This window comes from Streptomyces sp. NPDC044002, assembly GCF_056434525.1.
This window is the reverse complement of record NZ_JBWKEZ010000044.1, coordinates 1-54,908: the sequence shown is the minus strand read 5'-3', so window position 1 is coordinate 54,908 and position 54,908 is coordinate 1. Positions and strand designations below refer to the sequence as shown.

Sequence of the window (54,908 nt, the reverse complement as noted above, 5' to 3'; positions counted from 1 at the left end):
CCGCGTCGCGATCGCCCGCCTCCTCTCGTCCAACCCCGGCCGCGCGGTGACCCGGGCGGCGAACGAGGCGCTGGACGCCGCCACGCCGGCCGCCCTGTACGGGTTCTTCACGGACCGGTTCGAGGCGGCGCAGCGCGAGGACGACGCGGTGGCCACGGCCGCGCTGCTGAACACCGCGGGCCCGTACACCAAGGCCCATGCCCAGGCGGCCCTGGAGGGCCCGTCGTGGGCCCGCCGCAACTTCGTCGCCCGGGTCCAGTTCAAGACGGCCCAGCTCGACTTCGACTCGGCGTGCCACATCGCCGGCGTGCAGGGTGCGATCGCGGCGGCCTCGAAGATCGCGCACAAGGCGCAGGAGGACGCCGCCCGGGCCCAGGAGGCGGCCGCCCGGGCCCGCAACGCGGCCTCGGAGGCGCTGCAGTGGGCGGACCAGGCCAAGCAGTCGGCCGTGCGGGCCGCCACCGCCGCACAGCAGGCCGGTACGTACGCCGACTCCGCCGAGAAGGCCGCCGGTGACGCCCGGGCCTCCGCCGTCAGGGCGAACCAGGCGGCCGCCAAGGCCCGTACCGCCGCGCGCACCGCGAACTACGAGGCCAACCGCGCCCTGCAGTCCGCCCAGGAGACGTTCCAGTCCGTCGCCGTCGCCCAGGCGGCGGCCGCCTTCTCGCACCTCCAGGCGATGCAGACGGGGGGCGACGTCGCCGCCGCGGCGGAGGCCGCGCGCGTCGCCCACGACGTCGAGAAGGTCAAGCGGCTGCAGGAGATCGTGGCCGCGGCCGCCAGGGCGGCGGAGGAGGCGAAGGCCGCCGGGAAGAACCCGGCGGACACGGCCGACAACGACAACGTCTCCCTCCCCGCGTACAAGGAGGCGGCGCGGGAACTGGCCGAACTGACGGAGTGGGGCAGCGTGGCTGCCGGGCTGGCGGGTGCCGGCTGCGCCGTCTTCGGATTCGAACCGGGCGCCATCGTGCTCGACGGCGTCGCGGTGCAGCTCTCCGAGCTCACCGCGGTGCTCACCGGCATCGGCTACGGCTTCACGAGCCACGAGTTCCAGCACGCCCTCGGCATGGCCGGCCTGCACATCATCACCTTCGGGCAGGCCGCGCTGATCAAGAAGCTGGGCGGCGAGAAACTGCTCACCAACATCACGTCGGCCCTGCACTCGGCCGCCGCGCCGGTGATCAGCTTCCTTGACGAGTGGCTGTAGTACGCAACCGTGGACGCGGCGTCGTCCCGCACGTGCGGGACGAGGCCGGGCAGGCTGCCTCGTCCCCCGGCGGCCGCTACTTGTCGTTCTTCCAGGCGTACAGGGCCGTCCCGTCGAGGTAGGCCCAGTAGCCGCCCTCGCAGGTGGCGGCAGCCTTGGCGGGGGCGTCCGCCGGGAACCAGCCGGCCTTGACGACCGGGGCGGAGGGGGCCGGCCGGGGCTCGCCGGGCGTGCAGCCCCTCGGAAGGTCCGCCGAGGGGAGCTCCGCTTTCAGGACCCGCTCGGAGCCGGTGGTCTTCCAGTTCCACTTGATCTGCCGGGCGTCGTCGGGCAGCCAGCGGGGCATCGAGGCGCGGGCTTCCTTCGCCTCGCGCCCCGTGGCGTAGGCGTCGGACTTGTCGTGCCGGCCCGCGAGCCCGTTCTCCATCGCGTTGATGCCGATGGGGACCGCCACGGCGAGGGCGGCCACCACGCCCACGACGGCTATGACGATAGTGCGCGTGCGGTTCGACATGGGGGGCCTGCCTTCTGGGACGGGGATTCGGTGCGCACTCCGCGGTGCGCCCGTTCCATTCTTCGACCGGCCCACCTGGCGTTCCCTGCCCCGGAAGAACGGGTTCCGGGTCCGTCTTGCGGATGGCCGCGCCGCCGGCTCACCTGAACCCGAGCGACCGGGCGGCGTCGGCGGCGCACCGGCTCACCGCCGCGGCCCCGCCACACCGCGCCCCAACCGCACCGCACCTCCGGCAGCTCCACCTCGTGCTGCGGCCGGAAGGTTCAAAGGATCTGGATCTTCATCGGCACGTCACCTCCCTGCCCCCTGGGCGGCCGCCGCAGCGCTCCCGGCGTTCCTCCCTGCCCGTGCCCGCGGCTACCGGCCCGAGACCGGTCCTCGCCGGTCGCCGACAGCTGGGGCCGTGAGCGTGGCGGGCTCCTGACCGAGCCTCCGTGCGGACGTCCAGGCGGCGAGCCGCCGGCCGCATGGACCACCCGCGCCGAACCAGCCGACATCCTGACCGCACTCAAGGCACTCCAGTGAACTCTTTGCTCCACCCCGACCCCTGGCCCACGCAGGCAGGCCGATGCGGCACCCTTCAGGGCAAGCCGCACCGGCGTGCGGTGCGGTGGTTCGGCGCGCGGTCCGTGCCTGTCGACGGCCGGACCCGTCGCCTTGCTAGAGCCTGCGCAGCTTGGTCGTGTAGACCTGGTTGGCGATCTTGTCGCCGAGGGTCAGGCCGTCCTCCGCGTCCCAGGGGAAGTGCACGCCCAGCCAGATCCGGCTGTCGGCGTCCTCGCGCGCCGCCTGGCTGAAGCTGGTGAAAGAGCGAGACTTGACCGGGGACTGCGGGTCGTCGGTGGTCATGGTGAAGGCGATGTTGTCGCTGCCGAAGTAGCGCTTCATCACGCCCGCCCAGGCGGCGCCGAAGGTGGCGTGGCCGGAGGCCCAGGCCGGAAAGCAGGGGGTGACGTTGACTCCTGCCCGGGTCTTCAGCAGCGGCTTCCATTCCGGGTCGAGGCCGCCCTCGCGGATGGCGGAGACCGGCCGCCACAGGTCGATCGGGGTCAGGAACTTCACGTCCCGGACCGCGATGCCGGCGTCCGCCATGGCGGTGGAGACCAGGGCGAACAGTCGTGCGCTCTCGTACGTGTTGAGCTTGCGCTGGGTGGCGATCTCGCGTGTGGCCTGCAGGAGCTGGCCCGGCGGCTTGTAGGTGCCGTCCTCGTCGTTGGCCCAGAACCAGGCGGCCGCCTCCTGGTCCGCGGTCCGGTTGACCACCGGAGTGCGGGTGGTGGGCTTGTCGGCGCCGGCCGACCGCACCGCCTCGACCTGCCGCTTGTACTCGTCACTGGCCAGCAGCTTCTCGTACGTGCCGTACAGGCCCGGTGTGGGAGGCCGGAACTGCGAACCGGAGGTCAGCGCGAACGGCTTGACCTGGCCCCAGAACGGGGACACGGCCTGGCTGTCCCGGGAGCAGCCGGGGTCGGCCATGTCGGGGTAGCTGGTGGGCCGCCAGGCCCCCGGCTTGTTGTCCCCGACGTACACCTGGTCGTTGTCGGCGCCGTCCCCGTTCCGGGCATCGCGCATCTGGGTCACCATCTTGCTCACGACGGTGGCGTCCAGGATGTCGAAGCCGGTCGGCTCGCTGCCGAAGCGTTCGCGGAACCTCGCGTCGAGGTACTGGGTCTGGCCGGGGTAGAGGCCGAGCAGGACGTTGTACGCGGTGCGGCCGACCACCCGCTCCTCCTCGTCCGGCCCCTCCAGCCAGCCGGCGTACTTCTCGGCGTGGATGTAGGGCTCGGAGGTGATCTTGCCCTTCCACTTCAGCTGGTAGGAGGACTCCGCGTCATACATCGCCAGGTTCAGCATGGCCGCGGACCTGGACATCGGGCCGGGGCCGCCGCCCTCGCGGCGTATGACCTCCAGCAGGACGTCGTTCCAGTAGTGCACCGGATCGGCGATGGTCTGCGGGGGCAGCGCCGCCTGCGCCGGCTGCGGGGCAGCGGCCAGCACGGTGCCGGTCGCGGCCAGGACGGCCGCGACGGCCATGGCACGGCGCCAGTGCCGCACAGGACGGGGCATGTTTCGGGAACGCGTGGACATGTCCAACTCTCCGTGGTGGGCAGGTGATGGATCACCACCGACAGCCGGCGGCGGCGAGATCATGGCTGCCGGCACCGGGTTGGGGAACGCCAAATCGGCACCGGAGAGCCGGAATGGCCGACCCCGCGTACCCATCGACCGGAACTCGCCGACGCAGTTGAGACAGTCACGACTCAACATCCAGAGGGATCCGACAGCAGGACGCGGCAGCCAGCCGGCCGCCCCACCCGCCCCGTCCTGCCGCACATGCCCCCCGAACGCACGTACAGGCGCGGACATCGCGGGCCGGGGAACCCGCAAGGGGGGCAGGCCGTTTCCTTCAGATCATCCGATCGTTGGTTGATGTGTACCGTTGGCTGGCACCCCAGTAGGCCCGCATCGAGCCGCTGCTGACGGCCTCCTGAAGATGCACGCGCCCCTCCTTAGTCGCAGCGGCCGCCGGGCCCGAACCGACCGTGCGCGGACATCAGCAGCGCCCCGTCCACGATCTCCTGCAGTTCCCGGCCGGTCACGTCGAGCAGCTGCCCGTCCAGGGGGCCGCCGACCAGCTGCACGTAGGCGTGGCGGTCATCACCGGCCTGCGGACCCTGCGCGAGATCCGCAAGGTCACTCCCGTCCCGGCATCCACCCCGGCGTCCGCCCCGGTCCCCGTCGGGCGTTGAGCGTCAGTCCGCAGGCAGGGCTCGGACGGCGCCCGTGTCGGCTGACCGGGCCAGAGCCGCGTAGGCGCGCAGGGCCGTCGAAACGGGTCGCTCGGGGCGGCATGGCCGGTAGCCCGCGCCACCCGCGCCCTCGCGGTGGGCGCGACGGGCGGCGAGCTCCGACTCGGGCACCTGGAGGTGGAGCGTCCGGGCCGGGATGTCGACGGTGATCAGGTCGCCGTCGGCGACAAGGGCCAGCGGGCCTCCGGCGGCGGCTTCGGGCGAGATGTGGCCGACGGCCAGACCGGAACTGCCGCCGGAGTACCGGCCGTCGGTGATGACCGCCACGGACCGGTCGAGGCCCCGGCCCTTGAGGTAGGCCGTCGGATACAGCATTTCCTGCATCCCCGGACCGCCCCGCGGGCCCTCGTAGCGGATGACCAGCACGCTGCCCGGAGTCACCCGCCCGGAAAGGATCGCTTCCACCGCCTCGTCCTGGGAGTCGGTGACCAGGGCTTCGCCCGTGAACACGGTCATGCCGTCCGAGACGCCGGCGGACTTGACCACCGCCCCGTCCGGAGCGAGATTGCCCCGCAGCACGGCCAGTCCGCCGTCGGGCGAGTAGGCGTGTGCGGTGTCGCGGATGCAGCCCGCAGCCGCGTCCAGGTCCAGCGATTCCCAGCGGGCCGACTGGGAGAAGGCGGACGCGGAGCGGGCACCTCCCGGAGCTGCGTGGAAGAGGTCGGTCGCCTCCGGGGAGCAGGAGGGGGCGCGGACGTCCCAGTCGGACAGCCACTCCGTGAGCGAACCGGCGTGGACGGCGTGGACGTCCTCGCGCAGCAGCCCGCCGCGGTGCAGCTCGCCCAGGAGGGCGGGGATGCCGCCGGCCCGGTGGACGTCCTCCATCAGGTACGCGCTGCTGGGGGCCACCTTGCACAGGCACGGCACCTCGCGCGAGCGCGCCTCCATGGCGTCCAGGCCGTAGTCCAGCCGGGCCTCGTGCGCGGCGGCGAGGAGGTGCAGAACGGTGTTGGTGGAGCCGCCCATCGCCAGGTCGAGGGCCATCGCGTTGTCGAACGCCGCCCGGGAGGCGATCGCCCGGGGCAGCACGGTGGCGTCGTCCTTGCCGTAGTACCGCTCGGTCAGCTCCACGACCGTCCGCCCGGCCCGCTCGTACAGGGCCCTGCGGGCGGTGTGGGTTGCCAAGGTGGTTCCGTTGCCGGGCAGGGCCAGCCCGAGTGCCTCGACGAGGCAGTTCATGGAGTTGGCCGTGAACATCCCGGCGCACGAGCCGCAGGTCGGGCAGGCCGACTCCTCCACGGCCGCCAGGTCGGCATCGGACACGTCAGGGTCGACCGCCTCGGACATGGCGGTGACCAGGGTCAGGCCGGTGCGGACCGTGCCGCCCGACAGCACCGCCCGGCCGCCCTCCATCGGGCCGCCCGAGACGAACACCGTGGGGATGTTCAGCCGCAGTGCGGCCATCAGCATCCCCGGGGTGATCTTGTCGCAGTTGGAGATGCAGACCAGAGCGTCCGCACAGTGCGCCTGGACCATGTACTCAACGGAGTCGGCGATCAGTTCCCTGGAGGGCAGCGAGTACAGCATCCCCGCGTGGCCCATGGCGATGCCGTCGTCGATCGCGATGGTGTTGAACTCCCGTGCGATGCCGCCCGCTTCTCGGACGGCCTCGCTGACGATGCGGCCCACCGGCTGGAGGTGGGTGTGGCCGGGGACGAACTCGGCAAAGCTGTTGGCCACGGCGACCACCGGCTTGACGCCGATGTCCGCGCCGGGCACACCGGAGGCACGCATCAGGGCGCGGGCCCCCGCCATGTTCCGGCCATGGGTGACGGTACGGGATCTCAAGTGAGGCATGCGTCGATCCTGGCGGCGCACGGGCACGGCGCGAAGACGCCCTGACTGCTATCACTCCCACTACCAGTACATATCCTGAGCACATGGGAACAGCGGTGGAGCGACGAAATGAACTGGGCGACTTCCTGCGCGCCCGGCGCACCCGCCTCGACCCGACAGCGGTCGGCCTGCCTCCGGCCGGGCCCCGTCGCCGCGGCGGCCTGCGCCGCGAGGAGGTCGCCACGCTCTCCCAGGTCAGCGCCACGTGGTACGCGTGGCTGGAGCAGGGGCGTGACATCCAGCCGTCCCGGGCCGTCCTGGACGCCCTCGCCCGCACGCTGCTTCTGACCCCCACCGAGCACGACTACGTGCTGTCCCTGGCCGGGTACGCCCCCTCCGCCAAGTCCCCCGAACCGGCTTCCCACACCGCGCCCGGGCATGTGCAGCGGCTGCTCGACGCACTGGCCGGATTCCCTGCGTACGCCATCGCCCCCGACTGGACGATCACCGGCTGGAACTCGGCGTACCTCGACCTGTATCCGAACGTGTCCACCGTCCCCCCGCAGGAGCGGAACCTGCTGTGGCTGGTGTTCACCGATCCCTACGTCCGTGATCTGCTGCCGGACTGGGAGGTGACGAGCCGTCGCTTCCTCGCCGAGTTCCGGGCCGAGGCCGGGCCCCGGCTCGGCGATCTCGCTCACTCCCCCGCCATCCAGCGCCTGCTCGTGGCGAGCGAGGTCTTCAGAGAGGCCTGGCAGGACCACCACATCGAGGGCTTCGCCTCGCGGCTGCGCGTCTTCAACCATCCGATCGCGGGGGTACAGCACTTCGAGCACCACCGTCTGGCACCTGCCGACCACCCCGACCTGCACGTGGTTGTCTACACCCCGGCACGGACGAACGACGGCCGGACGTCTGACGCCATGGGCCGGACCTGACGTCGTTCACGCGGCACGGCGACCAGCCCGCGTGCGGGTCCTCGCAGCCGCTGTTCACGGCGGTGCCCGGCGGCGTGAGTGCGTCGTGGAGGGCCTGGCGGAAGGCTGGGGCGCGGACGATGGCCATCTCCCCGTGGGCGCGGACCACGGTGACGCTGCCGCGGACGTCGACCTCGACCTCGATGCGTTCGCCGCCGTCCTCGCCGTCCTCGCCGTCCTATGGCTCCTGCACGCGGGTCTCCCTCTCGCCGGTCCGCGCACCGTAGGGCCCTGGGGCGGATGCCCACCGGCGCGACGCCGCCCACACACCCGCCGGGCGTTGCCACCGGCCGGGTGAGCAGCCCGGGCAGCGCGCACTCGTTCCCATGCCTTGCCTTCGGCGACTACTGGTTCGACGACGAACACGCAGACCACCACGATGGCATCAACAGCCGGGCCGGCCGCCGTCAGGGCCTCCTCGGGCAGCCGGGGGAAGGCCGGTACGGGGAGGGGCTCAGCCGGCCTGGTCGTCCGTCCTCTTGGGCAGGCAGAACATCAGGGCCCACATCAGGGCGAGGAGGCCGGCGACCCACCACAGTACGGTGGTGAACGCGTCGCGGTTGAGTCCGGCGTCGGGGGAGCCGCCTGTGGTGGCGAAGAACACCAGCGCGGTCAGGGCGGTGCCCAGGGCGACGCCGAGGTGGAAAGCGGTGTTGAACAGCCCCGAGGCGGCCCCGGCGTTGTCGTGCGGGACCTTGGCGAGCGTCATGTCGGCGAGAGGGCCGCTGACCATGCCGAGGCCGAACCCGATCAGTACCACGGGGGCGCTCATCCCCAGCAGGGTCAGGCTCGCCTGGCCTGCGGCGATCTGGAGTCCGTAGCCGGCCGTCGCGGCGATCGTGATGAGGACACCGGTCTGTGGGAGGCGGCGGGCGAAGCGTCCGGCGCTCTTCGCCGCGATCGTCGCTCCGGCCAGCTCTCCGATGGAGAGCAGGACGAAGGCCAGGGCCGCGTCGAGGGGACTCATGCCCAGTCCGCGCTGGAGGTAGAGGGTCCAGGTCATGAAGAACAGCCCGCACAGCAGACCGTGCATCAACTGCGCGGCCGTGCCGCCGGAGAACTGCCTGCCCTGGAAGAGGGACAGCGGCAGGAGGGGAGCGTTGTCCTGCTTGCACCACTGGTGGCGCAGGAACGCAACCAGCGTGAGGAGACCGGCGGCGAGCAGGCCGGAGATCCACAGCGGCCAGTGGAGGAGGTGACCCTCACCGAGGGGGAAGACGATCAGCACGATGGCCAGTGCGGACAGCGCCATGCCGGCCAGGTCGGGCCGGTCGGCCTTCCTCTCGCTCGACTCGGGGACGAACCCGCGCCCCAGAAGGATCACGGCGAGGCCGATGGGCACGTTGATCAGGAAGATCGGCCGCCAGGACAGTCCGAGCAGGTCGGCCTCGGTGACCAGGCCGCCCAGCACCGGGCCCAGAACGCTGGCGATGGAGAGGACCGCCCCGTACAGGCCGAAGGCTTTGCTGCGGTTCCGGACCTCGAAGGTGACGTGGAGAGTGGCCAGGATCTGCGGGACCATCAGGGCCACTCCCGCGCCCTGGAGGGCGCGGGCACCGATCAGCACGCCGGGGCCGATGGCCAGGCCGCACAGCAGGGAGGCCGTGGTGAACACGACGGTCCCGGTGAGGAGGAGCCTGCGCCGGCCGTAGAGGTCGCCGAGACGCCCGCCGGTGATCAGCCCGATGGCGACCGGCAGCGAGTAGCCGGTGGTCAGCCACTGCAACGGGGCCGGTCCGGCGCCGGTCGACTCCTGGATCGCGGGCAGCGCGGTCAGCACGACCGACTGGTCCAGGATGTCCATGAGCTCGGCGGTCAGCAGCACCAGGAGAGCGATCCGGGCCGCCAGGGCCGTTCTCGGATGCCGGGATGCCGGGTCCTTCGAGGACTGGGTGATGTGCTCGGACTCGTTGCCGAGCGCGGAGGAAGACACGACGGGAAAGCTCCTGATCCACAGGGACCGGGGAGCTCTGCCGACAACCGCACCAGGGGTGGAGAACACCAGAACCCGGGGGCAGACGGCAGAGCTGCACCCGGGGAAGACGGAAGACCGCGAGGGGAGGGTGACGCAACTCAGACCAGCGCGACGCCCGCCCCCGCACACGTGCGACAACTCAGCACGTGGGGAACACGGACGGCTACATGGCCTGGGCTATAGGAAGTCACCTCAAGATCAACACGGACGGGAAGTTCGGTCGTCGCCGCCGGAAGCGCCGGCGCGGCAACGTTCCCACGGTACGACAGCCCCGGGTTCCCTCGCACGTCAGATACCGGGTTCTCGGAAACGGGATGGTGTCCAGCTCGATGACCGAACGGATGCGGGGCACAGCAGCCCGGCCTTCGATCAGCTCCACGGCTCCGTCAGCCCGTGCTCCGCGAACAGGTCCTCAAGGCGGGCACGGCGCTCGGCGTAGTCCGGCCACCGGTCCTGAGCGGGGGACCCACGCCGGGTCTGGAGCAGCACCCGCCCGCCCAGCCCGGCCGGGGTGAACAAGATCAACCGGTGGCTCCCGCTTGTGCTCATGCACCACCCCCGTCCGCAGCACGGCCGCGTCCGGAAGCGCCTCGGCGGCCGCAGCACCATCCCGATCACCCTCCGCAGATCCGCAGTGCTCCGCAGCCAGCCTGACCGGGCCGCCCGGCGGGGGCCCGGTGGCCGTCACGCCCTCGGCGTCCACCGCGACTCGGTCGCCCTCGCAGGCATTGAACTGCAGCCGCTTGACGCCCGCGAGGTCGCCGTCCGCCGGCAACAACGCTTCCCGGACGCCGGAGTACGGACCTTGATCCCTGTGGAAGACCCGTGGGGGCGGGTACCGCTGTCAGACCTTCAGGAACGGCTGCTGTGCGACGCCCTCGGCTGCGAGCCGCATGCCCGCCACCGGCGCCGCCGCCCATCCTGACCACCAGCCAGACGGCCCCGGTCGGCGCCCGGGGGCCGGACGGCAACCCGGGCTCCCTGACCGGCCCGGCAGGGGCTGTCCGGGAGGCGGTTGTGCGGCTGGGCGCGCGGGCGGCCGCCCCGGCCCCGGATCAGACGTCGATCTGGGCCAGCCCGGGGTAGATGTCCTGCCAGCGATAGCGACGGCAGTGGAAGTGCCAGTAGAGGAAGGCGGTCATGTAACGGTCGAGGTGGGGGCGTTGCTCGGCCGTGGCCAGGTCCAGGACTCGGCGGTAGGCGGCCAGGCCGCTGTCGAGGCTTTGGCGGTAGGCGTCGAGGTACGGGACGTCCTCGCTCACCGAGCGGCGGTAGATCCGGCTGACGAGGAAGTCCTCGCCGTGCACCGCCTCCTTGTAGAAGGACAGGACGTCGTTGATGTCGTTGAGGAACGCGACGCACGAGCTCAGCGCTGCCGACCAGAAGGCCCGCTCGCGGTGGGCACCCAGGCAGGGGTCGGTGAACTGAAGTGAGGTGAACCAGAACTGGGAGAAGCCGTTGAAGACGCGGACGAAGTCACTGTCGACCCCGTCGGACGCCTCCGGCGTGAACTCCGCCTCCATGAGGACGCCGGTGACCGCGTTGTAGAAGAAACACTTCCAGGCGGCCAGGAACGTCGCATCGCAGTACTGCGCGATCTCGTTGAACATGTGGCGGATGTAGCGGGCGTTCGGCGAGGACGTGCCCTGCCCGGGCAGCATGCCGGCCCGCAGAATCACTTCGGCTTCCGCCGGGTCGTGGCAGCACACGTCATCGGTGTGGGTACTGAAGACCCAGACACGATCGAGGGCGAGGGCGAGCGCGTCGTCGGCGACGGGCACCTGGAGGGCGCGCATCAGCGTGATGTGGCGGGTGGTGGCGGGGTCGACGGTGACGCCGAACGCCGCGAACTCGGCGGTGAGCACCTGGGCGTCGGCGCGGGCCTGAACCAGGTTGACGGGCGGATCGAAGGGCTCGGCGAAAGCGATCATCTCGTCGACGAGGCCGGAGTCCAGGACACGGGCGACCATGGCGCGGTGCCGGGGATCGGGGACGGCGTCGAGGCCGCTGCGCGCGGTGTAGTGGAGGGTGTCCAGGCCAGGCGGCCTGGGGTGCCTGATCCTGTGGCCGCCCGTCGAGTCCACGCCGCGTCCTTCCAGACGTCTTTCCCGGTCACGGACGCCTGCCTGCACGGCCGCGCCCCGTACTCACACAGCTAGTCGTGCCCGGCAAGATCGCCGACGTCCTCCTCACCACCGAGCTGGAGCCCGCCGAGCGCGCCACCGCCGTGAACCGCCGTGCACCACCCAGCGGTTCACCCGGTAGCGGCTCCTCGGCTGCTTTGCCTAACGACAGATCCCGGCGCAGGTAACCCGTTCCGCCTACACCCGGGAACTCATCGGCCGGGACCGGCTCGCCCCGGGCATGTTCAGCCGCTCCACCGCCGGAGTCGTGCTCGCGCCGGGCAACGGTCGCACCCAGTACAGGTCGGGTTCCCGGTCGGCGCCCGCGCGGACCAGCCCCATTCGTCAGGGTTCCGGGACTGGGCCCGCCCGGCGGTCGACCGTCAGCATGATGAGGAAGAACAGCCCGCCCGCCGGGAGGAGACCGGCCACGATCACGACGGATACCAGGGCCGCCCTCGGTGAGACCAGAACGAACAGCGCGATGAGCGTCCACACCAGGGCGCAGATCGCGACCGGCAGCTCGAAGCGTCCCAGGTCGAACGCGCCCTTCTTACGGCCCAGCCGGCCGCGCACCGCCAGGTAGAGGACGATCGTCGCGCCGTAGATGAGTGCCGGGAGGATCGTCGGCGCAGTGATCAGCTCCAGCAGCGCGGCGCCCGTCGCGCGCCATCGCGAAGACCAGGCGCACACGCTGCCCGAGTCACGACTCCGGCGCCGAAGAACGCGAACGTGATGGCGACCAGCGGTACGCGCTCCATGACCGGACCGAGCTGATCCCTCATGATGGCCGCGACCGGCGAGCCTCTGGCGGAGATCCGCGGAACGTCCTTGATCGCGACGGTGAGCGCGATCGACACCACCAGCCGACCTTCGGGTTCGCCAGCCGCGAGGCCCACTGGTACGAGGAGCCGCTGAGCGGGATCCGGGCTGCGGACTGCGCGACCACGAGCGCTACCAGGACCTGTCCGGCGCCTGCCGCCGGCCACAGCCAGATGCCGACCGGCCCGGCCGTCCTCAGCACGTCGTCGTACGTCCCGAAGATGCCGACCGCCACCGAGATGAAGGAGAACGAGATCGCGAACACCTGGCTTCAGCTCCTGGCGGTAGCCCGCCATTTCGACGGAATCGCCGCCGTCCACGCCGCCCTCACCGTTCCGGGGAGCCTTCGGCACCTCCGCCGCCTCATCCCTCCTCGGCCGCCCGGCTTCTCAGGACAGCGGCAGGCCCCGCTCAGTCTCCGCCTCCCGGCCACCGCATACCGGGTCTGCCGGCCGACGCACGCGACCAACCGTCCCAATGGACGCCTCGTCCCTTGACCGGGGGTCTCAGCTGCGTGCGGACCGGTTCTCTCCAGTGTCCAAAACCGCCGGGAGGCGTTCGTCAGGGAGACAACGTGTGGTCAAGGAACGGATGGTGGCGGAATGTCGGACACGGCGAAGCGGCGCATCTTCACGATGCTGGACACCGATGCCGACGGAGTGATCACTCACGACGAGTACCTCACGCGGGTCGACCGCGCGGCCGCCGCCTGCGGCCGCGCACCGCACCACCCGCTCGTCACCGTCGCCCGCGCGGCTCACGAAGAGGTGTTCCGGCAGATGGACGCCAACGGCGACGGGGCCGTCACCTTCGAGGAGTACAGCACCTGGGCCGGACACGACGCCTTCGAGGAGTCCTGCCGGCCCGCCCTCGGCTCCCTCTTCGACCTCGCCGACCTGGACGGCGACGGGCACCTCACCCTCGACCAGTTCACCCGGCTGCGCACGGCCACCGGCAACAGCCCCGAAGGCGCCCGCGCCGCGTTCACCGCCCTCGACACGAACCACACCGGCACGGTCGGCCGGACCACCTACCTGGCGGCGATCCACGACTACCTCACCACCGGCGCCTCCCCCATGGCCAGCGCCTACCCCACCGCCCACCCCGACCCGGCCGAACTTCCCGTCCCCTGAAGGGAGCACCTGCCCTGGACCGGGCTCGGGCCACGTGCACCCTGAAACCCGCCCTGCGCACCGGTCGTGGTCAGGCGAGTCGGCTGCGGAGCCGGGCGTGCAGCTCCGCGACGGCCGCGTCGGCTGCCGGGGAGACGGGGGCGAGGTTGAGGAAGCCGTGGACCAGTCCGTCGTAGGTGCGGGTGAAGACGTCCACGCCCGCCCGGGTGAGGGCGGCGGCGTAGGCGTCGCCCTCGTCGCGCAGGGGGTCGTACTGGGCGGTGGCGATGACCGCGGGGGCGAGTCCGGAGTGGTCGGCCGCGCGCAGCGGGGAGACCTGGGCGGAGGACCGTACGTGCAGGTCGTCACCGGCGTAGAGGTGCTGCAGGTCGAGGACGTCTTGGTGGCTCAGGCCGTATCCGGTGGCGTTCTGGGTGCGGGAGGGGTGGTCGCCGTCGAAGTCGGTGGCGGGGTAGGCGAGGAACTGGGCGGCCAGGGGCCGGTGTTCGTCGCGGAAGGCGAGGGCGACGGCGGCGGCCAGGTTGCCGCCGGCGCTGTCGCCGGCCAGGGCGAGGCGGTCGGGGCGGGCTCCGTAGTCCTCGATGTGGTCGGCGATGTGGCGGGCCGCGGCGAGGCAGTCGTCGTAGGCGGCGGGGAAGGGGTGCTCAGGGGCCAGGCGGTAGTCGACGGCGACGACGACGGCCTCGACGTCGCGGCACAGCCTGCGGGTGACGTCGTCGTGCGTGTCGAGATCGCCGGTGACCCAGCCGCCGCCGTGGAAGAACACCACGGTGGGGACCGGACCGGCCGCCGCCGGCCGGTAGACGCGTACGGGGATGTCTCCGGCGGGGCCGGGAACCGTGGCGTCCGCCACCGATCCGACCTTGATCGGTTCGGCTCCGGGGAGGCCGACGCTCAGTTCCCGGTTCCTGGCGCGCAGCACGGCGGGATCGGTGTCGAGGACGCGCGCGGCGGGGTGGGCGTTGAGCTGGTCGAGGAGGGGCGCGAGGGAGGGGTCCACGGGCATGGGGGTGCCTTTCGTGTCGTGCGGTCGGCTGTCGGTGGGGAGGGGTGGGTCAGGGGCGCAGTACGAGGCGGACGGGGGCGTCCTCTTTGGTGCGCAGGCGTTCGACGGCCTTGGCGGCGTCGGAGAGGAGGAGTACGTCGGTGATGGAGCGGGAGAGGTCCAGTCGGCCGCCCTGGGCCAGGCCTGTCAGCTGCGGCACGGCATCCTCCGCGGAGCCGTAGTGGCCGAGGATCTGGTGCTGGAGGTAGCTGAAGAGGGTGCCGTCGGTGACGGTGAGCGGCTGGTCGGTCATGCCGACGAGGACCAGACGCCCCTTGGGGGCGAGAACGGTCAGGGCCTGTTCGCGTACGGCCGGGACGCCGGCGAAGTCGAACGCGGCCGCCAGGCCGCGGCCGTCCGTGGCGGCCAGGGCCTTCTCGCGCAGGCTCGGGTCGGCCGGGTCCAGGGCCAGGTCCGCGCCGAAGCCGAGTGCGCGGTCGCGGGCGGCCGGGGCGGGGTCCACGGCGACGATCGGGTGGGCGCCGATGGCGCGCAGCAGCTGCACGGCGTGTGCGCCGAGGCCTCCGATGCCCCAGACGCCGGCCGCCTGGGCCGGGCGTACGTCCGCGGTCGCCGTGATGGCCCCCCAGGGGGTGGAAACGGCGTCGGGGATGATCGCGCCCTGCTCGAAGGGGATCGAGTCGGGCAGGGCGACCAGGGTTGCGGTGGAGGCGAGTGCGTATCCGGCCCAGCCTCCGTCGTAGTCGACGCCCCGGGTCAGGACCCGGCCGCCGCGCACCTCGCCGGCCTGGAGGACGACCCGGCGGCCCGGGGTCCAGCCGGTCACCTCCGGTCCGCACTCGGCGATGGTGCCGGCGACCTCGTGTCCGAGGGTGACGGTGTCGCCCTGCAGGTGGGCGGGGGTGAGGGTGCCGTCGATGAGGTGGACGTCGGACAGGCACACGCCCGCCGCCTCGACCTTGACGAGTACCTGGCCGGGGCCGGGGGTGGGGACGGGGACCTCTTCGACGGTCAGGGTTCGGGAGGGGATGTGGAGGCGTGCGGCACGCATGAGTTCCATTGCTGGTGATCCTTCTCCGGCTGTGGCACGGCGAGCCCGGGGCGCGCCGACGGGGCGGTGGCCGACAGGGCCGTGGCCGACAGGGGCAGGGGGCGCCCGACCGGGGGCGAGCGGGTGCCCCACGAGCTAACGCAAGTCGACTTGCTTTCCAACGTACGCCGAGCCGTCCTCTATCGCAAGAGACCTTGCGATAGGCTGGCCGGGTGACGAGCGAACAGGGCGAGGAGACGGGCGCACCCCAGGCGCCGCCGCTGAGACGGCGCGGGGAGCGGATGCGCCAGGCGGTCATGGGCGCCACCGTGGACCTGCTCGTCTCCCAGGGGCTGGCCGCCACCACCGTGGCCTCCGTGGCGCGCGCGGCCGGCGTCCACGAGACCTCGGTGTACCGGCGCTGGAAGACCCGCGAGAACCTGCTCTTCGACGCCCTCGCCACGCACACCGAGCAGGCTCTGCCCGACCCCGACACCGGCACCGTCCGCGAGGACCTCTACGAGCTGTTCACGGCCCTGACCCGGTTCTTCGCCACACCCGTCGGCACCGCGCTGCTCCTGCTGGGAACGGTCCGCGAGGAGGGGGCCCTGGAGGAGGGACGGCGCGCGTACTGGCGGGCCCGCCTCGAACGGGCCGAAACCCTCGTCCGGCGCGGCATCGAGCGCGGCGAGCTGGCCGCCGGCACCGATCCACACCTCCTCGTGGAAGCCGTCACGGGCCCGCTCCTCGCCCGGGTCCTCCTGACCGGCGAACCGCTCGACGCAGCCGTGGCCCGGCGCCTCGTCGACCTCGTCCTGGACGGCTCCCGGCCCTGAACAGCGCACGTGGCCGGTGGCGTGGTCGGGCGGGCCGACTCCGATCAGGCGGCTTCAGGGGCTGAGCGTAGAAGGCGCCGACGTCACCCGTCCCGTAGTACCGGCGCGGGCCGCCCGTCCGGAAGCGGCCTGGCGGATCATGGAGACTCATGTCGTTGCCGGGGGGCGCGGCGGCTGGTGGATGGAGGGTGGGAGGGGCATGTCGTACGGGGCCGAGTTGTCTGCGAACGCTGCGCGGGAGACGGGGGCCGCCCCCGTGTGGGTCCTCTTGGGGCCTGCGATCCGGGGCCGGATCGGCACGCTGTTGTCACGGTGTTTCACCGAGGTGTTCGGACTGGGCAGTACCGTCCTCACCGAGCAGCTCCTGTTCGGCGTGGAAGGTGGGCGGCTCGTCCTGCGCGACCTGGCGGGACGGGAGATACCCCCGCCCCGGGTCGCCTTCACCCGGCTGGCCACCGACCGCATCTCCTCCGACCGGGAGATCACCCTCCTGCGGCACCTGGCCGCCATGGGGGTTCGGGTCCTCAACGACGCCGGCTTCTACGCGGTCTGTACCAACAAGTACCAGCAGTTGCAGTCGCTGGCAGTGGCCGGGATACCGGTCCCCGACACGCACACCCACGCCGACGCACCGCTCCCCGAGGTCGTCCGGGGGCGGCCCGACCGGCCGACGGTGGTCAAGGCGGTGCGCGGGAACCGGGGCAGCCGGGTCTTCCTCGCCCCGGACATGGAGCTCATGGCGGACCTGTCGGGCAGCCTCCGGCAGGACGTCCCCTACCTGTTCCAGGAGTACCTGCCGTCCTCCAGGGGCCGCGACCTGCGGGTGGTGGTGGTCGACGGGGAGGTGGCGGGGGCCGAGGTCCGCACCAATCCGACGGGCGGGTTCAAGTCGAACCTGGCCCTGGGCGGATCCGCCGACCCGTGCCCGGGACGGTTCCCGGACGGGGAGGACCTGGCCGTCCGCACCGTGAAGGCGCTCGGTGGGCACGTGGCCGGGGTGGACCTGCTGTTCGGCCCGGACGGTTTCGTGGTGTGCGAGGTCAACCCCTGCCCGAACTGGACCGATGTCCTTCCGGGCGTCGCCCCGGCCATCGTCGACGCCTGCCGCGCTCACCTGGCCGCCTGAACCACCCTCGTTCCGGGGCGCCCCGACGGGGCCCTCAGGACACGGGAGCGTACCGGGCCAGGCGGGCGGCGAGGAGCTCCTTCACGCCGGGCCAGTCGGAGCGGATGACGGAGTACAACGCGGAGTCCCGCACCGAGCCGTCCGCGGACAGGAAGTGGGCTCGCCGCACCCCCTCGAAGGACGCTCCGAGCCGCTCGATCGCCGCGCGCGAGCGGGCGTTGCGGACGTCCGCGTGCAGGGAGATCCGGTGCACGTCCCAGTCGTCGAAGGCCAGGGACAGCAGCAACGCCTTCGCCTCGACGTTGATGCCCGTGCGCTGCGCCCACGGCGCGAGCCACGTGGACCCGATCTGGCCCGCGTCGGGTATCCCGTCGGGATTGACGTGTCCGGGGCGTGGGGGCCACACCCCGGCGTGCCAGTACTCCAGGTCCCGCAGCCGGCTCGTGCCGGCTATCCGGCCGTCCCGTGCGCGTACGAGGGTGTAGGTGACGGCCAGACCGGACTCCTGGTCGAGGCGGGCACGTTCGACGTAGCGGTGGACGGCGGCGGCGTCCGCCGGAACGTAGGTGTGGCCGTACGTGGTGCGGTCCTCGGTGGCGGCTGCGAGCAGCCCCGGGACATGGGCGGGGGACATCGGCTCCAGCCGCACCAGGCGACCGGCCAACAGAAGAGCGGCGGGCATGATCCCATGATCACATTGCCGCCCGGTCCCGGGGCGGACTCCCGCGCATGGACCGGGGGGCCGGGAGGATCGCGCAGGCCTTCGTGTCCGGCCCGGTGCTGTGCCGGTCCGTCCGGAGCGTAGGGTCGGCACTCCGGCGTGCCATCGGCTGACCGTGGACCCGCTGCCGACCGGCTGGACGATCCGCGATCGTCGGCCGCACCGCACCCGGCGGTTTCGTGTTCGTCGCCCCTGACCGGCTCTCCCCCGGCGTCCGCGGTCTCCTCACCGAGGCCCGGCGGCGTACGGACGCGGTGATCGCCTCCCTGCTGGAGCGGGTGGAGGCGCACTCGGCGCACGTCCTCGCCTACCAGTGGGGCTGGTCGGACTCCGAGGGGCGGGCCGTGCCCGAGGGCGGACGGGGAGGGGGGAAGGCGGTGCGGGCGGCGCTCGTCTTCGCCGCCGCTCGTGCCGCCGGCCGTCACGACACCGACGAGGAAGCGTTGTTGGCCGAGGGGGCGGCGGCAGTGGAGCTGCTCCACGCGCTCTCCCTCCTCCACGACGACGTGATGGACAAGGACGAGGTGCGCCGGGGCCGGCCGGCGGCATGGCGCGTCTTCGGGCCCGACGCCGTGGAGGCGGCCGTCCGCATCCTCACCCCGCACGCCCTCGACCTGGTGTTCGCAGGCGTGCCCGAAGTGCCCGGACGGGCTGCCTGCCCCAGCCGTCCGCCGAGGCTGCGTGCGGCCGTGCGGGCCGCCGGCCTGCTCGGTGACGCGCTCGTACGCCTGGGCCAGGGGCAGGCCCTCGACCTTGCCCTGGAGGACGAGCCGTGCCCCGATGCCGCCGCCACCCTGCGTGTGCACGCGGACAAGACCGGTTCGCTGTTCGCGTGTGCCTGCGCCTTGGGGGCCACCCCCGAAACGGCCGGTGATCTGGCCGCCTTCGGGGAACACCTCGGCATGGCCTTCCAGATCGTCGACGACGTCCTCGGCATCTGGGGGGACCCTGCCGTCACCGGCAAACCGGCCGGCGCCGACCTGACGGCCCGCAAGAAGTCCCACCCGGTGGCCGTCGCCCTGGCTCCGGACCCGGCCCGCAGCGGCACGGCCGTGCCCCGCCGGCTGCGCGAGCTGTACGCGCTGTCCGGACCGTGGACCGCGGCGCAGACCGGCGAGGTGCGGCAGCTCCTCGACCGGAGCAGCGCCCGGGCCGTCTCGGGCGCGGCCGCCCGAGCGCACGAGCGGAAGGCGCTCGCCGCTCTCGCGCGGGTCTGCCCGCCGTCCGAGGAGGCGGGAGCGGACCTGCGGGCACTCGCCGCCTTCGTCATCGGCCGCTCGTACTGATCACCCGTGCGCGTGGGCCTGCCGTGGGCCCCCTTCCCGTGCCCAGGGGGCCGGGCGGTCGAAGGCGTTGGGCAGGCCCGCCGCGTGCAGCTCGTCGTCCAGGCCGTGCAGCCGGGCGAGTTCCGCGGGGTGGGAGCGGCCGTGCACGACGCACTCGGGTGCCCGTACGCCGGCCGTCGCGAGGAGGGCGTTGACGTTGACGGCCGCCTTGGCACTTTGGTCGGCGGCCTCCATGGTCGCGAGGTTGAGGTCGACATCGACGTGGTCGCCGGCCTGGAAGAGGTTGGGGACCCTGCCCGCAGGGCGGGGGCGCCACCTGCGTGAGCCGGCCGTGCCGATCAGCAGCGGCTCCCGGTTGTGGGCGAGGCCTCCCGGTTCCGTCGGCCAGGTGATGGCCGGGTCCGTGAAGCAGGAGTGCACCAGGTCCGGGGACAGCAGTTCCCGGCCCTCCCGTCGCAGCGAGTCCGTCAGCTGGTGCCACACCTCCCTGACCGCCTCCTCGCGGGTGCACGCGCGGGCCGGCTTCCCGGTCAGCGGGCCGGGCACGTCCCACGCGGAGACGTCCACCGAGAGGCAGTCGCGCACCGTCCCGTCGCCGTACCGCTCCGGGAAGTCGACGCCGGACCAGAACTGGGCCTGGGCGATGGAGGTGAGGGCCCACGGCGAGTCCACGTGGATGACGTGGCCCCGGACGAGCGGCGTGGGCTCGCGGAGGAAGAACTGCACACCGGTCATCCAGTCCGTCTCGAGCCGGTCCATGCCGGCCAGCGACTCGTCCAGTTCGCACACCTCCGGCCCGAGGGTCCGGACCGCTGCTTCGGCCGGGACGGCGCAGACGAACCAGTCGGCCTCGATCTCGCGCAGGGCCCCGGACGGGGTGCGCACGGCGGCGGCCCGTACCGCGCCGTGTGCCGTCAGCAGCCGGGTGACCCGGTGGCCCACCAGGAACCGGACCCCGAGCCCGACGAGGTGGTCGGCCCAGGGGCCGATCCACGCCTCCGTGGTGGGCGCGTCCAGGACCCGGTCCGCCTCCGCGTGGCCGGCGCCGCCGAGCAGTCCGGACCAGAACTCGACCTGGGTGCGGCCGATGAACGCCACGCTGGCCACCTCGGCTTTGGCCGCGACGAGCCCCAGGCAACAGGGCGGGCACCCGCCGCAGGGCGGACCGCCTTCCGGGCGCAGGGGGAACGACCCGGCGGGGAGCGGTGAGCCTGTCGGTCATGGCGGAGCCTTCCCCGATTCGTCGGTGTCGCTCCTTCGACCGACGGCGCGGGGCGAAATCATCGCGTGCCGCGAGTGGTTCAGAGGGCGAGCGGAGGCGGTGACCACGGGTCGGTGCGTGGTTTGGCGGAGGTGATGCCGTAGTCGGGCTTGAGTTCCTCGGGGATGGCGTACTGCATGACCCGGCCCCGGGTGAGGGAGCTGAGCTCGAAGCGGGTCGTGAGTTCGCCCAGGCGGTCCAGGGCCCAGGCACCCAGGGGTGAGGCGTCCTCGATGCGTTCCAGGAGGCCGAGGAGCGTGGGGGTCAGGGTGACGGCGCGGTCCCACGCGGATCGGGGGACCTGGAGCCAGTCGGCGCTGGTGTCGCCGATCAGGAAGCGGATCAGGGCGGCCACGACCGGGTCGAAGAGGGTTCCGGGGACGACCTCCTCGTACAGGTCGATGAGCTGCTTGGTCAGGAGCACGCCCTCCGCGGAGGGCCCCATGTGCCGGGCCATGTAGCGGTCGGAGAACTCCCGGGCCTCGTCCAGGTCGGCCGGCATCTCCGGCAGTTCGATCCCGAGGATGGCCCCGACCACCCGCCAGGCGTAGAAGTAGGCTTCGGCGCCCTCGTTGGACATGTGGATGCCCATCCGGTGCAGGGCGTCGAGCACCTGCACGGAGAACATCATCTGTCCCCCGATCATGTCCTCCTGGCAGATCGGCACGCCGAGCGCCGCCTCGTCCCAGCGCCCCTCCCGCCGCAGGTGGTGGCGGATGGAGGCGTGCAGCAGCCTGACCTTCTGGGCTGCGGGAAGGAAGCGGCCGCCGGCCTCGAAGGCGTCCGGCCGCATCAGGTAGAGGGTGAACTGTCCGGTCTCGGCCATCCGCTTCGACGGGTAGGCCAGTGAGTGCGTCGCGCTGAGCAGCTTGGCGATGTGCGGGACGACGTAGCAGGCGGGCATGGAGGCGAAGGACAGTGCGGTGGAGATGTGCACGTTGTTGTCGATGAAGAAGAGCCGGGCCTTCTCCATCTGGTCCCAGTCCACCCAGGAGGGCGGCGTCGCCGTCGCCTCCAGGTACGCGCGGGCCTCGGCCGGGACGTCGTCCGGCAGTGGCCGGCCGCTCTGGGCGAACCACCGCATCAGGGTGTTGAACTTGCCGACCTCGCCGCGCTCGAAGAGCGTGGCGACCACGGAGTCGGCCATCGGGTCGCCGAGCAGCCGCAGGGCATCCATCCGCTCGGGGGTGTACGTCATCGGGTCCTCAATCGACGGAGGGGGCTGGGGGGGGTTGGGGGGCTGGGGAGTCAGGAAGTCCGTGCGGTGACGGCGGTGACCAGGTCGCCCAGAGCGGCGGCAGCCTGCGCGGGGAGAGCGGCCCGGGCCAGGGCGCTGCGGGCGGCGCCGGCGCGTTCCTCGATCAGCTCCTCGACCCGGGACCGGGCGCCGGAGCGGGTGAGCAGGGCGCGCAGCTCGTCCAGTCGGTCGGCGCCGGGGCCGGGGTGGCGCAGCAGTTCGTGCAGTCTCGCCCGGTCGGCAGGGCCGGATCGGGCCAGGGCGAGTGCGAGCAGGGCGGTGGGCTTGGCGCCGACCAGGTCGTCCAGGTTGGACTTGCCCGTGCGGGCCGGGTCGCCGAACACGCCGAGCAGGTCGTCACGGAGCTGGAAGGCCTCGCCGAGGGGCAGTCCGTACGCCGTGAGCGCGTCGAGCAGCTCCGGGGGCGCACCGGCCAGCAGGGCGCCGAGGTGCAGCGGGTGCTCGACGGTGTACTTGGCGGTCTTGTAGCGGACGATCTCCAGCGAGCCGGCCTCCGAGGGAGCGGCCCGGGTCCGGAGCACCTCCAGGCATTCGCCTGCGATCAGCTCCCGGGCCAGGGTGGCCCAGAGCGGGCGGGCCCGGGCCAGGTAGCCGGCGGGCAGGCCGCAGGAGGCCAATAGCTGGCCGGACCAGGCCGTCAGCAGGTCGCCGACGAGCATGGCGAGAGCCCGGCCCGCGGCCTCCCGGCCGGGGCCCTCGGGCACGGCGCCGCGAAGTGCGAGGTGGGCGGTGGGCAGGCCCCGGCGGACGGGGCTCTCGTCGATCAGGTCGTCGTGGACAACGGCCGCCGCGTGCACCAGTTCCATCGCGCAGGCGGCCCTTACCATGGCCTCGCTGTCGGGCTGACCGGCCGCTCGCCAGCCCCAGTAGGCGAAGGCCGCCCGGAGCCGCTTTCCGTCTGCCACCGCGGCGGTCAGCTGCTCGGCGACCGGCTCGAGTTCGGGGTCGATGGCGGTCAGCAGGGCGGTCTCCCCGGCGACGAAGCCGTGGAGCGCGCCGTCGACGCGGACCTTGAGGCCGCCGTCCCAGGCCGCTCCGCTGCCGGCCTCCCTCACCCGCCCGCGGCCCTCTGGTAGGCCGCCGAGCGGCGGGCCACCGACTCCATGTGGGGCTCGGAGCCGGTGGCCAGGCGGCCGAGCAGCAGCTCGCCCCGGGCCCTGAGGTCTTCCTGGCCGTCGGCCACCATCTCGTGCAGGTCGGACCGGCCCAGGGTGCCGCGCAGCCGCCGTAACAGCCCCTCGGCCTGCTCCAGCCCCAGGTCCACCACTCCGGCGAGGAGTTGGACCGCCTCCGCCCCGCGATCGGCCGGCCTTCCGCTGCCGTCGGCTGTCACCACGCCGCTGTCTCCGTCCACCTCGACAGGGCAGGATGCGCCCATGAACGGAGCCAGCGTGTCAGCCCGGCCGGGGCCACGGAAGTGACCTTGACCGTTCCAGGTGAGGACAAGGCGAAGCCGCAGCGCCGGGCGGCACCGGCGTGCTAGGGCCTGTCGTCAAACTCCCGTCCTCGCCCGAAGGGCGGCCTCGCGGCGTCTGGTGCGTGCTCTCGGCGTGCCGGGCGGAAGCCCGCGTACTGGACGTACTTGGGCTTTCGCCCGGTGCGGCGAGAGCGCGTGCCAGGCGTCGCGGGGCAGGCGGGAGTTTGACGACAGGCCCTAGGGCCGCTCCGACCGTTGGTCTCGGGGATCTGGCCCTGCCGGGCGATGGCGTCGGCCACTGCCCACCGGATAGGCCTTCGGCACTGCCGTCCCTCCATCCGATGCACGCCGCCGCGCTGGGTCCGCGGGAATGGGCCGCCTCGGGCGGACGGGGGTCGGGCCTCGTCTCCCTTCGAACGGGCGCGCAGGAGCCTGCGGGCCGATGTTCGGGCCCTGTGGTGGAGGGCCCCATTGCCACCTGCCACGACACGGTCCATGCGGTCCACAGTCACTTTGCTCCCCACAACTCACTTGATTTCATGGGTCGTTATAAGATCCGGCCGTGAGCGGACGACGGAACCTCGCCGACGGTCGATACGTGCTGGAGACCGAGCCGATCGGCACGGGCGGGATGGGCTCCGTCTGGCGAGGGCACGACCGCAAGCTGCACCGCACGGTCGCGGTCAAGGCGCTCCACCTGCCGGGTGACCTCAACGCCGAGGAGCGGGCCGGGCTGCGGAGGCGTGCGCTGCGCGAGGCCAGGGCGATCGCCCGCCTCGAACACCCGGGCATCGTCGCGGTGCACGACGTCCTGGAGGAGGACGGCCAGCCGTGGATCGTCATGCGCTTCGTCGCCGGGCGCACGCTCGACCAGGAGGTCGCCGCCAACGGCCCGCTGAGTCCGCAGCGGACCGCCGAATTCGGCGAGCGGTCACTCGACGCGCTGTCGGCAGCGCACGACCAGGGTGTTCTGCATCTCGCCATCAAGCCGCAGAACGTGCTGCTCGACGACAAGGGCCGACCGGTGCTCACCGACTTCGGAATCGCGTCGGTCACCCACGCCACCGCGCCCCAGACGAAGGCTCTGCGGGGCACCGTCGGTTATGTCGCCCCGGAGCGGCTGGCCGGATCCGAGCCGGGTCGGCGGCGGATCTGTGGTCCCTGGGCGCCACGCTCTACTTCGCCGTCGAGGGACGGCCGGCGTTCGCCGCCGATAATGTGGCAACCGCGCTCGCGGCGGTCATGACCCGTGACCCGGAGCCGATGACGCGCGCCGGAGTGCTGGCACCGACAATCGCGGGCCTGCTGACGCGCGATCCCGACCTGCGCCTGGACGCTGCCGGCGCCGGTACGGGGCTGCGCGCCGCCGCTGCCACGACCGAGATCGCTCCGCCCGAGGACGGCCCGCGGACAAGGGACCTGCCCCCTGAGGCGGCCGGCCCGCCGCGCGGATCGGCTTGGAAGCACAGGAGGGTCGTGGCCTCCGCGGCGCTCTTCCTGCTCACAGCGGTCGCCGCTGTCCCGTTCGCGCTCTGGCACGGCCGCGGAAGCGCCAGACAGCAGCCGAGCCGGGCGAATTCCCCTGCCGCACCCTCCCCGACTCCCAGCGCGAGCTCCACGCCGAGCCCCAGCCCGAGCCCGAGCCCCAGCCCGACGCAGACGGTCACCGTGCGGTACGACAAGATCCCCGAGATTTGCGCCAAGGTGGGCAGCCGAGCCGGCGCGGTCATTCCCAGTATGGACACCGGCAGGGAAGACGACCGACTCGGCGCCCGGCGCCAGCCTCTTCGCCGGTATAGCGGGGTCACGCGACTGCCGGTGGAGCACGGAAGGGTCCTGGTCCAACCACCCCTGGGCCGCCGACGTCAGCGTCAAGACTCTCCGGTTCTCGTCCGGCGCCTTCGGATCTGCGGCCTTCGAAAAGGAGCGCACGGGCACCTTCTACAAGAACGCCGTTCGGCTGCACGACTTCGCGGACGACCTCTGCGTGTCCAACCCGACGGGCACCGACTACGGGTACGCCCACGTGATGTTCCGCATCGACAACCTACTCGTGCAGGTGTCCTACGAGATGGTGACCACCACGGGCTCGCCCGCGCCCGCCGTAGCGCGACCACGCGGCCTGGACATGGCGAAGTACGTGTACGAGGTATTGACCGCCGGCTCCTAGAGGAGCAGCACGGCGGGCGCGCCGGCATGGCCGGGCGCAGACCACCCCGGCAGGGGCCCTCCGCGTCCTCGGCCAGGGCCGGTACCGGGAACTTCGGGAAGTAGATCGCCGACAAGTCGGATCTGCCGGCCCACCGCGTCGCAGATCCGCGCGGTGAAGGTGCATCAGCCTTCCGGATGCCCGTCGTAGACGCGGATCTTGTACTCGGTGGTCTCCAGCGCCAGGCCGAGCTCACGGATCTGCCGCGTGATGCGCTCTCGCTGGTCGACCATGATGCGGCGGCGTTCCGGGATGGTGCTCGGGCCCTGCTCGACGAGCAGGATGCAGCGCTTGAGGTCGGACATGGTCATACCGGACAGGCGCATCCGCGTGAGGAAGACGAGGCGGCGCAGGTCGAACGCGGAGTACTCGCGGTACCCGGAGGCGTTGCGGGCGGGCCGCACGAGCCCCTCCTGCTCGTAGTACCGCAGGGTGTGTGTCGAGAGGCCGACGAGCCGGGCGGCCTCGGCGACGCTCCTGGGCGTCGCCGAGGCCTCGGTCGTGGCGTCGTCAAGCAGCGCGTGCAGCGCATCGATCGCCGACGAGGATGACGCTTCGCCGGCAGCGAGGATCTGTTCGATCAGGGCTTCAGTGGCCATGGCCACAACGTACGGCGGTCAGAAGGCGCGCACCGCGGGCGGCATGCCTGGGAAGTCCGCCGACTCGCTCACAGACGCCCACTTCTCGACGTCGTCGAGCGCATCGCGGTAGACGCGGCTGAGATTGCGAACCGCCTCGGCACCGAGCGGGAGCCGGAGCGGCGCGTCGGGGGTGCCGAGCATGTCTCGGATCACCTGGGCTGCGCGTGCCGGGTCGCCTTCCTGGATGCCGTTGGCCTCGGCCGTGTTCGCGCGTACGGCACCGGTGGGCTCGTCGTAGATCGGGCTCGGCTGGGCCGTGTTGAGGACGTCGGCGGCGTTGAACGCGGTACGGAAGCGACTGGGCTCGACGATCAGGACGCGGATGCCGAACGGGGCGATCTCGCCCGCGAGCGCCTCCGACCAGCCTTCGAGCGCGAACTTGCCGGCTGAGTAGCTGCCGACGGCGGGGAACGACATCCGCCCGCCCTGGCTGCTCATCTGCACGATCGCACCCGTGCGACGCTCCCGCAGATGGGGCAGGACGGCACGCACGTAGGCGGCCGGGCCGAACAGGTGCTGCTCGAGCATGGCGCGCAGCGCGGCATCCGTGATCTCTTCGGCGGCGCCGACCTGTCCGGCGCCGGCATTGTTGACGAGCACGTCAACGCGCCCGAACACCTCCAGCCCCCGCTGCACGACCGCGGCCGCTCCCGCCGTGTCGCGCACATCGTGCTCGACGGCGAGGAGCTGAGCCCCGTACCGCGCCTTGAGCCCGTCGAACCGGCCGGCCCGTCGTGCCGTCCGCTGGCTGCGCCCCAGCCCAGCCGCTGCTCGCGCTGGAACCGCCCCCGAGGCCTGTCGTCGGCGTGGACCGACCGTGGATCGTGATGAAGAACTGGAAGATCCTGCGCGCAGCAGCTTCGGTTCCGACTACAGCCCGGTCGTGGAGGCCGGGACCCAGCAGCCCTGTGCGTGCCCGGACCCCCGCGAAGACGCCCCTGGTCGGGCGCACCGCGCGGACGGTACGCGAACGCGTCGGCTCACCTGCCGAACATGAAGAAGCGGGCGGGGACGAACGTCTCGTGGCCCGTGGTGAACCGGACGCGGACTCCGTCCTGCGTCCATGTCGTGGACTCGATGCCCTTCTCCGCCACGGTGGCGTCGACATCCAGCCAGTGTCCGTAGGCGGCACCGGTATACCGGCCGACCACGATCCGGTAGCTGTCCCGCCCGGACGGGGTGTGTCGGCGGACCAGTTCCAGGCAGTGCTGTGCCTCGTCGGCGTAGACCATCGAGGAGGGCGCGGTGCTGCGGTACGTCACCTCGGTCCGCGGCCACCACACCACAGTCAGGAACACGGCTGTGAGCAGAACACCCGCCACCACGCCCAACAGGACCAGGACAACCCCAGCTGGCCGCCGGTTCCGTCCCCTGCGCTCGTCCGTGGACGTGTCGATGATGCCCTCCAAGCCGTCGTCGCTCCGCGAAGGAGGACGCGGCTCCGGCCCGACCGGTTGAGCCGTCCCACGGGTCGCTCCATTCCGCCCGCTGCGATAGGCAGACCAGCAAGGTCACCTCGCCGCCGATGAAGACAGCAAAGGCCACCATCCTGGCCATCGGGATCGCCACCACCGCGCCCTCCGGGGCCTCACCGGTCAGCACAGAGCCACCCGTGATCCGGTCAGCAGGTCCCGGCAAACCCGCATCTCCCCGGCCCGCGCGTGGCGCAGCACCTGCTTGACCACCCGCGGGTATTCCTCCCGCTCCAGCGTCTCGTACAGATCGATGTCCTGGACGGGAACCAGCCAGGAACTGTGGCCATGGAGCATCGACACGAACGCCCCAGCCTCATCCAGACCGCCCTCAGTGACCTTCACATCCCACATGACGTGGTTCGAGAATCCTGCGGGCATCACTGCTCACGTCGCCATCCGCATCCGATGTCAACGCCGAGCACAGTGCCGCGAGCCGTTCCCCGTCCTCCTGCGGCTGACAGCAGACAGTGAGGATCGCAGCATCAAGGTGGTCGCCAGTGTCGTCATCCGCGCTGGCGAGAGCGGCCGGCACCATGCGCAGACCAAGAACGTCCCAGCGTTCGAGCAGGGACTCCGCGGTCTCTTGAGTCACGAAGGTGTCGCGACTCCAGCCACAGCCGGCGGAGGACCTCAGCTACTTCGGGAACCTCCGCAACGGCTGCCAGACTCCGGCCTGACGCTGCTCTCACGGACCATGACGCCGAAGTGGCCCCCTGAAGGAATGGGGGCAGCTCGTCATCAAACTCGGAACCGGTCATGGTCCTCGCTCTGGCACACCCCATTTCGCCCGCACTTTCGACCATCGCGCAATCGCGGTCGGAGCCAGTTCCAGCGAGCATCACGAGCGTTGTGGGGCGGGGGCTGATGGTGCTCGGCCTCCCGGCACACCAATTCCTCGACAGCTACGGCTCGGGACCGGCCCGCACCCAGATCGTCGAGTGACGGAACCGCGCGGAAGTGCTGGTCGCCGTCTTCGACGAACGACGTCGACCAGCACCTTCGCACCAGGTCCTAACAGGACACCCCCACGACATCCATGTACTGGAATTCGCCCCACCCGTTCGGGTCGTAGGAGTCGAACTCCTTGGTGGTGCCCTTGGGGCCGACCCACGGACCGCTGCTGATGCCGCCGCTCGTCCAGTGGATCATCACGTACGGGCAGTACCCGTCGGCCTTCAGGTCCGTGACCCAGCCGTGGGCGTGGTTCCCACAGGCCCAGCCGGTGGCCTTGCCGAAGCCCACGTTCTTGCCCCAGTTCACCGTCGTGCAGGTTTCCGTGGCATGTGCGGCGGAGGGCGCCATGACGCCCAGTCCGACGGCAGCTGCGGCGGCGACGGCCGCGATGAGCTTGCGCATGAACTCCCCCTCGTTTGCGGGTGGTCGACTGCGGTCGCCACAGACTGACACGTGCCGGCCGAAGGGGCGCACACCACGGGGAAGGTTGTCCGGAAAGGGATCCGGCGTACTCCCCACGCCCCACCACGGCGACCTTCGGCATCCCGATGGTGCGGATGCCGTGCCGGCCGGCGTGATCGAGCATCTTGCGGACCGAGGAGTCAATCGCGGTCGGCTCGGCCCCACCACGCCAGTGCGGCTGTGTGCCGAGGTTGTACACGGTGAGTCCCGGCACCTCCCGGACGGATCTCCGTCCTGGAACGCCGCGCCGTGATCGGCCTGCGCTTCTGCCGCGTCGCCCTCTCCGGCGCGGGCGGCACGGCGGGTGTCGCCGTGGGCGCACTGGTGACGGCGCGGCCGTGCGCGATCCGGGGGATCTGTCCCGACCACGGCCCCGCCTCGGCTCTGGACCCACCACCGCCTGGATCGGCTCCTGGCCGAAGGCCTGGCACGGTATCAAGTGCCGAGGACCGCCGACCACGAACAGCGCCGCCGTCAGATCGTCGACGCCGTCAGCCAGTTGATTTCCGAGAGCGGGCTCGACGCCGTCACCGTCGCGCGTACCGCCGCCACCGCGGGTATGTCCGTGGGCCTGGTGCAGCACTGCTTCCGCACCAAGGACGAGATGCTGCTCCACGTCTTCGGCGAGATCTCCGCCCGCATCCGTGCCCGCGTCGGCGCACGCATCAGGGACGGCGTCGAGCACCGGCTGCCCATCGCACGGGTCAGGGCAGAGGTGATGACCGAGTGCATCCCCCTGGATCAGGCCCGCCGCACCGGCCGGATCCCGGAGGTCTGGCGCGGTTACGCGTCGGCCCGTCTGGCGCGGTTGACGGCGGAGAGGACGGCGTCCACCGAGGCGGAGAGGATCGAGGTGTCCCAGCCGGCACCCCAGCAGACGGCACCGTCCACCCGGCACTGGGCATAGGCGACGGCGGGACTGCCGGGGCCGGTGGTAGTGGAGTGCTCGGCGTAGTCGAGGATGTCGACGCTGATTCCCGCAGTGGCCAAGGCGTGTGCGAAGGCCGACAGCGGCCCGTTTCCGGTGCCCGTCAGCTCGTGCTCGCCCGCGTCGGTGACCAGGGTGCAGACGAACTCGTGCACGCCCGGCGCCAGCTGCCCGGTCCGCCAGCCGGAGAGGGCGAGCGGTCCGTCCTGGGCGGGCGCTATGTAGGTGAGGTGGAAGAGTTCCCACAGGTCTTCGTGGGAGAGCTCGCGTCCGCTGGCATCGGTGGTCTGCTGCACCGCGGCGGAGAAGTCCGGGCGCATCGCTCTGGGCAGGTCCAGACCGTGGTGCACGTGCAGCAGGTGGGCGATGCCGCCCTTGCCGGACTGTGAGTTGATGCGGATGACCTCCTCGTAGGTCCGGCCGATGTCGTTCGGGTCGATGGGCAGGTACGGCACGTCCCACGGCGCGCGCTCGACCGGTATGCCCAGCTCGCGGGCGCGTTCGGTGTGGTGGGCCATGCCCTTGGCGATGGCGTCCTGGTGGGTGCCGGAGAAAGCGGTGTGGACGAGCTCGCCGCCGTAGGGGTGGCGGGGGTGGACGGGCAGCCGGGTGCACTCCTGCACCACGTCGCGTACGGCGTCGATGTCGGAGAAGTCGACCATCGGGTTCACTCCCTGCGCGTAGAGGTTCAGGGCCAGGGTGACCAGATCGACGTTGCCGGTACGTTCGCCGTTGCCGAACAGACAGCCCTCCACCCGCTGCGCGCCGGCCAGGACGGCCAGTTCGGCGCAGGCGACGCCGGTGCCGCGGTCGTTGTGCGGGTGTACGGAGAGGATGACCGCGTCGCGGCGGGCCAGGTGCCGGTCCATGTACTCGATCTGGTCGGCATACACGTTGGGGGTGGCGATCTCCACCGTCGCCGGAAGGTTGTGCACCACCGGGCGGTCGGGACTCGCCTCCCACAGTTCGGTCAGGCCGTTGCAGATCTCCAGGACGAAGTCCGGCTCGGTGAGGTTGAAGACCTCGGGTGAGAACTCGAAGCGGATGTCGGCGCCGGGCCGTTCCTCGGCGCGCCGCAGCAGGTACGTCGCGGCCTCGCGGATCATCGCGTGCACCTCGTCCCGGCCGCGGCTCAGGACGACGTCGCGCCAGGTGGGCGCGGTGGCGGTGTAGAGGTGGACGAGCGTACGGGGCAGGCCCTCGACGGAGGCGAGGGTCCGGTCGACGAGGTCGTGCCGGGCCGCGGTGAAGACCGAGATCGTCACGTCGTCCGGGACCGCGTCGCTGTGCGCGAGGTGGCGTACGAAGTCGAAGTCGGTCTGGCTGGCCGAGGGGTAGCCGACCTCGATCTCCTTGAACCCCATGGCGCACAGCAGGTCGAACATCCGGCGCTTGCGGGTGATGTCCATCGGTTCGGCCAGGGCCTGGTTGCCGTCCCGCAGGTCGACGGGCACCCACAGAGGAGCCCCGGTGAGCTGCCGGGACGGCCAGCTCCGGTCCTGCAGGGGCAGCGGCACACGCTCGTGCGCGGGTCGGTAGCGGGTGTGCGGCATCGCGCTCGGGCGCTGGGGGTTCCAGGGCGCGGCGGTGTTGGGGACGGCGCCGGACGGGGTGCGCAGGGTGGGAAACAGGGTGCGTCGCGGAGATCTCACGGCTGGTGAACTTCCTTCGGTCGACCTGTGGTTGACCGGCATGTCCGAACCCCGCTGCGGGGAGCCGGTCAGATTCGGGCCCCGCAGCGGCAGCCGAGGAGAAGACCGCGCAGCGTCATGATCGCTACACTAATCACACCTCAGCTCCTCAGACAACCTGATTGGTGACCGCCATGCCCCTCAGCTCCCTCCGGCCCAGCCCGCTCGTGGAACAAGCCACGCAGCACCTGCGCGACCAGATCACGGGCGGGCACTGGCCGGTCGGCACGAAACTGCCGGCCGAGACGGCATTGGCCAAAGCGCTCGGCGTCGGCCGCTCCACGGTGCGCGAGGCCCTGCGTGCACTGGCCGGGGCCGGCCTGGTGCAGGCCCGGCAGGGGGCGGGCGTGTTCGTGATCGCCGCCGAGCCGGCCGAGGACTGGCCCACACGGCTGCGGCAGGCGGCCATCGCCGACATCTACGAGGTCCGGATGCTGATCGAGGTGGAGGCGGCGGACCTGGCGGCGCGGCGCCGCACGGACGACGACCTCGTCCTCATCCGTGCGGCCCTGGAACGCCGCCGCCAGGCCGCGGCCGGGAGCACGGCGGACTTCGTCGACGCGGACATCGCGCTGCACGCGGCCGTCGTGGCGGCGGCCGGCAACCCCGTCCTGACGAGCCTGTTCACCGAATTCGTGCCGGCGTTGCGCCAAGGGCTGATCGACCTCGTCGACCTGCTGGGCCTGCGCACCGGTGACCCTAATCACGGCGACGCCGGCCACTCCGCCCTCGTGGACGCCATCGCCGCCTCGGACTCCGGGGCCGCCGGCGACATCCTCCGCGACGAGCTCCACCAGACCCTCACCCGGCTCCGGGCCATCTGACACCGTCTCAAGTTCCACCCTTGACCTACGACGTCAGCAGGCTCGGTCCGGCTTCGGGTCCCCGTGCCCTCCGGATATCGTGTCGCACCGGGGACGGGCAGCTCGCCCCCTCCGGTGCGGTGGTCGATATGGGCGAGCGCGAGGATTTCCTGACGTGGGTCAAGACTGCCTTGTACGAGGCGGAGCTCGCGCTGCACAACGGCGATGCGGGGCCCCGCCGGGCCCTGTGGTCCCGCAATGAGCCGGTCAGCGTACTGGGAGCGTGGCGCAGCGCCCACGGCCGGGCGGAGGTCGAGGTGCTCTTCACGGGTCTCGAACAGAGCTTTTCCGACGCACGTCGTACACGTTCGAGCTGCTGGCGGACGACGTGGTCGGGGACATGGCCTACACGGCGGGCCTGGAGCACACTGCCACCTCCTTCGAGGGGCAGCCGCGCTTGTACACGTTGCGGTCCACCCAGGTCTATCGCCGCGAGGACGGCGTGTGGCGGGTGGCTCACCGCCACGGCGATACCGTGACCGGGTGAGAGGCCGCGGAACGAGCACCCGCCTGAGTGCAGTGCGCCCGTTCTACCGAACTGGCCCGCGTTCATCGACGATCACGGTCGGATCCGACAGAAAGACATCCCGGTCGACGGGGCCATGAGCGATGTTGAACGTGTCGAGCCAGTACGACCACCCGCGGATTCCCATGGCGCTGGTGAACCGGTAGTTCAACACCAGCATGGCCAGGCCCATCGGCTGGCGCAGGGCGGCAGGCCTAACGCCGGGGCAACACGGGCGGCCCAGTGCGGCTGGTTCACGAACTGGGGTACCACCACGTGAGGTGCGCCGGCCCGGGCGGCGGTCGTCGTGGTGCCCGCGCCGCCGTGGTGCACGACGGCCGCGGCCGGCGGAACAGCGCCTGGTGGTTGACGTCTCCGACGGTGAAGCAGTGGTCCGCATCGTGACCAGGGCCAGGCCGGCCCGGGCGCGGGAAACGAGCACGCGGCGGCCCTGCACGCGGGCAGCCTCGACGGTGATCCTGGCGATGCCGGTGGACGTGCTCATGGGAGTGCTGCCGGAGCCGACGTGCACCGACGGCGTGCCGGCGTCCAGGGGCGTCTCCCGGTCGTTCGCAGGGGCCGCTCGTCGGGCAGGATCCACGCCTGCTTCGGGCCGCGCCGAACGAACAGGCCCGGTTCGGTCCCGGCCTCCTCTCCGAGCCACACCGCACGGGCGGTCACCACTCCGGCGAGCGGGCCCTGTTACCTTCTCCCGTCGGCACTCGTCATGGGTGTGATGACCGCATACGAACGGTCGTCGTATCAGCGAGTGAATCGAGAGCAGGATGCTGACCAACATCATGTACGTGACGGTCTACGTCACCGATCAGGACCGCGCGCTGGCCTTCTACACCGAGGGACTCGGCCTGGTGAAGCGGCTCGACGTCCCGGGGCCCGACGGACGTTTCCTCACCGTCGGCGTTCCCGACAGCCCGGTGCAGATCGTCCTGTGGTCGCACGCGGCGGCGGCGGGACAGCCGGGTGACGAGGGCCGGCATGCCGCGCCCGGTCCGCTGATCCTCGAGTCCGACGATTTGCGGAAGGATTTCGAGATCCTGCGCCAGCGCGGCGTCGTCTTCGAACAGTCCGAGCCCGAGGACTATCCGTTCGGGGTCCGCATCGAGGCGGTGGACCCGGACGGCAACCGGGTCTCGCTCCGTCAGCAGCGAAAGCCGTGACCGCTCACCCGTCCGGCCTCCTGACCGAGGCGTTCGAAGCCCAGCGCGATCGGCTGCGCGCTGTCGCGTACCGCGTGCTGGGCTCGCACGCCGACGCCGAGGACGTGGTCCAGGAAGCCTGGATGCGCCTCGTCCGCCAGGACGAGGCGACCATCGGCAACCTCGCGGGCTGGCTGACCACCGTGGTCGGCCGCATCAGCCTGGACCTCCTGAGATCCCGCCGGGCCCACCCCGAAACCGTCTTCGGGCAAGAGTCCACGGACCTCGTGGTGACGCCCGCCGACGACCCCGCGCCCGACGAGCAGGTGGCGCTGGCCGAGTCAGTCGGCCTCGCCCTGCTCGTCGTGCTCGACTCACTCACCCCGAGCGAGCGCCTGGCGTTCGTCCTGCACGACATGTTCGCGGTTCCGTTCCGCGAAATCGGCCAGATCCTGGGCAAATCCGCCGACGCTACCAAGATGATCGCCAGCCGCGCCCGCCGCAAGGTCCAAACCAAGGGCCGGCCGGCGGGCCCCGGCCGCGAGCACCGGAAGGTCGTCCGGGCGTTCCGCGCCGCCGCCCTCGGCGGCGACTTCGAAGCGCTCCTGCGTGTCCTCGACCCGAACGTGAAACTGACCGTCGACACGCCCGACGGCGTGGTCGTCACCCTCGGCGCCACCGAGGTCGCCGCAGGCGCCCGCAGGTTCTCCGCCGAGGTCGCCCGCCACCGGCCCGTGCTGGTCAACGGGATTCCCGGCCACATGTCCTGGCGTCCCGACGGAACCCCTCTCTCCGTCATCGCCTTCACCGTCACAGGAGGCCGGATCACCGGCATCCACATCGTCATCGACCCGGCCAAACTCGCCTCGATCCAGCTGCCCGCCCCGGCCTGAACCGATTCCGCCAGGGTCGGCCCGCGCACGTCACGCCGGGCCGACCAGCTGAATTCCTCAGCCCCGCAGCCGGTTCGTCGCCAACGTCCAGCGTCCCCGAGGCTACGAGACCCCTTTGCAGCTGGTGTTCGCGGCTACGGGACGCCGCCCCGCCACCTCGCGGGTCCCCATCGGTGACGTCGAGCAGCTGCCCGTCCGGGGGGCCCGCCAACTCCACGTAGGCGCGGCCCGGCTTCGGCCCCTCTCCGGCCCGCCCGGCTCCGACCCGAACGCCCACCGGCCCCCCGCCTCCGCACCGCCGCACAGCACGTCTACCGTTGGGTTGCCCGCCACCGGAACCGCATGCCCGCCGGAACCCCGGCATGCGCGGTTCCGCCCGCCCGCCCCTGAAGGGACCCGCGCCCGTGTTACGGACACGCACACCCACATGTGTCCTCACCAGCGCTGCCGCGCCCCGCGCCAGCCACGGCCACCACCCGGACCGCTACGTCCAGATCGGCTCGCTCACCAAGGTCCTCCCGGGACCGCCTTCGTCCGCATGGCCGCAGCCGGCCTGTTGGACGCCGCCGACCCAGTGGACCGCTGGCTCCCGGCACCCTGCGGAACCGGCATCACCCTCCAGCACCTGGCCGAGCACACCTCGGGCCTCCCCCGGCAGCCTCCTGGGCTGCCCGGCAAGGACCCCTACCGCACCTTCGACACCGACGCCCTGCACCGAGTGCTGGACACCTGCGACCAGATCACCGTCGCGCCCGCCGGCACGACCAAGGAGTACTCCAACCTCGGATACGCCATCCTCGGGGCAGCCCTGTCCTCGGCGGCCCAGACGTCCTACGAACAACTCGTTCACGACCACGTCCTGACACCTTTGGGCGTCGGCGAGATCACCGCCAGCCCACCAGCAAAGCGGCGCCTGCACCCCACGGGGCTCTTCGGACGCAAGCGACCCCAATGGATCCTGGACGGAGCCATCCTTCCCGCCGGCGGCCTATGGGCCACCCCCCGCGCCGCCGCCGACCTCCTCAAGGGCCTGCTCGCCGACCGGAAACTCGGAGCTCCCGCACCCACCTGGCAGACCACCGGCCGGGTCACCTGGCACAACGGCGCGACCAGGACGTCCTCCGCCTTCGCCGGCGCGCTCCCCAACGGCTCCTGGGTCTTCGTCCACCAGATCGGCGGCACCTCCAGCGATACGGACCGCATGGGCATCGAGCTACTCGAACAGCAGCACAAGGGCTGACTGGGGGCGGCGCCGTGGCGGGCGGCGATGTGGAGGGCGGGCACGCCGCCCTTGACCGGGCCGGGGCGGAAGAGACTGGAGCCGGCCCACCAGGTCCTGCCGGCCGGGGGACTCCAGCTGGTACATGCCCACCGTGTCCGAGGCGCGGATGAGGTCGAAGGCGCACGGGTCGCCGAGGGGGTGTCGGCGTACTCGTCAATGTGCTCAGGCAAGTACGGACGTTCGTACGTGGCTGAGCGCGTTCATGTGCAAGGCGACGGCCCAGGCGGCACGGGTGCGGTGGCCGCCGGACGTCGGGGTCCTCGGCGTCGCGGCGCCGGCCGGTGCGGGGCCCTCGGAGCCGCGGAAGCGTTCATCGAACAGTCGCAGGCCCTCGGGCCGCCGGCCTCCTACCAGAGCGGACGTGGCTTCTGCCAGCGGGCCGCCCGGGCGTGAGAGACCCAACTGCACGGCGCGAGAGCCGGGAAACGGGAAATCGGGTTCAGGGGGCAGAACGCAGTTCTGGCTGGGGGCCACCCCGGGAGTAGGGAAGCCGACGACCCGGCAGGCCGGCGGGATCATCCCGTTCGGAACCACCCCCGAGCGCAGGGACCCTGGAGCTCGGGGTCGCGAACTGCTTGAGATGCCCGATTCCCGCCCGGTTCTGCACTGGTGTGAGTCCGAGCTCGTCCTGACCAGCGGCCCTGCCGCGTTCGTCACACTGGGCAAGCGCCAGGAGTGGGGGTCCGCCGCCCTGAGGCCAGAGCAGCACGATCGCCTGACCGCGCTGACGGCCCGGGACCGCCGCTTGGTCGTCTACGGGTCCGACCACGCGATGATCCGCGAGGACGAACAGCTGCGCGCCGCGCTGACGTCTGCACTGCCTGCAGCGGCGGCGGCGGCGAGGGACACTGCCGGAGCTTGCTGAGGCAGGCGACGCCTCCCGGCTAGCTCGGGTTGAGTGGGTAGACCCCGGTGCCTTCGTACGCCTCGGGGGTCAGCGAGAGCACGGTGACCGGCTCCCCGGTTTTCGCCGCCTGCCAGGCGATGGCCGCCGGATGCGTCACCGTCCAGTCGGTGGTCGGCCAGAAGCCGGCGTCCAGGGCGTGGGCCGCGGTGAAGGGCACGGTCTCGGCGAACCGCAGGCGCGCGGCTTGGGAGGCGGCGCCAGGTGCCGTCCGCTCGGCGGCGAGGACGGACAGGGCCGGGATCAGGACCCGGCCGGTGCCCCGGGAGGACTCGATGTACAGGCCGGTGAAGAACGGGTCGGCCTGGTAGAGGGCGACGAGCGCCGTGTGGTCGAAGACAGCCGTCAGGCTCACGCGGCGGCGGCGCCGCCCTGATGGGTGCGGATCTTGTCCCAGGCCGACTGGCCGGCCTGCTGCACCTGCTCGGTGTACTCCAGCCCCAGCTCTGCCGCAGCCTCCAGCGCCCGCTGCTCCTGCTCCGCTCGAGTCAGCCGGCTCTGGGCCAGCTCCTCCAGGAGCTCGGTGATGGTCGTGGCACGCTCCTGCGCGAGGAGGCACAGCCGGTCCCGCATCGCCTCGCTCGTCTTGATGCTGGTGGGCTTGCTGTCACTCATGCAGCGGTTCTACCGCCGGTAGAACCCTGCTGTCATGGCAACCGACTACCTCGTGCCCGCCATGACCCGGTCGGCATGGCGCACTCAGGCTTTCGCTGCGCCGCACCGGCCGGGCGCCGGCCGAAGCCCGGCCGGAGTGAGAGGTGACGCCGCTGGTCAGCCGTAGAAGTCCCAGCCGCCGAAGCGTGCGAGCAGCGCCTGGGCGTGGTCGGGGGTGAGGCCGAGGGCAGCGGCAACCTCGGCGGGCTCCTGATCACGGGCGTCGTGGGCGGCCCCGTAGGCGGTGCGCTGGGCGATGAGCTCCAGGCTGCGGGCGGCCTTGATGGCGGCGGCCGGGGAATCCCAGGAGAGCCTCTCGATCGCGTCACCGACGCTGCGCAGGAGCACCTCCAGCTCGGCAGGGAGAGCAATGGTGGTGTCTCGTACGGTGCCGATGTGCCGGTCCCGGTCCTCTTCGCACTGCTCGGCGGCGGCCCACCCGCTCTCGCGGAAGGGCTGCTCGCCGACCGGGTCCCACTCCACGGGGTAGGCGGCCCCACTCCAGCCGCAGGAGCATTCGGGCCGCAGGGCATCCGCCTTCGGACGCGTGGGATGGGTGCTGCCGTCGTAGACGCTCCAGTGGCTGATGTCCCGGCCGACAGTGCCCGATGCCGAGTCGAAGTACACCGGCTTGGGCACGGTCCCGTCCGCGAGGAGCACCCCGACGCGGCCCTCGTGCGATGTTCCGAACTCGTCGGACATCCAGCTCTCGCCGTTCTCCATAACCCCTCCCGCGGTTGTGAGGCTGCTGCCGCTTGCCCGGGTACGACGATCGCGCGCCTGCGGGAGCAACCGCGCGCGAACAGCCGAAGTTCGCTGCCGAGGGACAGAGCAAGCCAGGCCGTCGGACCGGCTCTGCCTTGGAGACCGAGAAGCCGACGGAGGAGCCGACGTCGGCTGGAGCGACGTCGTCGCCGGGCTGGGTGCCGCCGTCGCCGAGGCCGAGATGTGCGGCGGCGGGTTCACGCCGGGCCTCACCGCGCGCCTCCTCCTCTCCGATGGGACCCGCGTCTTCGTCAAGGGCATCCCGGACGATCACCCCATGTCCGCGGTCTATGCGGCAGAAACACGGATCACCTCTGCCTTGCCCGAGGCTGCTCCCGGCCCGCGCGTGATCTGGTCCGCGCCTTCCGGCAAGGAGCAAGGATGGTCCTTGCTGTGCCTGGAGGACCTGCCGGACGGCAACCCCGACCTGTCGCCGGGCTCCCCCGGACCTGCGCGCGGTGGTCGATGCGCTGCTGCGCATCCGGGAGGTGCTGACCCCCTCGCCCATCCCCGACGCGCCGCAGATGGCCGATGTCGACGCCTCGATCCTGTGCGGCTGGGTACAGCTCGCTGAGAATGCGCCCGCGAGGCCGTCGTCGTCGACTGGTCGTACCTGAGCCAGGCGGCCGACTGGTGCGACGCGGCGTCGCTGGTACCGCACCTGATCCTCGCCGGGCATGATCCTGCTTCCGCCGAGCAGGTCATTGCTCCACTGCTGGGATCGGTGCCGGACACGAACGCGGTGACGGCGTTCGCGGCGGCGTTCGGCGGGTACTGGAAGCGTTCCTCCCGTAACCCTGCCCCTCCGAACGTTCCGCACCCGCGCGGCTACCAGGCCCGTGCCGCCGAAGCCGCCCGAGGCTGGATCGCGTACCGGACAGGCTGGGTGTAGGCCAGCAAAGGAAGCGGGCCCGACCCCTGTTGCAGGGGCCGGCCCGTTGTGGTGCAACTCGGAGGTCTTTGAGGGCGCTGGAGCCTCGGGCGGAGGTGAAACCGCCTTACCTATCCGGCATGTTGGAGCGTGGCCGTCTCCGTGTTCCGCGCCGCCTCACCGGTCGCGCCGACGGCGAGCTGCCCGTCCGCCTCATAGGCCAGTTCGACCAGGCCGCGGGTCTGCATCCGCCTGAGGTGGTGCGAGAGCCGGCTCGGCGGCCACTCCAGCTTGGCCGCCAGTACCTTCAGCCCGGCCATCCGGTACTCGGGCGCGAGCTGCCGCAGGGCCGGATCGCGCAGGTTCTCGGGGACGGTGGCCTCCTCGTCGAGCAGGGCGGCGAGGAGCCCGAGGGCGATCCGGGTCTCCTCCTCGTCGAGATCGGGCCCGTCTCCGCTCTGCGCGCCCGCGTCGGCGAAGAGGTCGCCGTAGTGCGCGAAGGAGCTGTCGGCCGCCCAGTCCCTGGTGAGGGCGGATATCTCCCCGCCGTGTCCGGCGGCCCGGAAGCCGTCGGCGAGGTGCCGTTTCCAGAGGGCGAGTTCCGCGGCGGGATCCCGGGAGCCGCCGATGCCGTGGACGAACACCAGCCGCGGTTTCACCTTGCCCGCCCGGTCCTGCATGCCCTGCCTCCCGGTAGCTCCCTGTGCCGCCGAGACTGCCAAGCGAGCCCGCCATCTCCCGATGATCCGTCATTTCACCTGCATGAACGTGCGGTTGCCCGCGTCGGTCCGTACGACGCCGAGGGGATCAGACGCCGGCACCGGCGCTGGGTTCCGTCCCTTCGGCTGTCGCCGTGCACGACGTCTGCGGCAGGCGTCGTGCGGCGAGCCACAGCGGCAGCGCCGTGTACGCACACAGCACGGCGAGCAGGGCGAGCGGCAGGCCGCCGAGGGCGCTCTCCACCGGGTGGGCGCCGTCCTCGGCGCCGGCCGGGCTGATGTCGCCGCTGCCAGTGACGGGATGTGCACGATCACCAGGGCACTACGCCGGCGTCGTCGAAGAACCGGCCGGTCGGACCGTCGTCGGGCAGGGTCGCGAGTTCGATGGCGATCGCCGCGCCCTGTTCGGGGGTGCGCACGCCGCGGAAGCCGTTGAGGTCGGTGGCGACGTAGCCGGGGCAGGCGGCGTTGATCAGGATGTTCGTGCCGCTCAGCTCCCGGGCGTACTGGAGGGTGACTGCGTTCAGGAACGTCTTGGACGGCGAGTACGCCACGGCCACCGGACCCGCCGTCTGCTCGGCGGCGGTTCCTGACTGCCGGGTGAGGGAGCCGACGCTGCTGGACATGTTCACGATCCGCGGTGAAGCAGAGCGGCACAGCAGCGGCATCATCGCGTTGGTGACGCGGATGACGCCGATCACGTTGGTCTCCACGACCGCCCGGATGATGGCGGGATCGACCCGGGTGGGCTCCTGCGGCATGGCGCCGGCGATGCCGGCGTTGTTGACGAGCACGTCGAGGCGCCCCGCCTGTTCCTCGATCAGCCGTGCGGCGGCGGTCGCGCTCGTATCGTCGGTCACGTCCAGTGGTACTTCGAACGCGTCGACGCCGGCCGCGCGCAGTCTCTCCACCGCGGCCTTCCGGCGCCGATCGTCGCGGGCGCCGACGCCGACGCTCCAGTCGAGGGCGCCCAGGCCCGCGGCGATCTCGTAGCCGATTCCCTTGTTCGCGCCGGTGACCAGCGCAATCGTTCGTTCGCTCATGGGGATCATGCTGTCCTCGGACTCCGGCCGGGGTCCAAGACCGATCGGGTGGGCGACGATACCGTCCGGGTATTGATCCGGGGTAGCGTGGCCGGATGGAGACCCGGGAACTGCGCTACTTCGTAGCGGTCGCCGAGGAGTTGCACTTCGGGCGCGCCGCGCAGCGGCTCGGGATCGCGCAGCCGCCCCTGTCGCGGGCGATCCAGCAGCTCGAACGCAGGCTCGGGGCAGTGCTGCTGGACCGGACCAGCCGCACCGTCACGCTGACCGAGGCCGGTTCGGTGCTGCTGGCCGAGGGCCGGGCGGCCCTCGGCGCGGTCGACGCCGCCGAGCGCCGAACCCGGCGCGCCGCCCTTTCCGCGGCCGGGCGTCCCGGCCTGGTCCTGGTGACGAAGGCCAGCGCGTCCCGCGAACTGCTGGCGGAACTGCTCGACGCGTACGCCGCCGAACCCGGCGCGGTCGCCGTCGACGTCATCCTGTGCGGCCCGGCCGAGCAGGGACGGCTCCTGCGCGAGGGCCTGGCCGACGTGGCGCTGCTGCACCGGCCGTTCGACTCGACGGACGGGCTCGACACCGAAGAGCTCGGCACGGAGGGCCAGGTCGCAGTCCTGCCGGCCGGGCATCCGCTCACTGACCGGGCCCATGTGCACATGGCCGACATCACCGGGCTGCCGGGCCTCCCCCTGCCACGCTGGCCCGGCCCCGACGGCACCTACCCGCCCGGCCCCGGCCCGCGGGTCCGCGACCACGCGCAGCTGTTGCAGCTCGTCGCGCTCGGCCGGGCCTGCGCGGTCTCACCGGAGTCGTGCCGGGCCCAACTGCCCGGTGACCTCGCCGCCGTGCCCGTGCTGGACGCGCCGGACGTCACCACCGTGATCGCCTGGCCCCCGCACAGCCGGTCCAGAGCCGTCGCCGACCTCGTCCGCACCGCGACCCGTCTCCAGTAGTTCCGACATCCCCGGCCGGGTTCCACCTGTCGTGGCCGTGCTACTCCGGGGCCGGGGCCCGAGCCGGTTGTCAGGCGTCCACTTCGCCGGCCCAGCCGAACTCCAGGAGTTCCTTGGGGAGATACGGGGGGTCTCCACCCACGAGTAGACGTACTCGTCGAACTCCGCACCGGACGCGCAGAGGAAGGACAGGGGAACCTGCGCGAGCCGGTCCATCCAGAAGCGGGACCTGTCCAAGACCGACTTCGTGTACGTGTGGGCCGACGGCGTGCACTTGAAGGTACGGCTGGACGAGGCAAAGGCGCGTGTGTGCTGGTCATGGTGGGCGTCCGGGCTGACGGCAGCAAGGAGCTGATAGCCCTGGACGAGGGCTACCGGGAGTCCGGCGAGTCGTGGGCGAACCTGCTGCGTGACTGCGCCCGGCGCGGGATGCGGCACCGGTGCTCGCCGTCGGCGACGGGGCGCTGGGCTTCTGGAAGGCGCTGCGCGAGGTGTTCCCCGAGACCCGGGAGCAGAGGTGCTGGGTGCACAAGACCGCGAACGTGCTGGACGCCCTTCCGAAGTCGGCGCAGCCGGCGGCGAAGAACGCGATCGCGGACATCTACAACGCTGAGGACAAAGACCAGGCCAAGGCCGCTGTCAAGGCGTTCGCCCGGCAGTACTCCGCGAAGTTCCCCAGGGCCGTGGCGAGGGTCGTCGACGACGAGGACGTGCTGCTGGCGTTCTACGACTACCCGGCCGAGCACTGGATCCACCTGCGCACGACCAACCCGATCGAGTCCACCTTCTCCACGGTCAGGCTGCGCACCAAGGTCACTCGCGGCGCCGGTTTCCGGTCGGCCGCCTTGGCGATGACTTTCAAGCTCATCGAGTCGGCCCAGGACCGCTGGCGCTCGGTCAACGCGCCCCATCTGGTCGCGCTGGTCCGCGCCGAGGCTCGCTTTGAGAAGGGAGTTCTTGTCGAGCGCGAGGAAACCACCGCTGCCTGATCGCAGGATTCGATGACTGCACGTTCGTGCCTGGCCTCACACGGATGGTCTGCCTCGCCCCAGCAGCCCGCTCAGCTCGTGGGCGAGGGCGACCGAGGCCTCGATCTCGACCTTGCGGATGGACACGCTCTCCACGAGGAACCCAAACGGCATGCCGAGCTCGCGGCAGAAGGCGATCAAGTCCCGGGCGTTGGCCAGGCAGTGCTGGTAGGACTCGGCCAGCGTGTCGTCCGCGTGCCGCAGGGAGTTCTCCAGCCAGCGCGGAACGTCGACGCCGAGCCACTGGAGGAACGCCAGCGTCTTCACCGAGCCGCACACCGAGAGCGTGAACAGGACGGGCCTCGGTTCCAGGCTCCGCTCGCGGCAGGTGTAGTAGTAGTCCGAGACCATGCTCTTCGCCGCGTCGGCGTTGTAGATGACCTGCGAAATGAAGTACGCGCATCCGGCATCCTGCTTGGCCAGCAGCCGCAGATGTTCCTCGGGGCGTTCGGTGATGGCCACGCCGCCGAGCAGCAGGTCTGGACGGACGTCGCGGCGCAGGTCCTGCGCCGCGGACAGGCCGGTCCGCACCGCCTTCTGTTTCGAGGACGCGCCGACGAAGACGCCGAGCAGCCGGTCCGTGTCGGCCGTCCGCAGCCAGGTCCGCAGCTCCGCCTGGGAGTACTTGCCGACGCACCGGTAGACGACCACGGGGCGGTTCCACTCGCCAAGATAGTCTGCGTGGTAGGTGGCAGGGTCGATGGTTGGCAGGTACGGAAACGGCCGTTCCGTCGGATTGCGGTCGCTCTCGTCGTCGATGTCGTAGAGCGCCAGACCATCGACATCGAGAAACTCCAACCGTGCCAGGGTGGCAGCGGTGATCTCCCGGATCCGCTCGGGAGTGTTGCTCAGGCGGGGCGGCGTGATGCCGAACAGCAGGACACCGCTCTCGGCGTCAGTCACCCGACTTCGGAGATCCGTGCTGTCGCTCTGGTTCGCCATGACGCGGAAGTTAGCAGCTCATCCGCCATACGGCATGCGAGTACCACCCTGTGAGACCGGATTCGGTTCTGAACCAACCGACGTCCAGCCACGTGGATCGGATCCACAGGGTTTGACAATTGCTCCAGGCGGCGGCAGCTACAGCGACGACCCGCCGTTCTGACAGAGGTCCCCCATCATCCCTTGACCACCCTGCGTGACCGCACCACGAGAAGTGGACCAGAGCCGGCTTTCAGTTCTGGCACACATTCCGTATGAGCGGTGGTCAGGAGTGCGCGGAATCACTGTCGTCCCACCTCCATCCGGTTTGGGGGAACTGCTCGAGCAGGGCGGAGAGCGAAGGTGCCTGGTAGATGGCGGATGACCAGTTCTCTGCGGAGACGTCGAGTGTCACCAGAGGCGGAATTTCCTGACGAAAGTCATAGGCAAGCAGTTCACGGCTTCCGTCCCCACCGATGACGACGGCACCGGGGAAGCGCTTCTGGAACTCGCCAGCCTCATTGATGCCGATGAGCTCGACCAGCGCGTCAATCACCAGGAAGTCGTCAGCGGGAGGAACGAACTGACTCAGACTTCCTGTGGTGCCCAGGAAGTCCCGGTAATCTTGGGGAAAGCGGACTCCGAAGTGGTGCTCGACCTGCGCGATCTGGTCGTTGTTCGAACTCATCAGGCAGTTCTATCAAGGGCATCGCCCGCCTGGTGGCGGTGGCCGCCTGGTGCCGCGGTGAGGAGTACGCGTTTGCGGAGCAGGGGGAGCTTCTGCAAGACGTCGGATGCCACGAAGTAGGCCGGCCAGCGGGCGGCAAGGAAGGGGCGCCGAGGCTGCCGACGGCGGCCCGGCGCTGCAACGCCTCGAACGAGAGCCGGCCCTCCTCCACATCCCGGACGATCAGTTCGCCGTCGATGACCAGACCTCCGGGGAGCTGTGCCTGGGCGGCGCACCAGGTCCGGCCACCGGTCCTGGACCAGGGACCCGCGCCGAGGCTGAAGCAGCACCCGCCCGCCCGGCCCGGACGCGGAGAACAAGATCGCGCGGTGTCCGTCGCACTTCTGCTCGTAGGCCACACCCGTCCGCAGTAGGGCAGGCCCGGGGAGCGCCTCAGCGGCCTGCCCGAGCATCGGCTCCACCGGCGGCCGCAGCACCATCCCGCACCCTCCTCCGCCAGTTGGCCAGGATCTACGGCCAGTCTCAGCCCCACAGCGGGCGCCAGCACGGCGGACACGGGGCCGACAGGTCTACTGTCGCTCAGCGAGTTGTAGCGCCCGGGCGTCCGGCTCGCATGTAGTCGAGGTAGTCGCCACCGGCCACGCCCTGGTTGCACCAGCGATCGGCGTGTGCGCCGAGTTCTTGCTCGGCCAGGTGCAGGGCCTCGGCTGATCATTCGCCCCGCTGCGCGCCAGCGTGAGCGCCGGGCTGATCCGGCCACCGGTGATGCCCGCCACCTACTGCGCTGAGACACGGCGGCGGGCCGGTCAGCCAGGTCCAGGTCGTTCGGAACGGCCAGGCCTTCGGTCAGCGGCACCCACATCGCGCGGGCATCCACGCTCACCGCCACCGGATTCGGGACCGGGGCCGCCGGAGCCGGAGCCGGGGCCGGATCGGGAGCAGAAGGGGCGGCCGCCGGTGCGGCGGCGCCCTGCTGGGCCAGGAGCGCGGCGACGGCCCGGTCGACGCCGACGCCCTGGCCCTGCGCAGCCCACAGGAAGGAAACGACGTCGACGCCCTGCTGGTCGAGGTGGGCCATCTTGGCGGCCAAGTCCGGCCATGTCCGGCCACGCCGGGAAGGAGAGCATCGAGCGCACCAGGTCCTCGGGCAAAGTGAAGAGCACAAGCGAGGTGAAGAGCACGGCCGCCCCGCTCATCCTGTCTTCACCGGCCCGAGGAAACGATCGGCCACTCCAGCCGGAGCCCTAACGTGGACAGGATGAAGCTTCCCCCCACCGCGTTGTCAACGGCCGCCGCCCTGCTGCTCCTCGCGCCCGGCCCGGCACACGCCGTGGATCCGGCGCCGTGCGTCAAGGGCGCGTCCGAATCCAAGTCCCACAGCTCCGTCGACGGCAGCGAGCTGCGGTAGACCGAGGTCTCGGAGCACGACCCCGAGATCAGGCACGCCATCGCCGCCTGGCAGTACGCCGGAGCGAAGATCAGAATCCTCAAGGACTCCGCGCGACCGTCAACGACCTCGAATTCGGGGACGTCGACAGCCTGAGCGGCGGAGCCGCAGGCGAGTGGCAGTTCCGCGCCGCGCCCGGCTTCACGGATTACATCAAGTTCAGCAAGACCAAGGCGTCGCTAGCCGCCTGCGCGGACCAGGCCCGTCTCGTACGCGAGGATCACCAGTTGGGCGCGGTCGCGGACGCCGAGCTTGGCGATGGCGCGGGTGACATGGGTCTTGGCGGTGAGCGGGCTGATGAAGAGCCGTGCGGCGATCTGGTCGTTGGACAGGCCGGTCGCGATCAGGCGGGTCACCTCGAGTTCCCGGGCGGTGAGCACGGCGAGCCGTTCGGCGGTGTCGACGGGGGCCGCCGGGCGGTGCGCGAACTGCTCGATCACCCGTCGGGTCGCGCTCGGTGAGAGCAGCGCGTCTCCGGCCGCTACCGACCGGATGGCCTGGCGCAGGTCGTCCGGTTCGATCTCCTTGGTGAGGAAGCCGCTCGCGCCGACGCGCAGGGCCGCGAAGACGTACTCGTCGGTCTCGAAGGTGGTGAGGACGATGACCCGGCAGTCCGTGAGTTCGGAGTCCTCGACGATCTTCCGGGTGGCGGTGAGGCCGTCCGTGCCGGGCATGCGGATGTCCATGAGGACGACGTCGGGGTGGACGGCGCGGGCCGTTCGGACGGCCTCGTCGCCCGTGCCCGCTTCACCGATGACCTCGATGTCCTCGGCGCGGGCGAGGAGGCTGCCGAATCCGGCCCGTACCAGGGCTTGGTCGTCGGCCAGGAGCACCTTGATCGTCATGGGCGGAAGCCTGGCACAGGGATGGCGGCCCGCACGACCCATCCGTCGCCCCCGCCGCGCGGTCCGGCGGAGAAGTCGCCACCGAGCGCACGGACCCGCTCGTCCATCCCGCGTACGCCGTGCCCAGGCGCCCCCGATGTCTTCGCCGGGTTCCGGCCGTCGTCGGTGACGCTCACCTCCACCCGCCCGTGGCCGCATCGGACGCTCACGTCGGCCCGGGACGCCCCTGCGTGGCGGACGGTGTTGGTGAGGGCCTCCTGAACGATCCGGTGGACGGCGAGGGAGAGGGGTGCGGCGACGGCGGCGAGGTCGCCGGACGTCTCCAGCCGTATGTCCAGCTCCGCCGACCGCATCCGGTCGACGAGCGCCGCGACCTCGGGGGCTCCGGCCGCGGGGCCTTCCGGGGTCTCCCCCGGCGCGCGCAGCACGTGGACGAGCGCGCGGAGGTCCCGTACCGCCTCGGTACGGACCTGCTGGGCAGTGGTGAGCGCGGCCCGCGCCTCCTGCGGTGAATCGTCCAGAGCCTCGGCCGCGACCCGAAGCTGGATCCCGACGACGGTGAGGGTGTGCCCGACGACGTCGTGCAGTTCGCGGGCGATCTCCAGGCGTGCCTCCGCGATCCGCCGGCCGGCCTCAAGGTCCCTTTCCCGCACGGCTCGCAGCAGGCGTTCGTCGCGTTCGGCACGCCAGCGGAGGCGGTTGCGGTAGGCAGTCGCGGCGGCGAGGAGCACCGTCAGCCAGAGGGCCTCGGCGCCCAGGGAGCCGATGACCTCGCGCGGGGTGAGGCCACCGGCAGTCATCTCCCAGGTCGCGGCGAAGGCCAGTTCGGCGAGGCCGACGCCGGCCGCCCACGGGAGGCCTGGGCGGCCGGGCCGGTCGTCGGCGGCGAGTGCGGCGTACGCGGCGGAGACCGGCCACACCCAGCCGGCGTCGGTGAGTCCGCTGGTGCGGAACACGACGACGGCCTGCACGCTCAGCAGCAGCACGGCGAGCGGCCACCGGCAGCGCGCCAGAAGGAGCAGGCTCAGCCACAGGGCGAGCGGCAGGGCTCCCGCGACGTCCAGGCGGCCGCCGAGCCGGGCGGTGCCGGCCAGGACGGCGACGGCGGTGCCGGCCGCGAGGAGCCGGTCGACGAGCCGGACCACGCGGGGGCCGGCAGGAGCGGGGACGGCGAGTCGTTCCATGCGCCGATCATCCACGACGGTCCCGTCCCTGCTGCTCGCGGGCGCCCGCAGCGACTACGGCGAGCGCGATCCACCCGAAGTCGGCGGCGATCACCAGGCGTTCGGCGAGACCGACGAGCGTGGGGGCTCCGCCCAGTCCCAGCGACGGGCCGCCGTCCATCACGTCGACCAGGAGGACGGCGAGCGCCGCCGTGGCCGTCACCGAGGCCGCGGTAAGGGCGCTCAGGGCCGTGCGCAGGCCGGGCCGCTCGGCCGCGAGCGTCCCGCGGAGCAGAACGGCGGCGGTCGGCAGGGCGGCGAAGGCGAGGAAGGCGGCGTTGCCGTGGACGAGTTCGGAGACGGAGGGGCTGCTCCAGTGGCCGGGCGGGTCGGCCGGGAAGAGGGCCGCCACCAGCATGCCGGCCGTCCACACCACGAGCGCCGCCCGGCCCCACCGCCGGGTCCCGGCACCGAGCCGTATCGCGAGGATGGTGGAGGCGGCGGCGATGGCCAGCAGGGCGGCCGGGAGCAGCCAGCCGGAAGTGCCGTGTACGTACCGGCTGAGGGTCTCGCTCACCAGGTCGTACTCCGGGTTGAGCGTCTCCAGCGCGGCCATCGCCAGGACCCCCGTGCCGATCAGGGTGAGCGGGGCCCGTGCTCCCGATGCCGAAGCCGTGTGCGTCGTCGTCATGTGGTCCTCCTCGGTGTCGTTCCGGTGATCCAGAACCTACGGAGGAAGCGGGGGTGGCCGCGTCACCCCGATGAGGACGTCCCGTCGTACACCGGACGGTGTCGTCGTCCGGGACGGCTGCACCGTTGGGTGTAGGTGCCGGCGCAGCCGTGCCGCTGCGGCACCGAACTCGCGGGCACCGGCATCCGCGTGAACGTCCTGGCGCCCGGACCGTGCCGGACACCGCTGAGCGAAGGCGCCGACGACGATCCCCGGGGGCGGGAGTCCCTCGACCTCCAGCCGTGTGGCGGCAGCCCGGGTGAACGTCTCCTCGGCGAAGTCGGCGAACGCGGGCCCTCGCCACACCTCCAGCGCCTCGGCCAGCGGTCCGGCCCGTAGGCGCGGGTCCCCGGCGGTCTTCGCCCGCGCCGCCAGCGCCGCGACCCGGGATCCGCCCGTGGCAGCGGTGGTGGCCGGCCTTCTGCTGGTCGCCTTCCCACAGGTGGCGGGTGAGCTCCATAAGGCGCGGACCCGTGCGGTTGGGGTGGCGCTCGCCGATCCGGTTGAACACCAGCAGGACGGGCGGGTGCGTCCTGTACCGGGACCAGGCGATTGACCCGCGCTGGATGCGCCATCGGTGACCTCTGCGCCCGGGCGACCTCCAGGGCGCCTCCGATGAGTACCCGGTCTCCTGCAAGGCCCCCCGTCCAAGGCATCCACCCGCTCGCCTCGCCCGGCCGCCGGACCTGCTCCGGCACGATGCTCACCGTGATGCGGGCTGGCCATGCCGTACTCGCGCTGGTTCAGGGCATCCTGGTCACGCGCGTGACGATGTATCCGGTTAGGGTGGCCGGCGCAATCGAAGTACTCCCGGGGAATGAAACTTGACCACTCAGCAAGGCCCACGATCGGTGCGTTCCGCCGTCTCCGCGCCAGTCACACTCGCGCTCGCGCTCACGGGCCAAGGACGACCGGGCATGGTCGAGGACCCGGTCATCGGCCTTATGCGGATCCTGCGCACGGCGCTCGGTCTGGGGGCCACGTTGTGGCTGGTGTTCGCCTATCCCCTGAAGACGGGGCGCGAGGACTTCGTCCTCGGCAAGCTGGAAGACCTCTTGCTCGGGTGCGCGATCGTGCTGGTGGCCGGGGTCGTGGGGGTTGCCGCCTTCATCCTCGGTGCCCGTGCCCCCTTGGGTCGCCTGTACGCGTCCCGACTTATATGGCCGCTGCGCGCGTTGGGCGTGATCTTCCTGGGGGCGGGCACAGCCTGGCTGATGCTGGCTTTCCTGCGCGGGGACATTCCGGTGGGGCAGTGGCTGGGCGGGCATGACATCACGTTCGGCCTGTTCGGGAAGATCGGCGGCACGATCATCAGCGGCCTCGTCTTCACCGTGATCCTCATCGTGGGTGGCGTCGCGTGTGCCGTCGGTCTCGTCGCGGCGCTGTGCTTCACGCTGTTCGCCCTTGTCACCGGCCTCAACTCGTGCTTCCGCACCGCCGATGTGCACGAGCTGCTGCCCGCGTTCATCTCGCCCCTGCTCGTGTGGTCGCTCGCCGTGCTCCAGTTCTTCGACGACGCCGACGTGGCCGCCCCTGCGGCCGTTCTCACCGCCTTCCTCCTCGGCGGACCCGTGTCCGTGACGGCCCTGTCCGTGTGGGAGGTACGGCGTCTGCGAAGCCGGTACGGAATCACCCTCCGCTCCGCGCTGGGCCGCTGAACGCAGGCCCCCTCGGCAAGGCGACGGCCACGACCAACTCCACCATCCGGGAGGGCGCGGCCGGTCGGGAGACCCGGCTGTCGCGGCTGAGGCCGCACCGGCTCGGCCGGCCCAGGCGTTCGCGCCCAGCAGGCGTGCGTAGCGGCCCCCGGGCCCGAAGGCGGGCCCGCCCACGATCACGGGGGTGCCGACGGCCTGGCAGGCGGTGACGGTCGCGTGGGCGGCAGGCAGGCGGGTCGCGAGGGAGCCGGAGAGCGCCACGGCGTCCGGGCCGGTACGGTGCAGGTGCGCGACGAGGTGCGGGGCGGTCACCTGGGCCCCGAGGTAGTCGATGCGCCAGCCCCTGATCCGCAGTACCTCGGCCAGGAGCCGGGCGGGCAGGGCGTGCCATTCGCCGTCCACGCAGGCCACGGTGATCCGGCCGCGGGTAGGTGCCGGGGTCCCCCGGGGGTGCAGGGCGACGGCGGCGACGGCCCGGTTGTTGATGGCCGTCGCGGCGTGCTCCTGGGCGACGGTGATGCGGTTCGCCGCCCACTCCCGGCCGACGGCGTCCCTGCACGGGGGCGATGACGTCGAGGAGGACGTCCTCTGCGCTCATGCCCGCGTCGAGGGCGCGGAGCAGCGTGGCGACCGTGGCGCCCTCGTCGAACGCCAGCACCGACTCCCACACCCGTGCGCGCAGTTCACGGACCGGCGGGGCGGACGTCACGGACGTGCTCACGCGGTGAACCGTCCGCGGGTGTGGCCGTCCACGGCGCTGAGGTGGTTGGTGCGCGGGGCCGAGATGACGATGACGGCCATGTCGTCGTGGCGGCCCGTCCCGACCCACTGGGAGGTGAGCATCTGCACGTGCTCCACCACGGCCTCGGCGGGCATCGCCGCGCACTCCGACAGGGCGCGGCGCAGCCGCTCCTCCCCGAACATCGCTCCGCCCATGGGTCCTCCCCGTGCCTCGCTGATCCCGTCGGTGTACAGGACGCAGGTGTCGCCGGGTGCGAGCGTCACCCGGGCCGTCTCCGTGGTGATCCGGGGCGGCGCCCCGACCAGCGTCCCCTTGGTGTCGGCCTCCTCGACCCGGCCGTCGGAGCGCAGGATCAGCGGGGCGGGGTGCCCGGCGCTCGTCAGGCGCAGCCGCACCGCGTTGCCGTCACGGGCCGTGGAGGCCAGCACCATGGTGGCGAAGCGGGCGTTCTCGGAGTTCAGCAGCGAGGTGTTGAGCAGGCTGGAGCATGCGGTGGCGGTCGTCGGCCATCGGCAGGAGGGCGTGCAGGGTGTTGCGGATCTTGCCGGTCATCACGGCCGCTTCCAGACCCTTGCCGCACACGTCCCCGAGGACGACCAGGGAGGATGACGGAGCGTCACCGGCGCACGGTGGCACACCCCAGCGTCACGAAAATCTTGCCAGGGCCAGATGGGCTGTGGCGGATATTTCGTGACGATCACGGCGGCTGAGCGAGGACAAGGGTCCGCAACGGAGTGAAGGAGGCGCGGCCGTACGGCCGACGTTTGAGGAGATGGCTTGAGCGGCACGACGGTCGGTCTGGCCAATGCCCTTGATCCGAGAGATAGGAGCAGCTCCCTATCGCCGTTCTTGACGGTAGTCGTGGGTGTGAGAATGGGGACCCCTTCAGACGCTGTCCCGGCGTTGTCATCGCCCGTGTCCGGCCCTATCTGTTCGGAGACGCCAGATCGAGGCAGGAGCACCTTGACTACTACGAACCGCTGGCACCTGCAAGGCTCTGCTGTTCACGCCTATTCCGGTGAGGAAGCTCGACAGCTGCTTCGAAGTCGGTGGGACTGGGGGAGCCAGGAGACGTGGTTCGAGAATGACGCGGGGCGGCTCTTGGTCGTGGTCACCAACGGCGAACGCGCGATGGTCGTGTCGCTTGACGGGAAGGACGACCCTGGTGAGCATCTCGTCGATCCGCGCGGCAAAGGCTCCTCTGGCGGCTACGTGCTGTCCAACGGGCAGGTCGACAGCTACCCCGACCGGGACACTGTCGCCTTCGATGTCGCTGGCCATGCCGTGGCGTACTTCATCGAGCATGGCACCTGGCCCGCCGAGGTGATCGTTGAAGGCGACTGCGGTGAATGACCGCACCTGATGTGACTTTGGAGTCGACTGTGGCCGATAGTTCGTGACGGTGAGTTCTAAACATCCTGTACAGCCAGCGTTGTCCGTTCCTCAACATGCTGTTCGTGGGGGACGAACAGCGGTTCTGGGACTTGGTGTGGCCTGACGTCGACGGGGTCGTCGTGGACGGTGTGGAGGTGGTCGAGGACACCGTCAGGATCGATGTGCATGCTGGGCAGCGGGCGGTGACGTGCCCGGCGTGCGCTGTGTCGGCCTCGCGTCTCCACAGCACGTACAGACGGCGGTTGGCGGACCGCCCGATCGGGGGCCGACGGGTGGTTCTCCGGCTGATGGTCCGCCGGTTCTTCTGCGACAACGCCGCCTGCAAGCGCCGGACCCTTGCGGAGCAGGTGGAACACCTGACGACGCCGTACCAGCGACGGACCGTGGCCGTGGCGCGGATGGTGCAGGCGATCGGGCTGGCCGTCGGTGGCCGGGCCGGCGCCCGGCTCGCCGGCTACCTGCCGGTGAGGGCGAGCCGCGACGTGATCGTGAGGGAAGTCCGTCGGCTCCCCGACCCACCATCCGGCCAGGTCACGGTGCTGGGGATCGACGAGTTCGCGTTCCGCGGGGGCGCCACCTACGGCACCGTGCTGTTCGACGTCGAAACGCGGCGGCCGATCGATCTGCTGCCCGACCGCACTGCGGACACGGTGGCCGCCTGGCTCGCCGACCACCCCGACATCAAGGTGATCTGCCGGGACCGGTGCAGCACGTTCAGCCAGGCCGCGGCCCGCGCGGCACCCGATGCGATCGAGGTTGCAGATCGCTGGCATTTGCTGCACTCGCTCGCCCGTGCCGTCGAACGAACGGCGCACCAGCACCGCGCCTGCCTGCGCAAAGACGCCGAGATCAACGATCTGGACCAGCACCAGGAGCCGTCCGCCCCCGAGGCCCTGGCGGCGCTGATCGGGCCCCCGGAGCCGAACGATCCACCGGACGGCCAGCTCCTGGCACGCGTCCGTCAGTGGCACATCGACATCCACCAGCTGCGCGAACGTGGCTGGACCATCAGCGCGATCGCCGACCGCCTGGGCCGCGACCGCAAGACGGTGCGCGCCACTACCTCACCACCGACCTCGACCAGATCCTCGCCTCGGCCCGCGAACCCCGTCCCAACGGCCACATCAACCGCTTCAAGCCCTACCTGCAACAGCGCTTCCGTGGCGGCGCCACCAACGCCGCTGCCCTGTGCCGCGAGATCCGCGAACGCGGCTACCGCGGCAGCCGCGTCGTGGTCACCAAGTACATCGCGACCCTCCGCGCCGGCACTGCTGCCCCCGAACCACCGCAGCCGATTCCCAGTCCCCGCCGGATCACGACCTGGATCATGCGCCGCCCCGAGACCCTCACCGACAGCCAGCGTGAACACCTCGAACGCATCCTGGCCGCCTGCCCCGACCTCGCCACCGCCCGGGACCTCGCCCATGAGTTCAGCACCATCGCCCGCGAACGCCGCGGCAACGACCTCACAAGCTGGATGGCCCGTGCCCTCGACCACGGGCCCCAGCCTGTCCAGGGCTTCGCCGCCTTCCTCCAGAACAACTGGGACGCCGTCGTCAATGGCCTCACACTGAACTGGAGCTCCGGCGCCGTCGAAGGCCAGGTCACACGGATCAAGCTGATCAAGCGCCGGTCATACGGCCGAGCTTCCTTCGCCCTCTTGCGGACCCTTGTCCTCGCTCAGCCGCCGTGATCGTCACGAAATTTCCGCCACAGCTACTTTCCAAGGAGTCTCATCACCAGGCCGCGACCGCGCCGCAGTCGAACTGCGGGTGGACGTCCGTGCCGGCCACCGGGCCGGTGAAGTCGGATTGCCTACGGCGCCAGTTCACCACCGCGGCCCGGCCCACCCCGGCGACCCGCGCCACCCCCGCCAGCAGCCCCCGTCCTGCCCCGCAACGACCGGGTCGAGGGCGGCGAGCGGGGAACGGCTCCCCGGCCGGGGGGGGGGGGGGGGGGGGGGAGGGGGGGGGGGGGGGGGGAACCCCCAAAAAAAGAACCCCCCGGGGGTCTGTCGGGGGGGACCCTTCCCCCCCCCCCGGAGAGGCGA

At 71.5% G+C, this 54,908-nt stretch carries 55 protein-coding genes and 7 pseudogenes (1 of these 62 running past the window's edge); 24 read left to right on the top strand and 38 right to left on the bottom strand.

Going from position 1 to position 54,908, the window contains the following annotated elements; genetic code table 11:
- Positions 1-1,207: the 3' end of an ALF repeat-containing protein gene (locus AC07A6_RS28105; protein ID WP_478778999.1), read on the top strand. The gene continues 1,859 nt to the left of window position 1, outside the view; the window shows 1,207 of its 3,066 coding nt (coding positions 1,860-3,066); its start codon lies off the left edge, out of view; the stop codon is at positions 1,205-1,207.
- Between the two features lie 76 nt (positions 1,208-1,283).
- Here AC07A6_RS28105 and AC07A6_RS28100 read toward each other — a convergent pair whose 3' ends face one another.
- Together AC07A6_RS28100 and AC07A6_RS28095 are read right to left on the bottom strand one after the other, a co-directional pair.
- A complete protein-coding gene (locus AC07A6_RS28100; protein WP_478778998.1) occupies positions 1,284-1,721 on the bottom strand; it encodes a hypothetical protein in 438 nt (145 codons plus the stop codon).
- A 660-nt stretch (positions 1,722-2,381) separates the two neighbouring features.
- Entirely contained in the window at positions 2,382-3,809 is a 1,428-nt protein-coding gene (locus tag AC07A6_RS28095; protein ID WP_478778997.1) for a vanadium-dependent haloperoxidase, read from the bottom strand.
- Positions 3,810-4,264: 455 nt separating this feature from the next.
- Here AC07A6_RS28095 and AC07A6_RS28090 point away from each other — a divergent pair, with 455 nt between their 5' ends.
- The gene (locus AC07A6_RS28090; protein WP_478778996.1) at positions 4,265-4,471 is read left to right on the top strand and encodes a hypothetical protein; all 207 of its coding nucleotides are present in this window, start codon (positions 4,265-4,267) and stop codon (positions 4,469-4,471) included.
- 3 nt (positions 4,472-4,474) lie between these two features.
- On the opposite strand, the gene ilvD is transcribed toward AC07A6_RS28090, so the two are convergent.
- On the bottom strand, positions 4,475-6,328 hold the full coding sequence (gene ilvD, locus AC07A6_RS28085) for a dihydroxy-acid dehydratase (protein ID WP_478778995.1): 1,854 nt from the start codon (positions 6,326-6,328) through the stop codon (positions 4,475-4,477).
- 83 nt (positions 6,329-6,411) lie between these two features.
- On the opposite strand from ilvD, the gene AC07A6_RS28080 reads away from it, so the two are divergent.
- Positions 6,412-7,245, top strand: coding sequence for a helix-turn-helix transcriptional regulator (locus AC07A6_RS28080; protein WP_478778994.1), 834 nt, complete (start codon positions 6,412-6,414; stop codon positions 7,243-7,245).
- Positions 7,246-7,738: 493 nt separating this feature from the next.
- Here the strand turns inward: AC07A6_RS28080 and AC07A6_RS28075 are convergent, their stop codons facing one another.
- From AC07A6_RS28075 to AC07A6_RS28060, 4 genes are all read right to left on the bottom strand, one after another.
- A complete protein-coding gene (locus tag AC07A6_RS28075) occupies positions 7,739-9,217 on the bottom strand; it encodes an MFS transporter (protein WP_478778993.1) in 1,479 nt (492 codons plus the stop codon).
- A gap of 411 nt (positions 9,218-9,628) precedes the next feature.
- Entirely contained in the window at positions 9,629-9,784 is a 156-nt protein-coding gene (locus AC07A6_RS28070; protein WP_478778992.1) for a hypothetical protein, read from the bottom strand.
- Between the two features lie 530 nt (positions 9,785-10,314).
- Positions 10,315-11,343: a hypothetical protein gene (locus tag AC07A6_RS28065; protein WP_478778991.1), complete on the bottom strand. Its 1,029-nt coding sequence runs from the start codon at positions 11,341-11,343 to the stop codon at positions 10,315-10,317.
- A gap of 384 nt (positions 11,344-11,727) precedes the next feature.
- Positions 11,728-12,075, bottom strand: coding sequence for a hypothetical protein (locus AC07A6_RS28060; RefSeq protein ID WP_478778990.1), 348 nt, complete (start codon positions 12,073-12,075; stop codon positions 11,728-11,730).
- A gap of 731 nt (positions 12,076-12,806) precedes the next feature.
- Between AC07A6_RS28060 and AC07A6_RS28055 the strand changes: the two genes are divergently transcribed.
- Complete coding sequence (locus AC07A6_RS28055; RefSeq protein ID WP_478778989.1) at positions 12,807-13,337, top strand: EF-hand domain-containing protein; 531 nt, start codon at positions 12,807-12,809, stop codon at positions 13,335-13,337.
- A 70-nt stretch (positions 13,338-13,407) separates the two neighbouring features.
- Here the strand turns inward: AC07A6_RS28055 and AC07A6_RS28050 are convergent, their stop codons facing one another.
- Positions 13,408-14,343, bottom strand: a complete 936-nt coding sequence (locus AC07A6_RS28050; protein ID WP_478778988.1) for an alpha/beta hydrolase — start codon at positions 14,341-14,343, stop codon at positions 13,408-13,410.
- A gap of 49 nt (positions 14,344-14,392) precedes the next feature.
- Positions 14,393-15,403, bottom strand: coding sequence for a zinc-binding dehydrogenase (locus AC07A6_RS28045; RefSeq protein WP_478778987.1), 1,011 nt, complete (start codon positions 15,401-15,403; stop codon positions 14,393-14,395).
- 272 nt (positions 15,404-15,675) lie between these two features.
- Here AC07A6_RS28045 and AC07A6_RS28040 point away from each other — a divergent pair, with 272 nt between their 5' ends.
- Positions 15,676-16,209, top strand: coding sequence for a TetR-like C-terminal domain-containing protein (locus AC07A6_RS28040; protein ID WP_478779019.1), 534 nt, complete (start codon positions 15,676-15,678; stop codon positions 16,207-16,209).
- A gap of 217 nt (positions 16,210-16,426) precedes the next feature.
- A complete protein-coding gene (locus tag AC07A6_RS28035; protein WP_478778986.1) occupies positions 16,427-17,335 on the top strand; it encodes a RimK family alpha-L-glutamate ligase in 909 nt (302 codons plus the stop codon).
- A gap of 34 nt (positions 17,336-17,369) precedes the next feature.
- Here the strand turns inward: AC07A6_RS28035 and AC07A6_RS28030 are convergent, their stop codons facing one another.
- Positions 17,370-18,017 carry a GNAT family N-acetyltransferase gene (locus AC07A6_RS28030; RefSeq protein WP_478778985.1) on the bottom strand — a complete coding sequence of 216 codons (648 nt, stop codon included), beginning with the start codon at positions 18,015-18,017 and terminating at the stop codon, positions 17,370-17,372.
- A gap of 218 nt (positions 18,018-18,235) precedes the next feature.
- On the opposite strand from AC07A6_RS28030, the gene AC07A6_RS28025 reads away from it, so the two are divergent.
- The gene (locus AC07A6_RS28025; protein ID WP_478778984.1) at positions 18,236-19,342 is read left to right on the top strand and encodes a polyprenyl synthetase family protein; all 1,107 of its coding nucleotides are present in this window, start codon (positions 18,236-18,238) and stop codon (positions 19,340-19,342) included.
- Here AC07A6_RS28025 and AC07A6_RS28020 read toward each other — a convergent pair whose 3' ends face one another.
- The 4 genes from AC07A6_RS28020 to AC07A6_RS28005 form a co-directional block, all read right to left on the bottom strand.
- Positions 19,343-20,440, bottom strand: a complete 1,098-nt coding sequence (locus AC07A6_RS28020) for an FAD-dependent oxidoreductase (RefSeq protein WP_478778983.1) — start codon at positions 20,438-20,440, stop codon at positions 19,343-19,345. It abuts the gene before it with no gap.
- Positions 20,441-20,643: 203 nt separating this feature from the next.
- Positions 20,644-21,801, bottom strand: coding sequence for an oxygenase MpaB family protein (locus tag AC07A6_RS28015; RefSeq protein ID WP_478778982.1), 1,158 nt, complete (start codon positions 21,799-21,801; stop codon positions 20,644-20,646).
- Positions 21,802-21,851: 50 nt separating this feature from the next.
- Positions 21,852-22,916, bottom strand: coding sequence for a polyprenyl synthetase family protein (locus tag AC07A6_RS28010; protein WP_478778981.1), 1,065 nt, complete (start codon positions 22,914-22,916; stop codon positions 21,852-21,854).
- Positions 22,913-23,197, bottom strand: coding sequence for a polyprenyl synthetase (locus tag AC07A6_RS28005; RefSeq protein WP_478778980.1), 285 nt, complete (start codon positions 23,195-23,197; stop codon positions 22,913-22,915). Before AC07A6_RS28005 ends, AC07A6_RS28010 begins: the two co-directional genes overlap by 4 nt.
- 643 nt (positions 23,198-23,840) lie before the next feature.
- On the opposite strand from AC07A6_RS28005, the gene AC07A6_RS28000 reads away from it, so the two are divergent.
- Complete coding sequence (locus AC07A6_RS28000) at positions 23,841-24,524, top strand: serine/threonine-protein kinase (protein WP_478778979.1); 684 nt, start codon at positions 23,841-23,843, stop codon at positions 24,522-24,524.
- A gap of 741 nt (positions 24,525-25,265) precedes the next feature.
- Complete coding sequence (locus AC07A6_RS27995; protein WP_478778978.1) at positions 25,266-25,448, top strand: hypothetical protein; 183 nt, start codon at positions 25,266-25,268, stop codon at positions 25,446-25,448.
- Positions 25,449-25,612: 164 nt separating this feature from the next.
- Here the strand turns inward: AC07A6_RS27995 and AC07A6_RS27990 are convergent, their stop codons facing one another.
- The 5 genes from AC07A6_RS27990 to AC07A6_RS27970 all read right to left on the bottom strand — a co-directional run bounded on the left by AC07A6_RS27990 (position 25,613) and on the right by AC07A6_RS27970 (position 28,959).
- Positions 25,613-26,086, bottom strand: a complete 474-nt coding sequence (locus tag AC07A6_RS27990; protein ID WP_478778977.1) for a MerR family transcriptional regulator — start codon at positions 26,084-26,086, stop codon at positions 25,613-25,615.
- Between the two features lie 18 nt (positions 26,087-26,104).
- Positions 26,105-26,887 carry an SDR family NAD(P)-dependent oxidoreductase gene (locus tag AC07A6_RS27985; protein ID WP_478779018.1) on the bottom strand — a complete coding sequence of 261 codons (783 nt, stop codon included), beginning with the start codon at positions 26,885-26,887 and terminating at the stop codon, positions 26,105-26,107.
- 221 nt (positions 26,888-27,108) lie between these two features.
- A complete protein-coding gene (locus AC07A6_RS27980) occupies positions 27,109-27,426 on the bottom strand; it encodes a hypothetical protein (protein WP_478778976.1) in 318 nt (105 codons plus the stop codon).
- 297 nt (positions 27,427-27,723) lie between these two features.
- On the bottom strand, positions 27,724-27,954 hold the full coding sequence (locus AC07A6_RS27975) for a hypothetical protein (protein ID WP_478778975.1): 231 nt from the start codon (positions 27,952-27,954) through the stop codon (positions 27,724-27,726).
- Positions 27,955-28,614: 660 nt separating this feature from the next.
- A complete protein-coding gene (locus AC07A6_RS27970; RefSeq protein ID WP_478778974.1) occupies positions 28,615-28,959 on the bottom strand; it encodes a hypothetical protein in 345 nt (114 codons plus the stop codon).
- Between the two features lie 499 nt (positions 28,960-29,458).
- On the opposite strand from AC07A6_RS27970, the pseudogene AC07A6_RS27965 reads away from it, so the two are divergent.
- Positions 29,459-29,623: pseudogene (locus AC07A6_RS27965) on the top strand (TetR family transcriptional regulator); the annotation flags it as partial.
- A 179-nt stretch (positions 29,624-29,802) separates the two neighbouring features.
- Here AC07A6_RS27965 and leuA read toward each other — a convergent pair.
- A complete protein-coding gene (gene leuA / locus AC07A6_RS27960) occupies positions 29,803-31,641 on the bottom strand; it encodes a 2-isopropylmalate synthase (RefSeq protein ID WP_478778973.1) in 1,839 nt (612 codons plus the stop codon).
- Positions 31,642-31,772: 131 nt separating this feature from the next.
- On the opposite strand from leuA, the gene AC07A6_RS27955 reads away from it, so the two are divergent.
- Together AC07A6_RS27955 and AC07A6_RS27950 are read left to right on the top strand one after the other, a co-directional pair.
- Complete coding sequence (locus AC07A6_RS27955) at positions 31,773-32,462, top strand: FadR/GntR family transcriptional regulator (protein ID WP_478779017.1); 690 nt, start codon at positions 31,773-31,775, stop codon at positions 32,460-32,462.
- 262 nt (positions 32,463-32,724) lie between these two features.
- Positions 32,725-32,988, top strand: a complete 264-nt coding sequence (locus tag AC07A6_RS27950; RefSeq protein WP_478778972.1) for a nuclear transport factor 2 family protein — start codon at positions 32,725-32,727, stop codon at positions 32,986-32,988.
- A 43-nt stretch (positions 32,989-33,031) separates the two neighbouring features.
- Here AC07A6_RS27950 and AC07A6_RS27945 read toward each other — a convergent pair whose 3' ends face one another.
- Together AC07A6_RS27945 and AC07A6_RS27940 are read right to left on the bottom strand one after the other, a co-directional pair.
- Positions 33,032-33,187: a hypothetical protein gene (locus AC07A6_RS27945; RefSeq protein WP_478778971.1), complete on the bottom strand. Its 156-nt coding sequence runs from the start codon at positions 33,185-33,187 to the stop codon at positions 33,032-33,034.
- Positions 33,188-33,231: 44 nt separating this feature from the next.
- Positions 33,232-33,609, bottom strand: a pseudogene (locus AC07A6_RS27940) (glycosyltransferase); the annotation flags it as partial.
- A 182-nt stretch (positions 33,610-33,791) separates the two neighbouring features.
- On the opposite strand from AC07A6_RS27940, the gene AC07A6_RS27935 reads away from it, so the two are divergent.
- The 3 genes from AC07A6_RS27935 to AC07A6_RS27925 all read left to right on the top strand — a co-directional run bounded on the left by AC07A6_RS27935 (position 33,792) and on the right by AC07A6_RS27925 (position 36,296).
- Positions 33,792-34,184: a VOC family protein gene (locus tag AC07A6_RS27935; RefSeq protein WP_478778970.1), complete on the top strand. Its 393-nt coding sequence runs from the start codon at positions 33,792-33,794 to the stop codon at positions 34,182-34,184.
- A complete protein-coding gene (locus tag AC07A6_RS27930; RefSeq protein WP_478778969.1) occupies positions 34,181-35,056 on the top strand; it encodes a sigma-70 family RNA polymerase sigma factor in 876 nt (291 codons plus the stop codon). Before AC07A6_RS27935 ends, AC07A6_RS27930 begins: the two co-directional genes overlap by 4 nt.
- A gap of 427 nt (positions 35,057-35,483) precedes the next feature.
- Complete coding sequence (locus AC07A6_RS27925) at positions 35,484-36,296, top strand: serine hydrolase domain-containing protein (RefSeq protein WP_478778968.1); 813 nt, start codon at positions 35,484-35,486, stop codon at positions 36,294-36,296.
- Here AC07A6_RS27925 and AC07A6_RS27920 read toward each other — a convergent pair.
- Positions 36,290-36,476 (bottom strand): annotated as a pseudogene (locus tag AC07A6_RS27920) (hypothetical protein); the annotation flags it as partial. The gene AC07A6_RS27925 and the pseudogene AC07A6_RS27920 sit on opposite strands and share 7 nt — an antisense overlap.
- A gap of 442 nt (positions 36,477-36,918) precedes the next feature.
- Between AC07A6_RS27920 and AC07A6_RS27915 the strand changes: the two are divergent.
- Positions 36,919-37,203, top strand: coding sequence for a hypothetical protein (locus AC07A6_RS27915; RefSeq protein ID WP_478778967.1), 285 nt, complete (start codon positions 36,919-36,921; stop codon positions 37,201-37,203).
- 19 nt (positions 37,204-37,222) lie between these two features.
- On the opposite strand, the gene AC07A6_RS27910 is transcribed toward AC07A6_RS27915, so the two are convergent.
- The 3 genes from AC07A6_RS27910 to AC07A6_RS27900 all read right to left on the bottom strand — a co-directional run bounded on the left by AC07A6_RS27910 (position 37,223) and on the right by AC07A6_RS27900 (position 38,619).
- A complete protein-coding gene (locus AC07A6_RS27910) occupies positions 37,223-37,597 on the bottom strand; it encodes a PIN domain-containing protein (protein ID WP_478778966.1) in 375 nt (124 codons plus the stop codon).
- Positions 37,594-37,857, bottom strand: a complete 264-nt coding sequence (locus AC07A6_RS27905) for a hypothetical protein (protein ID WP_478778965.1) — start codon at positions 37,855-37,857, stop codon at positions 37,594-37,596. The genes AC07A6_RS27910 and AC07A6_RS27905 overlap by 4 nt, the downstream gene beginning before the upstream one ends.
- 156 nt (positions 37,858-38,013) lie before the next feature.
- Positions 38,014-38,619 (bottom strand): hypothetical protein, encoded by a 606-nt coding sequence (locus AC07A6_RS27900; protein WP_478778964.1) that lies wholly within the window; start codon positions 38,617-38,619, stop codon positions 38,014-38,016.
- A gap of 500 nt (positions 38,620-39,119) precedes the next feature.
- On the opposite strand from AC07A6_RS27900, the gene AC07A6_RS27895 reads away from it, so the two are divergent.
- The gene (locus AC07A6_RS27895) at positions 39,120-39,278 is read left to right on the top strand and encodes a hypothetical protein (RefSeq protein WP_478778963.1); all 159 of its coding nucleotides are present in this window, start codon (positions 39,120-39,122) and stop codon (positions 39,276-39,278) included.
- A 385-nt stretch (positions 39,279-39,663) separates the two neighbouring features.
- Here AC07A6_RS27895 and AC07A6_RS27890 read toward each other — a convergent pair whose 3' ends face one another.
- From AC07A6_RS27890 to AC07A6_RS27880, 3 genes are all read right to left on the bottom strand, one after another.
- Entirely contained in the window at positions 39,664-40,212 is a 549-nt protein-coding gene (locus tag AC07A6_RS27890) for a hypothetical protein (protein WP_478778962.1), read from the bottom strand.
- 127 nt (positions 40,213-40,339) lie between these two features.
- Positions 40,340-40,495 (bottom strand): hypothetical protein, encoded by a 156-nt coding sequence (locus tag AC07A6_RS27885; protein ID WP_478778961.1) that lies wholly within the window; start codon positions 40,493-40,495, stop codon positions 40,340-40,342.
- Positions 40,496-40,562: 67 nt separating this feature from the next.
- Positions 40,563-41,294, bottom strand: coding sequence for an SDR family oxidoreductase (locus AC07A6_RS27880; RefSeq protein ID WP_362456904.1), 732 nt, complete (start codon positions 41,292-41,294; stop codon positions 40,563-40,565).
- A 95-nt stretch (positions 41,295-41,389) separates the two neighbouring features.
- Between AC07A6_RS27880 and AC07A6_RS27875 the strand changes: the two genes are divergently transcribed.
- Together AC07A6_RS27875 and AC07A6_RS27870 are read left to right on the top strand one after the other, a co-directional pair.
- Positions 41,390-42,241, top strand: coding sequence for a LysR family transcriptional regulator (locus AC07A6_RS27875; protein WP_478778960.1), 852 nt, complete (start codon positions 41,390-41,392; stop codon positions 42,239-42,241).
- A 220-nt stretch (positions 42,242-42,461) separates the two neighbouring features.
- Positions 42,462-43,230: pseudogene (locus AC07A6_RS27870) on the top strand (IS256 family transposase); the annotation flags it as partial.
- Between the two features lie 36 nt (positions 43,231-43,266).
- On the opposite strand, the gene AC07A6_RS27865 reads toward AC07A6_RS27870, so the two are convergent.
- The gene (locus AC07A6_RS27865; protein ID WP_478778959.1) at positions 43,267-44,172 is read right to left on the bottom strand and encodes a methylenetetrahydrofolate reductase; all 906 of its coding nucleotides are present in this window, start codon (positions 44,170-44,172) and stop codon (positions 43,267-43,269) included.
- 304 nt (positions 44,173-44,476) lie between these two features.
- On the bottom strand, positions 44,477-44,878 hold the full coding sequence (locus AC07A6_RS27860; protein ID WP_478778958.1) for an SMI1/KNR4 family protein: 402 nt from the start codon (positions 44,876-44,878) through the stop codon (positions 44,477-44,479).
- A 1,258-nt stretch (positions 44,879-46,136) separates the two neighbouring features.
- On the opposite strand from AC07A6_RS27860, the gene AC07A6_RS27855 reads away from it, so the two are divergent.
- Positions 46,137-46,286: a hypothetical protein gene (locus tag AC07A6_RS27855; protein ID WP_362456918.1), complete on the top strand. Its 150-nt coding sequence runs from the start codon at positions 46,137-46,139 to the stop codon at positions 46,284-46,286.
- 218 nt (positions 46,287-46,504) lie between these two features.
- Here the strand turns inward: AC07A6_RS27855 and AC07A6_RS27850 are convergent, their stop codons facing one another.
- From AC07A6_RS27850 to AC07A6_RS27835, 4 genes are read right to left on the bottom strand one after another with little or no spacing between them, the layout of a single operon-like run.
- On the bottom strand, positions 46,505-47,170 hold the full coding sequence (locus AC07A6_RS27850) for a response regulator transcription factor (RefSeq protein ID WP_362456921.1): 666 nt from the start codon (positions 47,168-47,170) through the stop codon (positions 46,505-46,507).
- Entirely contained in the window at positions 47,167-48,354 is a 1,188-nt protein-coding gene (locus AC07A6_RS27845) for a sensor histidine kinase (protein ID WP_478778957.1), read from the bottom strand. The genes AC07A6_RS27850 and AC07A6_RS27845 overlap by 4 nt, the downstream gene beginning before the upstream one ends.
- A 7-nt stretch (positions 48,355-48,361) precedes the next feature.
- Complete coding sequence (locus tag AC07A6_RS27840) at positions 48,362-49,024, bottom strand: DUF998 domain-containing protein (RefSeq protein ID WP_478778956.1); 663 nt, start codon at positions 49,022-49,024, stop codon at positions 48,362-48,364.
- 36 nt (positions 49,025-49,060) lie between these two features.
- Positions 49,061-49,789: a BTAD domain-containing putative transcriptional regulator gene (locus AC07A6_RS27835; RefSeq protein ID WP_478778955.1), complete on the bottom strand. Its 729-nt coding sequence runs from the start codon at positions 49,787-49,789 to the stop codon at positions 49,061-49,063.
- A gap of 191 nt (positions 49,790-49,980) precedes the next feature.
- On the opposite strand from AC07A6_RS27835, the gene AC07A6_RS27830 reads away from it, so the two are divergent.
- Positions 49,981-50,721: a hypothetical protein gene (locus tag AC07A6_RS27830; protein WP_478779021.1), complete on the top strand. Its 741-nt coding sequence runs from the start codon at positions 49,981-49,983 to the stop codon at positions 50,719-50,721.
- A gap of 51 nt (positions 50,722-50,772) precedes the next feature.
- On the opposite strand, the pseudogene AC07A6_RS27825 reads toward AC07A6_RS27830, so the two are convergent.
- Together AC07A6_RS27825 and AC07A6_RS27820 are read right to left on the bottom strand one after the other, a co-directional pair.
- Positions 50,773-51,442, bottom strand: a pseudogene (locus tag AC07A6_RS27825) (cobalamin B12-binding domain-containing protein); the annotation flags it as partial.
- Positions 51,439-52,087 (bottom strand): annotated as a pseudogene (locus AC07A6_RS27820) (PP2C family protein-serine/threonine phosphatase); the annotation flags it as partial. The pseudogenes AC07A6_RS27820 and AC07A6_RS27825, both read right to left, overlap by 4 nt.
- A 339-nt stretch (positions 52,088-52,426) precedes the next feature.
- Here AC07A6_RS27820 and AC07A6_RS27815 point away from each other — a divergent pair.
- The 3 genes and pseudogenes from AC07A6_RS27815 (at position 52,427) to AC07A6_RS27805 (ending at position 54,551) form a co-directional block, all read left to right on the top strand.
- Positions 52,427-52,816 (top strand): Imm1 family immunity protein, encoded by a 390-nt coding sequence (locus AC07A6_RS27815; RefSeq protein WP_478778954.1) that lies wholly within the window; start codon positions 52,427-52,429, stop codon positions 52,814-52,816.
- A 95-nt stretch (positions 52,817-52,911) separates the two neighbouring features.
- A pseudogene (locus AC07A6_RS27810) lies at positions 52,912-53,664 on the top strand (ISL3 family transposase); the annotation flags it as partial.
- A gap of 158 nt (positions 53,665-53,822) precedes the next feature.
- A complete protein-coding gene (locus AC07A6_RS27805) occupies positions 53,823-54,551 on the top strand; it encodes an ISL3 family transposase (protein WP_478778953.1) in 729 nt (242 codons plus the stop codon).
- Positions 54,552-54,594: 43 nt separating this feature from the next.
- Here the strand turns inward: AC07A6_RS27805 and AC07A6_RS27800 are convergent, their stop codons facing one another.
- A complete protein-coding gene (locus AC07A6_RS27800; protein WP_478778952.1) occupies positions 54,595-54,726 on the bottom strand; it encodes a hypothetical protein in 132 nt (43 codons plus the stop codon).
- Between the last annotated feature and the right edge of the window lie 182 nt (positions 54,727-54,908).

Excerpts from the sequence above, each read along its gene's own strand:
- AC07A6_RS28100 (WP_478778998.1), bottom strand. The coding sequence starts at position 1,721 with ATGTCGAACCGCACGCGCACTATCGTCATAGCCGTCGTGGGCGTGGTG.
- AC07A6_RS28095 (WP_478778997.1), bottom strand. The coding sequence starts at position 3,809 with ATGTCCACGCGTTCCCGAAACATGCCCCGTCCTGTGCGGCACTGGCGC.
- ilvD (WP_478778995.1), bottom strand. The coding sequence starts at position 6,328 with ATGCCTCACTTGAGATCCCGTACCGTCACCCATGGCCGGAACATGGCG.
- AC07A6_RS28080 (WP_478778994.1), top strand. The coding sequence starts at position 6,412 with ATGGGAACAGCGGTGGAGCGACGAAATGAACTGGGCGACTTCCTGCGC.
- AC07A6_RS28055 (WP_478778989.1), top strand. The coding sequence starts at position 12,807 with ATGTCGGACACGGCGAAGCGGCGCATCTTCACGATGCTGGACACCGAT.
- AC07A6_RS28050 (WP_478778988.1), bottom strand. The coding sequence starts at position 14,343 with ATGCCCGTGGACCCCTCCCTCGCGCCCCTCCTCGACCAGCTCAACGCC.
- AC07A6_RS28045 (WP_478778987.1), bottom strand. The coding sequence starts at position 15,403 with ATGGAACTCATGCGTGCCGCACGCCTCCACATCCCCTCCCGAACCCTG.
- AC07A6_RS28040 (WP_478779019.1), top strand. The coding sequence starts at position 15,676 with ATGCGCCAGGCGGTCATGGGCGCCACCGTGGACCTGCTCGTCTCCCAG.
- AC07A6_RS28030 (WP_478778985.1), bottom strand. The coding sequence starts at position 18,017 with ATGCCCGCCGCTCTTCTGTTGGCCGGTCGCCTGGTGCGGCTGGAGCCG.
- AC07A6_RS28015 (WP_478778982.1), bottom strand. The coding sequence starts at position 21,801 with ATGACGTACACCCCCGAGCGGATGGATGCCCTGCGGCTGCTCGGCGAC.
- AC07A6_RS27990 (WP_478778977.1), bottom strand. The coding sequence starts at position 26,086 with ATGGCCACTGAAGCCCTGATCGAACAGATCCTCGCTGCCGGCGAAGCG.
- AC07A6_RS27975 (WP_478778975.1), bottom strand. The coding sequence starts at position 27,954 with ATGTGGGATGTGAAGGTCACTGAGGGCGGTCTGGATGAGGCTGGGGCG.
- AC07A6_RS27970 (WP_478778974.1), bottom strand. The coding sequence starts at position 28,959 with ATGCGCAAGCTCATCGCGGCCGTCGCCGCCGCAGCTGCCGTCGGACTG.
- leuA (WP_478778973.1), bottom strand. The coding sequence starts at position 31,641 with ATGCCGGTCAACCACAGGTCGACCGAAGGAAGTTCACCAGCCGTGAGA.
- AC07A6_RS27955 (WP_478779017.1), top strand. The coding sequence starts at position 31,773 with ATGCCCCTCAGCTCCCTCCGGCCCAGCCCGCTCGTGGAACAAGCCACG.
- AC07A6_RS27945 (WP_478778971.1), bottom strand. The coding sequence starts at position 33,187 with ATGCTGGTGTTGAACTACCGGTTCACCAGCGCCATGGGAATCCGCGGG.
- AC07A6_RS27935 (WP_478778970.1), top strand. The coding sequence starts at position 33,792 with ATGCTGACCAACATCATGTACGTGACGGTCTACGTCACCGATCAGGAC.
- AC07A6_RS27925 (WP_478778968.1), top strand. The coding sequence starts at position 35,484 with ATGTGTCCTCACCAGCGCTGCCGCGCCCCGCGCCAGCCACGGCCACCA.
- AC07A6_RS27915 (WP_478778967.1), top strand. The coding sequence starts at position 36,919 with ATGCCCGATTCCCGCCCGGTTCTGCACTGGTGTGAGTCCGAGCTCGTC.
- AC07A6_RS27905 (WP_478778965.1), bottom strand. The coding sequence starts at position 37,857 with ATGAGTGACAGCAAGCCCACCAGCATCAAGACGAGCGAGGCGATGCGG.
- AC07A6_RS27900 (WP_478778964.1), bottom strand. The coding sequence starts at position 38,619 with ATGGAGAACGGCGAGAGCTGGATGTCCGACGAGTTCGGAACATCGCAC.
- AC07A6_RS27890 (WP_478778962.1), bottom strand. The coding sequence starts at position 40,212 with ATGCAGGACCGGGCGGGCAAGGTGAAACCGCGGCTGGTGTTCGTCCAC.
- AC07A6_RS27880 (WP_362456904.1), bottom strand. The coding sequence starts at position 41,294 with ATGAGCGAACGAACGATTGCGCTGGTCACCGGCGCGAACAAGGGAATC.
- AC07A6_RS27875 (WP_478778960.1), top strand. The coding sequence starts at position 41,390 with ATGGAGACCCGGGAACTGCGCTACTTCGTAGCGGTCGCCGAGGAGTTG.
- AC07A6_RS27860 (WP_478778958.1), bottom strand. The coding sequence starts at position 44,878 with ATGAGTTCGAACAACGACCAGATCGCGCAGGTCGAGCACCACTTCGGA.
- AC07A6_RS27855 (WP_362456918.1), top strand. The coding sequence starts at position 46,137 with ATGAAGCTTCCCCCCACCGCGTTGTCAACGGCCGCCGCCCTGCTGCTC.
- AC07A6_RS27850 (WP_362456921.1), bottom strand. The coding sequence starts at position 47,170 with ATGACGATCAAGGTGCTCCTGGCCGACGACCAAGCCCTGGTACGGGCC.
- AC07A6_RS27845 (WP_478778957.1), bottom strand. The coding sequence starts at position 48,354 with ATGGAACGACTCGCCGTCCCCGCTCCTGCCGGCCCCCGCGTGGTCCGG.
- AC07A6_RS27840 (WP_478778956.1), bottom strand. The coding sequence starts at position 49,024 with ATGACGACGACGCACACGGCTTCGGCATCGGGAGCACGGGCCCCGCTC.
- AC07A6_RS27835 (WP_478778955.1), bottom strand. The coding sequence starts at position 49,789 with ATGGCCAGCCCGCATCACGGTGAGCATCGTGCCGGAGCAGGTCCGGCG.
- AC07A6_RS27830 (WP_478779021.1), top strand. The coding sequence starts at position 49,981 with ATGGTCGAGGACCCGGTCATCGGCCTTATGCGGATCCTGCGCACGGCG.